58 protein-coding genes (1 of these 58 running past the window's edge) are annotated in these 57,671 nt (G+C 47.6%); 19 read left to right on the top strand and 39 right to left on the bottom strand.

All coding sequences use genetic code 11. From position 1 onward, the window contains the following. Positions 1-208 carry the 5' portion of a helix-turn-helix domain-containing protein gene (locus PRUTH_RS07895; RefSeq protein WP_045978285.1) on the bottom strand. Its footprint begins 23 nt before the window's first position, so 208 of the gene's 231 nt are visible here — the first part of the coding sequence; its start codon is at positions 206-208; its stop codon lies off the left edge, out of view. Positions 209-391: 183 nt separating this feature from the next. Here PRUTH_RS07895 and PRUTH_RS07900 point away from each other — a divergent pair, with 183 nt between their 5' ends. Beyond that, complete coding sequence (locus PRUTH_RS07900; RefSeq protein ID WP_151172996.1) at positions 392-1,564, top strand: acyltransferase family protein; 1,173 nt, start codon at positions 392-394, stop codon at positions 1,562-1,564. Positions 1,565-1,630: 66 nt separating this feature from the next. Here the strand turns inward: PRUTH_RS07900 and PRUTH_RS07905 are convergent, their stop codons facing one another. From PRUTH_RS07905 to ilvY, 5 genes are all read right to left on the bottom strand, one after another. Continuing rightward, a complete protein-coding gene (locus tag PRUTH_RS07905) occupies positions 1,631-2,887 on the bottom strand; it encodes a sensor histidine kinase (protein WP_151172997.1) in 1,257 nt (418 codons plus the stop codon). A 5-nt stretch (positions 2,888-2,892) separates the two neighbouring features. Beyond that, positions 2,893-3,585 carry a response regulator gene (locus PRUTH_RS07910; protein WP_022945728.1) on the bottom strand — a complete coding sequence of 231 codons (693 nt, stop codon included), beginning with the start codon at positions 3,583-3,585 and terminating at the stop codon, positions 2,893-2,895. Positions 3,586-3,600: 15 nt separating this feature from the next. After that, positions 3,601-3,981: a DUF3019 domain-containing protein gene (locus tag PRUTH_RS07915; RefSeq protein ID WP_022945729.1), complete on the bottom strand. Its 381-nt coding sequence runs from the start codon at positions 3,979-3,981 to the stop codon at positions 3,601-3,603. Position 3,982: 1 nt separating this feature from the next. After that, positions 3,983-4,816 carry a MipA/OmpV family protein gene (locus PRUTH_RS07920; RefSeq protein WP_151172998.1) on the bottom strand — a complete coding sequence of 278 codons (834 nt, stop codon included), beginning with the start codon at positions 4,814-4,816 and terminating at the stop codon, positions 3,983-3,985. A gap of 131 nt (positions 4,817-4,947) precedes the next feature. Next, positions 4,948-5,832, bottom strand: a complete 885-nt coding sequence (gene ilvY / locus PRUTH_RS07925; RefSeq protein WP_151172999.1) for an HTH-type transcriptional activator IlvY — start codon at positions 5,830-5,832, stop codon at positions 4,948-4,950. Between the two features lie 132 nt (positions 5,833-5,964). Between ilvY and ilvC the strand changes: the two genes are divergently transcribed. From ilvC to PRUTH_RS07945, 4 genes are all read left to right on the top strand, one after another. After that, positions 5,965-7,437 carry a ketol-acid reductoisomerase gene (gene ilvC, locus PRUTH_RS07930; protein ID WP_022945732.1) on the top strand — a complete coding sequence of 491 codons (1,473 nt, stop codon included), beginning with the start codon at positions 5,965-5,967 and terminating at the stop codon, positions 7,435-7,437. Positions 7,438-7,540: 103 nt separating this feature from the next. Then, entirely contained in the window at positions 7,541-9,454 is a 1,914-nt protein-coding gene (locus PRUTH_RS07935; RefSeq protein WP_151173000.1) for a methyl-accepting chemotaxis protein, read from the top strand. 104 nt (positions 9,455-9,558) lie between these two features. Beyond that, positions 9,559-10,728 carry a tetratricopeptide repeat protein gene (locus tag PRUTH_RS07940; protein WP_026111222.1) on the top strand — a complete coding sequence of 390 codons (1,170 nt, stop codon included), beginning with the start codon at positions 9,559-9,561 and terminating at the stop codon, positions 10,726-10,728. Next, entirely contained in the window at positions 10,725-11,600 is an 876-nt protein-coding gene (locus PRUTH_RS07945) for a M28 family peptidase (protein ID WP_151173001.1), read from the top strand. The genes PRUTH_RS07940 and PRUTH_RS07945 overlap by 4 nt, the downstream gene beginning before the upstream one ends. Here the strand turns inward: PRUTH_RS07945 and PRUTH_RS07950 are convergent. After that, complete coding sequence (locus PRUTH_RS07950) at positions 11,569-11,916, bottom strand: GIY-YIG nuclease family protein (protein ID WP_022945735.1); 348 nt, start codon at positions 11,914-11,916, stop codon at positions 11,569-11,571. The genes PRUTH_RS07945 and PRUTH_RS07950 overlap by 32 nt on opposite strands. A gap of 69 nt (positions 11,917-11,985) precedes the next feature. Here PRUTH_RS07950 and PRUTH_RS07955 point away from each other — a divergent pair, with 69 nt between their 5' ends. Further along, the gene (locus PRUTH_RS07955) at positions 11,986-12,348 is read left to right on the top strand and encodes an outer membrane protein assembly factor BamE (RefSeq protein WP_022945736.1); all 363 of its coding nucleotides are present in this window, start codon (positions 11,986-11,988) and stop codon (positions 12,346-12,348) included. 77 nt (positions 12,349-12,425) lie between these two features. On the opposite strand, the gene PRUTH_RS07960 is transcribed toward PRUTH_RS07955, so the two are convergent. From PRUTH_RS07960 to PRUTH_RS07970, 3 genes are read right to left on the bottom strand one after another with little or no spacing between them, the layout of a single operon-like run. Continuing rightward, entirely contained in the window at positions 12,426-12,986 is a 561-nt protein-coding gene (locus tag PRUTH_RS07960; protein ID WP_151173002.1) for a YdcF family protein, read from the bottom strand. Beyond that, positions 12,967-13,287, bottom strand: a complete 321-nt coding sequence (locus PRUTH_RS07965; RefSeq protein ID WP_022945738.1) for an RnfH family protein — start codon at positions 13,285-13,287, stop codon at positions 12,967-12,969. The genes PRUTH_RS07960 and PRUTH_RS07965 overlap by 20 nt, the downstream gene beginning before the upstream one ends. Beyond that, positions 13,284-13,727: a type II toxin-antitoxin system RatA family toxin gene (locus PRUTH_RS07970; protein WP_022945739.1), complete on the bottom strand. Its 444-nt coding sequence runs from the start codon at positions 13,725-13,727 to the stop codon at positions 13,284-13,286. Before PRUTH_RS07970 ends, PRUTH_RS07965 begins: the two co-directional genes overlap by 4 nt. Before the next feature lie 147 nt (positions 13,728-13,874). Between PRUTH_RS07970 and smpB the strand changes: the two genes are divergently transcribed. Beyond that, entirely contained in the window at positions 13,875-14,357 is a 483-nt protein-coding gene (smpB, locus tag PRUTH_RS07975; RefSeq protein WP_022945740.1) for an SsrA-binding protein SmpB, read from the top strand. A 400-nt stretch (positions 14,358-14,757) separates the two neighbouring features. Beyond that, positions 14,758-17,358, top strand: a complete 2,601-nt coding sequence (locus tag PRUTH_RS07980; RefSeq protein ID WP_151173003.1) for a TonB-dependent receptor — start codon at positions 14,758-14,760, stop codon at positions 17,356-17,358. A 55-nt stretch (positions 17,359-17,413) separates the two neighbouring features. On the opposite strand, the gene PRUTH_RS07985 is transcribed toward PRUTH_RS07980, so the two are convergent. From PRUTH_RS07985 to prmB, 6 genes are all read right to left on the bottom strand, one after another. Continuing rightward, the gene (locus PRUTH_RS07985) at positions 17,414-18,970 is read right to left on the bottom strand and encodes an AbgT family transporter (RefSeq protein WP_151173004.1); all 1,557 of its coding nucleotides are present in this window, start codon (positions 18,968-18,970) and stop codon (positions 17,414-17,416) included. 143 nt (positions 18,971-19,113) lie between these two features. Further along, positions 19,114-19,392, bottom strand: a complete 279-nt coding sequence (locus PRUTH_RS07990; RefSeq protein ID WP_151173005.1) for a YfcL family protein — start codon at positions 19,390-19,392, stop codon at positions 19,114-19,116. 2 nt (positions 19,393-19,394) lie between these two features. Further along, entirely contained in the window at positions 19,395-20,522 is a 1,128-nt protein-coding gene (locus PRUTH_RS07995) for an ATP-NAD kinase family protein (protein WP_151173006.1), read from the bottom strand. Beyond that, the gene (locus tag PRUTH_RS08000; protein ID WP_151173007.1) at positions 20,512-21,066 is read right to left on the bottom strand and encodes an elongation factor P hydroxylase; all 555 of its coding nucleotides are present in this window, start codon (positions 21,064-21,066) and stop codon (positions 20,512-20,514) included. Before PRUTH_RS08000 ends, PRUTH_RS07995 begins: the two co-directional genes overlap by 11 nt. A gap of 88 nt (positions 21,067-21,154) precedes the next feature. Then, on the bottom strand, positions 21,155-22,252 hold the full coding sequence (gene aroC / locus PRUTH_RS08005; RefSeq protein ID WP_022945746.1) for a chorismate synthase: 1,098 nt from the start codon (positions 22,250-22,252) through the stop codon (positions 21,155-21,157). A 42-nt stretch (positions 22,253-22,294) separates the two neighbouring features. Beyond that, positions 22,295-23,230 (bottom strand): 50S ribosomal protein L3 N(5)-glutamine methyltransferase, encoded by a 936-nt coding sequence (prmB, locus tag PRUTH_RS08010; RefSeq protein ID WP_022945747.1) that lies wholly within the window; start codon positions 23,228-23,230, stop codon positions 22,295-22,297. Between the two features lie 88 nt (positions 23,231-23,318). Between prmB and smrB the strand changes: the two genes are divergently transcribed. Beyond that, the gene (gene smrB / locus PRUTH_RS08015; RefSeq protein ID WP_151173008.1) at positions 23,319-23,882 is read left to right on the top strand and encodes an endonuclease SmrB; all 564 of its coding nucleotides are present in this window, start codon (positions 23,319-23,321) and stop codon (positions 23,880-23,882) included. Here the strand turns inward: smrB and PRUTH_RS08020 are convergent. Next, on the bottom strand, positions 23,879-24,304 hold the full coding sequence (locus PRUTH_RS08020; RefSeq protein ID WP_045978184.1) for a GNAT family N-acetyltransferase: 426 nt from the start codon (positions 24,302-24,304) through the stop codon (positions 23,879-23,881). The two genes, smrB and PRUTH_RS08020, sit on opposite strands and share 4 nt — an antisense overlap. Beyond that, positions 24,301-27,300 carry a bifunctional diguanylate cyclase/phosphodiesterase gene (locus PRUTH_RS08025; protein ID WP_151173009.1) on the bottom strand — a complete coding sequence of 1,000 codons (3,000 nt, stop codon included), beginning with the start codon at positions 27,298-27,300 and terminating at the stop codon, positions 24,301-24,303. Before PRUTH_RS08025 ends, PRUTH_RS08020 begins: the two co-directional genes overlap by 4 nt. Positions 27,301-27,735: 435 nt before the next feature. Between PRUTH_RS08025 and PRUTH_RS08030 the strand changes: the two genes are divergently transcribed. After that, on the top strand, positions 27,736-28,893 hold the full coding sequence (locus tag PRUTH_RS08030; protein ID WP_138547819.1) for a chorismate mutase: 1,158 nt from the start codon (positions 27,736-27,738) through the stop codon (positions 28,891-28,893). Between the two features lie 69 nt (positions 28,894-28,962). On the opposite strand, the gene tyrA is transcribed toward PRUTH_RS08030, so the two are convergent. The 8 genes from tyrA to ffh form a co-directional block, all read right to left on the bottom strand. Beyond that, positions 28,963-30,102 carry a bifunctional chorismate mutase/prephenate dehydrogenase gene (tyrA, locus tag PRUTH_RS08035; protein WP_151173010.1) on the bottom strand — a complete coding sequence of 380 codons (1,140 nt, stop codon included), beginning with the start codon at positions 30,100-30,102 and terminating at the stop codon, positions 28,963-28,965. 216 nt (positions 30,103-30,318) lie between these two features. Next, a complete protein-coding gene (gene rplS / locus PRUTH_RS08040) occupies positions 30,319-30,678 on the bottom strand; it encodes a 50S ribosomal protein L19 (RefSeq protein ID WP_022945752.1) in 360 nt (119 codons plus the stop codon). Positions 30,679-30,722: 44 nt separating this feature from the next. After that, positions 30,723-31,475 (bottom strand): tRNA (guanosine(37)-N1)-methyltransferase TrmD, encoded by a 753-nt coding sequence (gene trmD / locus PRUTH_RS08045; protein ID WP_022945753.1) that lies wholly within the window; start codon positions 31,473-31,475, stop codon positions 30,723-30,725. Further along, the gene (rimM, locus tag PRUTH_RS08050) at positions 31,475-32,011 is read right to left on the bottom strand and encodes a ribosome maturation factor RimM (protein WP_022945754.1); all 537 of its coding nucleotides are present in this window, start codon (positions 32,009-32,011) and stop codon (positions 31,475-31,477) included. The genes trmD and rimM overlap by 1 nt, the downstream gene beginning before the upstream one ends. Positions 32,012-32,028: 17 nt before the next feature. Then, complete coding sequence (gene rpsP, locus PRUTH_RS08055; RefSeq protein WP_045978188.1) at positions 32,029-32,277, bottom strand: 30S ribosomal protein S16; 249 nt, start codon at positions 32,275-32,277, stop codon at positions 32,029-32,031. Between the two features lie 177 nt (positions 32,278-32,454). Then, the gene (locus PRUTH_RS08060) at positions 32,455-32,958 is read right to left on the bottom strand and encodes a GNAT family N-acetyltransferase (RefSeq protein ID WP_151173011.1); all 504 of its coding nucleotides are present in this window, start codon (positions 32,956-32,958) and stop codon (positions 32,455-32,457) included. Continuing rightward, entirely contained in the window at positions 32,948-33,451 is a 504-nt protein-coding gene (locus PRUTH_RS08065) for a DUF3750 domain-containing protein (protein ID WP_151173722.1), read from the bottom strand. The genes PRUTH_RS08060 and PRUTH_RS08065 overlap by 11 nt, the downstream gene beginning before the upstream one ends. A gap of 135 nt (positions 33,452-33,586) precedes the next feature. Continuing rightward, positions 33,587-34,969, bottom strand: a complete 1,383-nt coding sequence (gene ffh / locus PRUTH_RS08070; protein ID WP_022945758.1) for a signal recognition particle protein — start codon at positions 34,967-34,969, stop codon at positions 33,587-33,589. A 167-nt stretch (positions 34,970-35,136) separates the two neighbouring features. Between ffh and PRUTH_RS08075 the strand changes: the two genes are divergently transcribed. From PRUTH_RS08075 to PRUTH_RS08100, 6 genes are all read left to right on the top strand, one after another. Next, on the top strand, positions 35,137-35,943 hold the full coding sequence (locus tag PRUTH_RS08075; protein WP_022945759.1) for a cytochrome C assembly family protein: 807 nt from the start codon (positions 35,137-35,139) through the stop codon (positions 35,941-35,943). Between the two features lie 90 nt (positions 35,944-36,033). Continuing rightward, positions 36,034-37,317 (top strand): HlyC/CorC family transporter, encoded by a 1,284-nt coding sequence (locus PRUTH_RS08080; protein WP_026111228.1) that lies wholly within the window; start codon positions 36,034-36,036, stop codon positions 37,315-37,317. Between the two features lie 300 nt (positions 37,318-37,617). Then, on the top strand, positions 37,618-38,067 hold the full coding sequence (locus PRUTH_RS08085; RefSeq protein WP_151173012.1) for a GyrI-like domain-containing protein: 450 nt from the start codon (positions 37,618-37,620) through the stop codon (positions 38,065-38,067). Between the two features lie 124 nt (positions 38,068-38,191). Then, on the top strand, positions 38,192-39,229 hold the full coding sequence (locus PRUTH_RS08090; RefSeq protein ID WP_151173013.1) for an acyltransferase family protein: 1,038 nt from the start codon (positions 38,192-38,194) through the stop codon (positions 39,227-39,229). Between the two features lie 25 nt (positions 39,230-39,254). Next, entirely contained in the window at positions 39,255-40,079 is an 825-nt protein-coding gene (locus PRUTH_RS08095) for an alpha/beta hydrolase (protein ID WP_151173014.1), read from the top strand. A gap of 59 nt (positions 40,080-40,138) precedes the next feature. Beyond that, positions 40,139-40,552, top strand: coding sequence for a GFA family protein (locus PRUTH_RS08100; RefSeq protein ID WP_151173015.1), 414 nt, complete (start codon positions 40,139-40,141; stop codon positions 40,550-40,552). Here the strand turns inward: PRUTH_RS08100 and PRUTH_RS08105 are convergent. The 6 genes from PRUTH_RS08105 to rluD all read right to left on the bottom strand — a co-directional run bounded on the left by PRUTH_RS08105 (position 40,541) and on the right by rluD (position 48,337). Further along, positions 40,541-41,149, bottom strand: a complete 609-nt coding sequence (locus PRUTH_RS08105; protein ID WP_151173016.1) for a transglycosylase SLT domain-containing protein — start codon at positions 41,147-41,149, stop codon at positions 40,541-40,543. The two genes, PRUTH_RS08100 and PRUTH_RS08105, sit on opposite strands and share 12 nt — an antisense overlap. Before the next feature lie 109 nt (positions 41,150-41,258). Continuing rightward, on the bottom strand, positions 41,259-42,848 hold the full coding sequence (gene gshA, locus PRUTH_RS08110) for a glutamate--cysteine ligase (protein WP_151173017.1): 1,590 nt from the start codon (positions 42,846-42,848) through the stop codon (positions 41,259-41,261). 60 nt (positions 42,849-42,908) lie between these two features. Then, a complete protein-coding gene (locus PRUTH_RS08115; protein WP_151173018.1) occupies positions 42,909-43,850 on the bottom strand; it encodes an NADP-dependent oxidoreductase in 942 nt (313 codons plus the stop codon). A gap of 116 nt (positions 43,851-43,966) precedes the next feature. Beyond that, positions 43,967-46,543, bottom strand: a complete 2,577-nt coding sequence (gene clpB / locus PRUTH_RS08120) for an ATP-dependent chaperone ClpB (protein WP_045978196.1) — start codon at positions 46,541-46,543, stop codon at positions 43,967-43,969. An 86-nt stretch (positions 46,544-46,629) separates the two neighbouring features. Then, entirely contained in the window at positions 46,630-47,370 is a 741-nt protein-coding gene (pgeF, locus tag PRUTH_RS08125) for a peptidoglycan editing factor PgeF (RefSeq protein WP_151173019.1), read from the bottom strand. Beyond that, positions 47,360-48,337 carry a 23S rRNA pseudouridine(1911/1915/1917) synthase RluD gene (gene rluD / locus PRUTH_RS08130; RefSeq protein WP_053910294.1) on the bottom strand — a complete coding sequence of 326 codons (978 nt, stop codon included), beginning with the start codon at positions 48,335-48,337 and terminating at the stop codon, positions 47,360-47,362. The genes pgeF and rluD overlap by 11 nt, the downstream gene beginning before the upstream one ends. Before the next feature lie 123 nt (positions 48,338-48,460). Here rluD and PRUTH_RS08135 point away from each other — a divergent pair, with 123 nt between their 5' ends. Beyond that, on the top strand, positions 48,461-49,219 hold the full coding sequence (locus tag PRUTH_RS08135; protein WP_045978199.1) for an outer membrane protein assembly factor BamD: 759 nt from the start codon (positions 48,461-48,463) through the stop codon (positions 49,217-49,219). A gap of 74 nt (positions 49,220-49,293) precedes the next feature. Here PRUTH_RS08135 and PRUTH_RS08140 read toward each other — a convergent pair whose 3' ends face one another. Continuing rightward, entirely contained in the window at positions 49,294-49,632 is a 339-nt protein-coding gene (locus PRUTH_RS08140; protein WP_022945250.1) for a P-II family nitrogen regulator, read from the bottom strand. A gap of 129 nt (positions 49,633-49,761) precedes the next feature. Between PRUTH_RS08140 and PRUTH_RS08145 the strand changes: the two genes are divergently transcribed. Further along, positions 49,762-50,316, top strand: a complete 555-nt coding sequence (locus tag PRUTH_RS08145) for a GspH/FimT family pseudopilin (RefSeq protein WP_151173723.1) — start codon at positions 49,762-49,764, stop codon at positions 50,314-50,316. A 48-nt stretch (positions 50,317-50,364) separates the two neighbouring features. Next, a complete protein-coding gene (locus PRUTH_RS08150) occupies positions 50,365-50,904 on the top strand; it encodes a GspH/FimT family pseudopilin (protein WP_151173020.1) in 540 nt (179 codons plus the stop codon). Positions 50,905-50,907: 3 nt separating this feature from the next. On the opposite strand, the gene PRUTH_RS08155 is transcribed toward PRUTH_RS08150, so the two are convergent. From PRUTH_RS08155 to pilV, 6 genes are read right to left on the bottom strand one after another with little or no spacing between them, the layout of a single operon-like run. Then, positions 50,908-51,216, bottom strand: a complete 309-nt coding sequence (locus PRUTH_RS08155) for a TapY2 family type IVa secretion system protein (RefSeq protein ID WP_022945253.1) — start codon at positions 51,214-51,216, stop codon at positions 50,908-50,910. Positions 51,217-51,221: 5 nt separating this feature from the next. After that, a complete protein-coding gene (locus tag PRUTH_RS08160; RefSeq protein WP_045978203.1) occupies positions 51,222-51,626 on the bottom strand; it encodes a type IV pilin protein in 405 nt (134 codons plus the stop codon). Then, positions 51,626-55,288, bottom strand: coding sequence for a pilus assembly protein (locus PRUTH_RS08165; RefSeq protein ID WP_151173021.1), 3,663 nt, complete (start codon positions 55,286-55,288; stop codon positions 51,626-51,628). Before PRUTH_RS08165 ends, PRUTH_RS08160 begins: the two co-directional genes overlap by 1 nt. 18 nt (positions 55,289-55,306) lie before the next feature. Then, the gene (locus tag PRUTH_RS08170) at positions 55,307-55,795 is read right to left on the bottom strand and encodes a pilus assembly PilX family protein (protein WP_151173022.1); all 489 of its coding nucleotides are present in this window, start codon (positions 55,793-55,795) and stop codon (positions 55,307-55,309) included. Next, the gene (locus PRUTH_RS08175) at positions 55,789-56,805 is read right to left on the bottom strand and encodes a PilW family protein (protein WP_045978206.1); all 1,017 of its coding nucleotides are present in this window, start codon (positions 56,803-56,805) and stop codon (positions 55,789-55,791) included. The genes PRUTH_RS08170 and PRUTH_RS08175 overlap by 7 nt, the downstream gene beginning before the upstream one ends. Then, a complete protein-coding gene (pilV, locus tag PRUTH_RS08180) occupies positions 56,795-57,334 on the bottom strand; it encodes a type IV pilus modification protein PilV (RefSeq protein WP_022945258.1) in 540 nt (179 codons plus the stop codon). The genes PRUTH_RS08175 and pilV overlap by 11 nt, the downstream gene beginning before the upstream one ends. Between the last annotated feature and the right edge of the window lie 337 nt (positions 57,335-57,671).

Here is a 57,671-nt window from a genome sequence, read left to right on the forward strand (position 1 = left end):
CAGCATCACGCTCGTAGACCAAAATATCACCGGGCTGACAGTGCAATACATCACAGATCGCAGCCAAGGTGCTAAAGCGAATCGCCTTTACTTTGCCATTTTTGAGTAAAGATAAGTTGGTCATCGAAATGCCTATTCTTTGCGACAATTCCGTGAGTGACATCTTTTTCTTTGCTAACTCTACATCAAGGTTTATGCGTATTTTCATGCTGACTAAATTACGACCAAAAACAATGTTTGTCAAAATATATTTTATGATAAACATAAAACATTTTGGGTTAGGCTGATCGAGGGAGGTTCATTTTCAATGGCATAAGCGTGGTTCAGCAGTGGTCATACACGCCCACTCAGTGTTAGCATTAAAGGAACAGGGAAGTGTTAGGAATGTCGAATGCAGCAGCGTTTTCATTATATTGATAATTTACGGGGCTTAGCGTTATTACTTGGCGTCGTGTTCCACGCCGCCTTGGCCTATGGCCCTTATTTTCACAATATGTGGCTGAGTGTCGATACCAACAAACATGTGCTGTTTGACTATCTCGCCATGTGGACACACCTATTTCGCATGCCACTGTTTTTTGTTATCGCTGGGTTCTGTGCCGCTATTTTAGTGACTAAACGCGGCAATGGTCATTTTATTCGCAACCGCTCCAAGCGCGTGCTGCTACCCTTTGTTATTTTTTTGCCACTGACGCTGCTGGTGCTATTTCAATTAATGGTATGGGGAGTAGAGTTCAGTGACCATCCCCCGCCGTTAGTAAATCTGCTGATGGCCGAGAAAGAGCCGCAGATCAACACTATGCATCTATGGTTTTTATGGTACTTGATGCAATTCTGTGCACTGTTTTGGTTGCTGAATAAAAGTCAGCGGTTAATAAGCAAGTTGCTTGAGGTGGTTGTTAATACGGTATTTATAGTGGTTGCGTTACCCGTTGTAATAAGTGCTGGGATGGCTCACTTAGTCGTGCCCTTCCCTGCACCCCACACCTTACAGCCGCAACTTTGGGCTTATTGCACCTATGGGCTTTTGTTTATGCTAGGTGCAAGTTTATACCATCACCACAATACCGTATTAGCTGCGCTGCGTTATTTTAAGCCGCTCGTGCTCGTTGCCTGTTTAACCGTGGGCGCGTATTTTTACCTATTACCTGAAGCACCGAGCCTTGAGCAAGTAAGGATTGCCGTAAATACCGGTGAAACTCGCGTAGCGCATATCAACCTGTTGTTAGTTGTAGTACAAACCCTCGCCATATTAAGCTGCACCGCTTTGGTATATTTAGCGGGCTATCGCTGGCTGAACCAATACAATGAGTATAGCCGCTACATCTCCGACGCTTCCTATTGGATTTACCTTATGCACATTCCAGTATTAATGTGCGTGCAAATACCAATCAGCAATACCCTACTTCCAACCTTCGCCAAGTTTACTATTTCACTTAGTACCACGTTGTTGATAGGTTTTATCAGCTACCATTTCGGCGTGAGATATACCGTGCTGGGGATGTTGTTAAATGGCGCCAAGGCAACGCCTATGCAAAGCAAGGCGATGGATTCACTGCGCTAGGAGGTATCTGCCGTCGCTCTTGTTGTGCTAATACCGCAAGGCGAGTAAGGCAAGGTCTGTATTTGGCTAGTCTAAGCCAAGGGTTTTGCCTTTGATGAACGGTAATGTGATGGTAAAGCGTGCACCGCCGAGTGGACTGTCGTCGACACTGATCTCTCCTTGGTGCCAGTGAACAATTTTGCCACATATAGCCAAACCAAGGCCGTAGCCCCCAGTGCGTTTATCACGGCTTTTATCCAAGCGAATGAATGGTTTAAAGATATCTGCTCGTTTACTATCAGGGATCCCCTCGCCATCATCTTCGACACTGATGATACATTGCTCCTTGCTGGCTTGGAGGCGCACTTCTATACGACTGTGGGCATGTTTAATGGCGTTGCCTAAAATATTTTGAAATGCACGGCTGATAAAGTGTGGATCGCAACGATACAAATTAGGCTGCTCATAAATTACTGAGATTGCAATTGCGCTGTCAAAATTGAGCTTGTCTACCAGTGATTCCATCAGCTCATTCAAATCCACTAGATGAGATTCTAAACTCGGACTTTGCGCGTCCAAGCGCGCATAATGCAGCATTTCACTGACTAAATTTTCCAGCTCGGTAACATCACCGGTCATCGACTGCACGTACTTGCGCTGTTTTTCATCGGCGCCCTGCTCAACCATTGCCAAAGCAAACTTAAGGCGCGCTAGAGGGGTGCGAAACTCATGGGATACGGAGGATGTCAGTTCACGTTGTGCGTCTAGCAAGCTGTGAATACGTCGCTGCATCACTTGCAGCGCATCGGTAATGGGCAATAAAAACGAGCGGCCAATGTCACTGACCTGAAACTCGCGGCGGCCATCCACTTCGGCACAGGCTTCGCTGAGCTTATTAAAATCCCGCCACAACATGAAGCTCCACAGCCCCACCGGCGCACCAACAACCAAGAGCACTAACAGATACGGCCAAAAGAAGCCTTCTTTTTCAGGCTTTTCCAAGCGTACGGGGCCCACTTGTAAAAGCTGTAAATCGCCTACAGGGACATACCAAATAAGATGCTCATTGGCGTCATACACATGCACAGCTTCTTTATTATCGATCCGTGTTTGTAGCTCAACAGGCAAGGCAATGGCACCACTGTCGATGGTGCGCATAGGATAGTGACTTTGGATATATTGACGCCCTAATGGGCTTTGTGCCAGCGCTTTGAAGTTATGGCCTAACTCCAACGCTAACGGAGTCGATTGTTCATCAACGGGCCACAGGCGCTCGATTACGCCGGTCACCAACACTAAGGATACAATGATATATAGATAAAGGCTGACGAACAGTTTGCCCAAATTAGTTATTCACTCCACGCATCGCTTACAAACAGGTAACCCTGACCCCATACCGTTTTTATTCTATAGGGTTTATCACTATTATCACCTAGTTTTTTGCGTAATCGTGAAATTCGTACATCAACAGTTCTATCTAAACCATCGTACTGTCGGCCAATCATTTGTTCGTGTACATATTCGCGGCTCAGTACATCACCAGCATTGCTTGCCAGTAACCATAATAGCTCGAACTCATGAGAGGTCAGCGATACTTCCTGCCCTTTCAACGTCACAATACGGCTATTTTTATCAATTTTCAGCTCGCCAAAGGTGACACTTTGCACGCTTTTGTCTTGCTCTTGGGTGCGTCTTAACAGTGCGGTAATACGCGCCAGCAACACCCGAGGCTCAGCAGGTTTTATCACATAGTCATCTGCACCTAGCTCAAGACCGATAACTTGGTCAAAATCTTCGCCTTTGGCGGTCAACATTAAAATGGGTAGCGCGTACTTATCACGTACTTCGCGGCACACAGTGAAGCCATCCTTGCCTGGCAGCATGACATCTAAAATCATTAAATCCACTTTGTGTTTACTAAGGTAGTCCATCACCTCGTCACCGCGAGACAGCACTGCGACATGTAAATTATTCTGTTGCAGATAGTCTCGGGTTAGCTCTTGTAGAGCCAAATCGTCCTCAACTAAGAGTATGTTCGCCATGTGCCAACTCCTGAATTAAAAAAAACTCCACACCGAACGTAAGCGCCGACGCGAGCTTTGCATCGTTTGCAGTTCCAGTTGGGTATCTACGACTAATTCGCCGGTTTGTGCATGGGTAAGGGAGTATATGGCCGGTAACTGAACCTTGGCTTTATACTGCCACTGCCCTTGCCGTTGGTCTTGCCAGCATTGCAAGGTTCGCTCGTTCTCGCGCAAGCACACCGGCATCGCTTGCGGTAGTTGCCAACGGATATGCATGGCCGTTTCGCACGCCTGTCCCTTTTCGGCAACCACACAATATTGCGGAGCAATCACCAATGCCGTATCACTTAGCGTAAGCGTACTACTAAGTTGCATGGCATTAACTAAGGTCGCTGCAAAAACGGCGCTGATCATATTAAAACACGTGCTTGAGGCCAATAAAGGCCGTTACTGCGCTCGACTCCTCAAACAAGGGACTATCGCTGGCTAGGCTATGGTAGTCAATATAACCCACATGAAAGCGTAGCGCATTGCGCTTATTCAATATAAAGCTGACATCAATGTTGGCATAGGGCTGTAAAGTGCTGCCTAGGCTCAACGCATCTAGCCCGGTCACCTCTTGCTGTTGTAGGCCATAAAAGTAGGTATTCATTTCTGCATTAGCGTACTTGATACCCACCGTCGGTTCGACGATCCACCGCTGCATACGATAACTGTTACGCCAACTAATATCCGCGCGCCAACCATTATAGACACTGGTGGTATCCGCCAGCGCATTAACGGTGACTTGCCCGGCGCTGGAAAAGTAATGGTACTCCAAGCCTACATCTAATGCCCACTGACGCTTTCGTACATCGTGAATATCAACGACCCGTGGGCCATCCATCTCCATACTAGCGAAAGAATTCCCTTGTAAAGCGAAGACGCGGCTCGGGTGCCAATCAACAAAAAAACGGGTTTCAGGGTTAAATTCAGTGACGACACTAAGCACATGTTCGGAGTGTTCAACAAAGGTGTAGCCTAGTTGCGCATTGTCAAAATACCAAGACTCGCCATAGTATGCGATATCGGGGATAAGTATTAATGGCAGATTATCACCACCATGAAGTGGATTGGTCATGCTGCCGTAGCCGAGGTTAGCGCCTACATGCCACTGATTTAGCGCGACTTCCTCACCTCGTGCCGACGGCGCGCTAAACACCGCAGCGATCAGAAACATAGCCAATAGTCGACTGTGCGTGCCAAGCATAGATCACCCCTAAATTAAACGTCTCGACATGCTAGCAACACCCTTTTAACAGATCAGCAATAATTACAATCATTCACAAATTGCGTCCTTTTAATCACGCTTATAGAACCGATAGTGAATGCACTTAGGCATTATTTCAGTTGCGCCGCCAATTGCCAACATGCACCGAGTACTGATTCACTTAAACGGCGCTGTTGCGCGACTAAACCTATTTCAAAGGGCGGTGGCGCATTGTCCACATTTAAGATCTGCACGCTCTGTGCAAATGGGCTATTTTCTAACACCACCTGAGGAATTAGCGCAACACCCAACCCCAAAGATACCATAGAGACCAACGCCTCGTGACCGCTGACTTGCGCATAAATAGGCGGTTGTATACGCCGCTTTCGCCACCAGCTGATTAGTCGGGTACGGTTCTCTCCTTGCTCAGGAATAATAAAAGGCAGTTGCTGCCAAGGAATGGAAGGTGAGTTAGCCACTTGACGACTGATATCGCACGGTGTTTTAGGAGCAATAAATACTAATTGCGACCACCCTAGGCGGCGAAAGGCAATTTGCGCGGGTAACTTCGCTGGTTTAGCGGCGATAGCCATATCTTCATGGTGATCCAACACACGTTCTAACGCATAAGCAGGGTCGCCGGTATGCAGCTTTACTTCGACGCCGCAATAACGTTCGCGCACAGCACTTAATAACGGGTGTAAAAAACTATACGCGGCACTGACCGAGCAATAAATACTCAGCGCTCCTTGGAGCTCCTTCGCACCATGTAAACTAGCCTTTAGCTGTTGCCACTGCATCAACGTATTTTTCGCGTAGGTGATGAAATGCTCACCGGCATCGCTCAGCGCCACTTGACGATTGTCTCTGATAAACAACTTGGCACCTAACAGCTGCTCTAACTGCTTTATATTACGACTCAGCGTCGGTGCACTGATATAGCAGCGTTCACTGGCACGGCCAAAATGCAAGGTCTCCGCCAAGGCTAAAAAATATTCCAACTGTTTATGATGCATATTACTTTCCAGCATTTCATATTATGAAACACAGTAATACAAATATATCATTTTACGCAACATAAAAAGTGACCTACATTCTCTAGCAATGACTTTTCAAAGTGCAGCAATTTTTTATTCAAGGATTTAACCATGGCAAACTATTTCAATACCCTGTCTCTGCGAGAGCAATTGGCTCAATTAGGTCAATGCGAATTTATGGACAGCAGTGAGTTCAGCGACGGTGTCGATGCATTAGTGGGGAAGAAACTCGTGATTGTCGGTTGTGGTGCGCAGGGACTCAACCAAGGCCTTAATCTCCGTGACTCAGGTTTGAACGTAAGCTATGCACTGCGTGATTCTGCTATTGAACAACAGCGTCAATCATTTTTAAATGCCAGTGAAAACGGCTTTATCGTCGGGACTTACGAGGAGCTGATCCCAGACGCTGATTTAGTGCTTAACCTAACGCCAGATAAGCAACATAGCAGCGTCGTGGAAAAGGTCATGCCACTGATGAAACAAGGCGCAACTTTGGCCTATTCTCATGGCTTTAATATCGTTGAGGAAGGTCAACAAATTCGCGATGACATCACCGTGATCATGGTGGCGCCGAAATGCCCGGGCTCTGAGGTACGAGAGGAATACAAACGTGGTTTTGGTGTCCCTACACTCATTGCTGTACACCCAGAAAACGACCCTGAAGGCAAAGGTTTAACACAAGCGAAGGCCTATGCGGCAGGCACCGGAGGCGATCGCGCTGGGGTGTTGCTGTCTTCTTTTGTCGCCGAGGTAAAATCCGACTTGATGGGCGAGCAAACTATTTTGTGTGGCATGTTACAAACCGGTTCACTATTGTGCTTTGATAAAATGGTCGAAAAAGGCATTGACGCTGGTTACGCATCCAAGCTCATCCAATATGGCTGGGAAGTGATCACCGAAGCCCTTAAACATGGTGGCGTTACCAACATGCTCGACCGCTTAAGTAACCCTGCCAAGTTGAAAGCCTTTGCTTTAAGTGAGGAGCTTAAAACGATTATGCGCCCGCTCTATAACAAGCACATGGATGACATTATCAGCGGCGAATTCTCCAAAGGCATGATGGCCGATTGGGCCGAAGACGACACTAAATTACTTAATTGGCGCGAGCAAACAGCGCAATCCGCCTTTGAAAAACAACAAAATAGTGACGTGGAAATAGCTGAACAAGAGTTTTTCGACAATGGAATTTTAATGGTTGCCATGGTGAAAGCCGGCGTTGAGCTGGCGTTCGAAACGATGACTGCAGCGGGTATCAAAGCAGAGTCTGCGTATTATGAGTCACTGCACGAAACACCATTGATAGCCAACACCATTGCACGGAAGAAGCTCTACGAAATGAACCGCACTATCTCTGATACGGCAGAGTATGGCTGCTACCTATACAACCATGCTTGCTTGCCATTACTGCAACCCTTTATGGCGAATATTGACACCGACGTCATCGGTCGAGGCCTAGATAGCCAAGATTTAGGCGTTGATAACCAAGCGCTGATCCAAGTCAATGATGCACTGCGCGCTCACCCGGTCGAGCAAGTTGGTGGTGTACTGCGAGGCTATATGTCGGCCATGAAGAAAATTGTATAACCCTTTCGCTTGTTAGAAGCCAAGCCCAGCTGCTTTGCACTGGGCTTTTTTTATTGCAGCGGGTAGAATTATCTTAACCTACTTATTGTTGCCCTAAAGTTGTATGAAGCTAGCTCAACTCACAATTCGCCAAAAAGTCACGCTACTGGCCTCGTTTATTGCCATCGTAGTGGCGGCCATTATTGGCTCCATTTCACTGTATAGTGCTAAACAGGCTATTGCCGAGCGCATGCTCCACTCCGAGTTACCCGCTAAAGTAGAAGCCATTAATAACCATATCAGTAACGAGATTAACACCCTGCTCAATGCCAGTGAGCAGCTAGCTAGCAGCGCTATGGTGGCGCGTTGGGCGCAAACCCAAGGACGCGCCGATGACGCCCTGCTAATTCAGCAGTTGCAACAAGTCGCACAACAATATGATTTAGCCACTGCCTCTTGGGCTAACCGCAACAGCGGCGAATATTGGAATCAAGACGGCTTTTTACGCGTCCTCACTGCTGAGCAAGACGGCTGGTTTTTTGCTTTTAAAGACAGTGCACAGCCCCGCTCTATCAGCATTTATCAAGAAGCCCCAGGGGACGTGAAAATGTTCGTCAATTACCAGCAAGTCGGCGGACTTGGACTGTCTGGCCTGGCGAAAAGTATTGATGACATGCAGCAGATGCTCGAGCGCTTCACAATCGAAAAGTCTGGCTTTGTGTATGTAGTTAACAGCCAAGGCTTAGTGCAGCTGCACCCTGACGCAGCACTGGTCGCCAAAGCTACCCTAGAAGATATTTATCAACAACCGGTAAGCACAGCGCTACTGGGCAATGAGTTTGCGATCACTGAACTCAACCTGCACCAAAGTGACTACTTTGTTGCCGCCAGCCCTATCACTAATACCGATTTGTACGTTATTGCCCAAGTCCCTACAGATGAAGTCTTTGCCAGTGTCAATGCGCTAATGTGGCAGATTGTTATGATTTCCATCGTCGTTGCAGCGTTAATGTGTGTGGCTGGGTTTGTTTTAGCAACGAATATTACTGCCCCTATTAAAGACATCGCTCGACGCTTTATTGAGCTTGGGCAAGGGCAAGCACGCTTAGATCATCGTTTTGATACCCTGCGTCAACCCGAGCTGCGCGAGCTCACCAGCGGATTTAATGAGTTTTTATCGAAAATAGACAATGCGATTAAAGCGGTCGCACAGCAAAGCCAACAGGTCGGCCACAGCGCTAGCGAGTTGCGCCAGCAAGCCGGTGCTCAAGCCAGTTCGCTAGAGGAACAAAAGCAGCAAACGATCAGTGTAGCAACGGCTGCAAACCAAATGGAAGCCACGGTTGCAGAGATAGCCAACAACGCCGCTAGTGCAGCCTCGCTCACTGCCGAAGGGCAACAGCATAATGAGTTTAATCGTACCCAAGTAGCCGATGCACTGGCACAAATAAACAGCCTTGCCCAAGGCGTAGAGCAAATGAGCGAAGAGCTGCAAGAGTTGGTCGCCAAAACCTCAGAAATATCCGATGTGGTCAGTGCCATAACGGGAATATCCGAGCAAACTAACTTACTGGCGCTAAACGCAGCGATTGAGTCTGCCCGCGCTGGTGAACACGGCCGAGGCTTTGCCGTTGTCGCTGATGAAGTGCGCGCGTTAGCAAGTAGAACATCTAGCTCCACGGCACAGATTCAACGCACTATCGATAGCCTTAACGACTCTGCCAACAATATGGTGGCGCGTATGGAGCAAGCCCGTTCAGGCGCGCTGCGCAGTGTTGAAATTATGGAGCAAAGCAGCACCCTGCTAAATGATAACGCCAAAGCTAGCGAACAAATTAACGACATTACCACTATTATTGCCACCGCGACGGAAGAGCAAAGCTCGGTAATGAGTGATGTGAGCCGACAAGTTGAACTGATCAGCAGTGCCAGTGACGCTATCGCCATGCAAAGCGCCGATGTGAAAGCCACAGTCACGACCTTGCACGAATGTGCAGAGCAGCTTGATGCGTTAGTGGCAAGCTTTGATAAGCGCTAACACTCATTATTTGTAACAATTTAGCGCCCTAATGCTTGCCTCTCGGTCTATAATTAATCAATATGTTGTTGATTGTAGACCGAGGTTTTCGGTAGGAGGTAACAATGCGGTGCTTATCTTTGTTGGCCTTTATATTGTTGTTGGCAGGCTGTAGCAGTACTGAGCAATCACACCTGCCACCGCCGCCGGTGAATTTGACCTACCACCCCGAGCTTCAAGCCTTGCCTGTTGAAAGCATGGACGATATTTTCAACCTCAACAGCGATATGAAAGCACAACTCAATCAAGCCTTCGCTTCGCGTTTTGGTGATTTAAGTGCAACCAAACGCTTAATTATGTTCTTACTCAATAATGGCGATAAGAGTTTGCGTTATCAAAGTGGTGCTACGCTGACTGCTCAGCAGACCTATAACCAGCTCAACGCTAATTGCTTATCCTTGTCTATTTTGGCCTTCAGTATGGCCGAGCACTTAGGCTTAGAAGGTGAATTTCAACGCGTCCATATCCCCGAGTATTGGGCCCTCGACAAAGGCTACAACCTGCTCACCGGCCATATCAACTTAAAATTACGCATGCCAAAAGTGCGCCGTAGCGATGTCATTAACCTTTATGACAACCAAGGCGCTATGCTGGTTGACTTTGCGCCAGATATCTCCGGTGACAACTTCAAAACCACAACCATCAGCAAAGAGCGTGTAGCAGCAATGTTTTATAACAATAAAGGGGCGGCGGCGTTGGTGAATAACAAGCGTAACGAGGCGTTCAGTTATTTCCTAGCGGCTACACAGATGGACCCAAGCTACTCTGGCGGGTGGGGTAATCTCGGTATCTTATTTCGGGTGATCGAGGATTATCAGCGCGCCGAACAAGCGTATGACTATGCCTTATTAGCCGATGCGAACAATAATACAGCAGCGGGTAATTTAGCCATCTTGTATCAACTTACTGGGCGTCAGCAACAGGCTCAAGAAATTGAAACCGCGTTGGCAAATAAACGCAAAACTAACCCTTATTACCAAGTGGCCCTTGGCAATGAAGACATTGTAAAGAAACAATATAGCCAAGCTTTAGCGCATTTCCGCAAGGCCCGTGAGTTAGACGGACGCATGCATGAGAGCTACTTTGGACTGGCGCGTACCTATTACCTTATGGGCGATATTAAAGCCGCACGCAAGCACCTCACAATGGCACATCAGCGCGCGCAGTTTAAGTATGATAAAGAACGCTATCGCGGTAAGCTGGCAGCGCTGAATTTAGTTGCCAGTAATCGATGAGCAAATACACATGGCTTATTTTGATGTTGTCGCTGAGCTCTGGCGCTTCAGCGACAAACTGGCAAGATGATATCGCCTATTTATCTAGCCCGGCATTGGCGGGACGAAAAACAGGCTCAGCGCCGAGTAAGCTCGCTCAACAGTATATTGTTCAGCGTCTCACCGAGCTAGGTTATCGCACTGAACGCGCTGGTTTCTCTTTTACAAGTGGTTTTTTTGCCAACACTCAAGGCATTAACATCTTTACCAGCGAATGCCAAACCCGCTGTTTAGTGATCAGTGCTCATTATGATCATCTCGGCCGCCATGGTCAGCGCTATTATCCAGGAGCCAACGATAATGCCTCAGGAGTCGCTGCCCTGCTGTACTTAGCGCAGCAACTGCAAGCCATGAGAGAGCAAATTATTTTTGTCGCCTTTGATGGCGAAGAGCAAGGCCTGCATGGGGCCAAGCACTTTGTCGAAACTCAGCCTGCGCAGCGCCTGTATACAAACTTAAACCTCGACATGCTGAATCTAACCAACGCTCGCAGCAGATTGTTCGTATACGCGCCACATAAAATGTGTGCAGCGGCAAAGCAAAGCTTAATCAACAGCCCAGTAAAACTCAGTGTAGTGCGCTCGGGAAGAAGCATTAATCGCCGCTTGGGGAAAAACATCACCGATTGGCGCCGCGCCAGTGATCACTATGCCTTTTTGCGCCGAGGGATTGCGGCAATATTTATAACCGCAGCAGAAGATAAGCATTACCACAGCCCTGAAGATACCTTCGAGCATATCAACAAAGCGCGTTATCAAGCTACGCTGCCCATGCTAGCGCAATTTAGTCGCGCTCTACTCACTAGGCAGTGTCAGGCTGTAGCGCATCCATAATAGCCGCCGCATAATTATCGGTAGTGGCGATAAAATGGGCTTTCGTTGCGCGACGCATTTTTTTTACTTGCCATTCTAGCTTACAGGCGTCACTGCGTGAGCCAACTGGAGTCGCAAAAATGAGTGATAACGGTCCTTTGCCACGTAAATTCTTAGCCCCTTTACCCTGCTGATGAGCCTCAAAGCGCTTTACAACGTCGTTACTTACGCCTGTGTACCAATGGTTATGACGTGTCTGTACGATATATAACCACCACCACTGATGACTTTCACTTTCTATAAAACTATTTGCCTTCGCGGCGGTCTGATGTAGCATTTGACGCTTTACCTTCAGTGCACAATAGGTATCATGCTAACAATAATTAATAAGGACTGATAAACGAACATGCAGTGGTTAAAACCGTATTCGCTGGCCGTAGCCGTAGTTTTGTCATGCAGTATTCTAAGCGCATGCTCTAGTTGGGTCTACCGCATTAACATTCCCCAAGGGAACTTTTTAGAGCAATCTGACGTGGATCAGCTTCGCGTTAATATGACCCGCGAGCAAGTGTTGTTCGTGTTGGGTAAACCAGTTGCCGAAGATGCGTTCGACGACGACACTTGGCACTATCTATATGTATTTAACTTGGGCCGTAAAAACGAACAACGCAAGCAGCTTACGCTTGAGTTTGAAGACCAAAAACTCGCCCGAGTTATCTCTGACGACTACGAGCAACCAGAACAATTTAACACTCCTTTGGAGCAATAAACGCTCATAGGTGATACGTAATAGACTCACAACTTGGACTCTTACGTTGTAAAAACGCGGCTTTCATGCCGCGTTTTTTAATTCCCTGCTCGCCAAGCGGCAATGTTACGCAGCTCCCGAGCCATAACCTTTCGTTCATGAACCAGCAATGCCTGATATTGGCTCGCACTCACAGGCGTTTTGCAACCATGGTAAGTTCGTCTGTACTGGCTATATAAAGCGTCAAAAATGCTCGCCACTCGTGCTAAATGAAAACCAGAAGTAACGATGTGTAAGCGAGCCCTTGCATGGCTTGCCAACACTGGCTGACTAAGCAATGCATCCTCAAAGGTAAAGCGGCTCATCGTTGGCGCAAGCAGTGCTTTGGGCTCGACGCCTTGGGTTATTAAGTGCTGCTGTTGAAGCGCACTATGAGCCCAGGGTGATTGATTAAAGTGCTCCCCAAAGCCACCCGTGCACAGCACATGCGTCTGACCTTGGCTATTTAAACGATGATAGAGCTTAGCCGCATACTCTCCCCGGGCTCGAGCGATGTCACTCAGTTGCCCGAAGCGGTCATTCGGTGCTCCGAGCACAACCACCACGGCGTAAGAAAGCCCGCCATCAGCGCTTTGCGCGCTATTCTTTGACTTTACCACCGGTCACTTTATTGGCGCGCCCCTCTTCTTTGGCTTTTTCCGCACGACGACGGCGAGCCTCTTTGGGGTCAGCAATAAGTGGGCGATAGATTTCTACCCGGTCACCTTGTTTGAGCTCAGTATCAAGCTTGCAGGTGCGGTTCCACACCCCTAAGGTTAAGTTCGCCATGTCAATCTCAGGGCACTTGTCAACGATGCCCGACTTCAAAACGGCTTCTTCTGCGGTACTGCCCTTAGGGATCTCCACCCGTAGGGTGGTGGCTTTGTCCGGCAGTGCAAACACGACTTCGACTTCAATCATGCCCGCTCCCCATAAACGACCTTGGCTCGTTGGGTAAACGCTTTTACCATATTTTTAGCTACATCATTGAAAATACGGCCAAAAGCCATTTCCACTAGCTTGCTCGCGAACTCAAACTCCAATTTCAGGCTGACCTTACAAGCATGCTCATCAAGAGGCTTAAAATGCCAATGACCATGTAAGTGCTTAAAAGGGCCATCCACCAGCTGTAAGGCAATGGTATATGCTTGCTCATCGAGCTTGTTTTCTGTGGTAAACCACTTTTTTAAACCAGCCTTGGAAATCTCCAGACCGGCACGCATGGTATTGTCTCCCTGAGCAAAGACTTTCGAGTCGCTACAATGGGGCAAAAACTGCGGGTACGCGTCGACATCATTCACTAAGTCGAACATTTCTTGGCTGCTGTACATGACCAGCGCTGACTTTTCTATCTGGGGCATAACCTCTCCTCACAATAGCCGCAATTCTAGCAAGCTTTCTTGAGCGCCCCAAGTACCCTGTGCAAAACCAGAAAACTCCCTTTATTCATTGAGCGCTAAGCAAAAAAATGATGTAAATACACAGACAATCAGTATAATGGCGACGTTATGGCAAAGAAAAAAACCGCAAAATCGACCTCAAATACCATCGCGCTAAATAAAAAAGCGCGCCATGAGTATTTTTTACACGATAAATTCGAAGCTGGCGTTGAACTACAAGGCTGGGAAGTAAAGAGTATCCGTGCCGGTAAGGTCAATATCTCGGAAACGTATATTCATATTAAAAACGGTGAAGCGTTTTTATTGGGGAGTCAGATTCAGCCCCTTAATAGTGCTTCGACACACACAGTGTGTGATCCGATGCGCTATCGCAAGCTGCTATTGAATAAGCGTGAAATTGACCGTCTTATTGGCGCAACCGAACGCGAAGGGTACTCGCTTGTTGCCACCGCTATGTATTGGAAAAAATGCTGGGTGAAACTGGAGTTCCACCTCGCCAAAGGTAAGAAAATGCACGATAAACGTGCTGATACCAAAGATAAAGATTGGGCTCGAGAAAAAGAGCGCACAATGAAACATAAAGTCAGATAAAAGCGAGCTCTAGCTCGCTTTTTTATTACTCAAGAAATCCCTCTTAAATTCAACACCTTACTTATCACCTTCAGTTGGCATTCAGCTAAATCACTGGTCAATAACAAATTTTATTACAAATTACCCCTAATAGGTCATTGCCAAATTCTTGTAAAGAATGTTAATCTTATGTTGTTTGCTTGATTCACGACAGTCACCCTAACTGATTGTTAATCAACGACGTGTAGACATACTCCATCCCCGTAAGTCGGGAAGCTAAAAGGATTCTCTTGGCGACTCCTCACGCATTGACTGAGTATGCAGCCGTTTGCCCACGCCGATTGGCTTAGGTGTCTCTAGCAAATGTATTTAAGACAACTAAAAGTTTCCCTTTAGGAAACATAACAACAAGGATTTCAGGATGAGAAAGTTTACTCCGTGCACTGTGCGCACTGCCCTAAGCCTCGCTTTAGGCTCTGCTGCGTTATCCCTCCCCTCTGTTGCCAGCGCTGACGAAACCGGTGGTGAAGGCGTAGAACGAATAGAAGTCACTGGCTCGCGTATTAAGCGCACCGATATGGAAGGGCCGTCGCCAGTACAAAGCATTGGTAAAGAAGACATTGCCAATATGGGCTACGACAACTTGCAACAATTGCTAGAACGTATGCCTGTAGCCGGTAATGGCACCTTCTCTACTCGCGGCAACAACCAAGACTCAACCGCAAACGGCGGCGCCGCTGTTAGCTTACGGGGGCTGGGACCGGATGCCACTTTGGTGCTTATTAATGGCCGCCGAGTCGCCATCAGCGCCTTCGCCGAGAGCATCACCAATTCTTTTGTCGATATCAACTCGATTCCAGTATCAGCCATTGAACGTATCGATATCCTTAAGGACGGCGCATCGGCCATTTATGGCTCAGACGCTGTTGCTGGGGTAGTGAACGTAATTTTGAAAAAAGACATTGAAGGGATTGAAATCAACCTTGGCTACGGAGAAACGACCGGCCCCGATTATGATGAAACCACTGCAAGTTTAGTATGGGGCACAACCAGTGATAAAGGCAGTGCGTCGGTGATTCTGGACTACTTTAAGAATACCGGTTTAGAGTCTGCAGAAATGGGTAAACTGGGTACCGCAAACCAAGCGCCTTATGGTGGCATGGATTTTCGTTCATCACGTGGGTTCCCGGGCTACTTTTACGTCAATGGTGAAAAGACTATCGACCCGAACTGTCCACCCGAGAGTGCCACCGCCAGTGGCAGCTGTTTGTTTGACTATGGTCCGTACGGTTTTATCACGCCTCCTGCAGAGCGCGTAGGCGCCATTGCTCAGTTTGATTACAACTTCGATAACGATATCACTGCGTTTTTGGAAATTGCAGCGCAGCACAACACCTCTGAAGCCGGTGGTGCACCAACACCACTTGATGAAGACGCAGGCCTTACCGTTCCGGGCTCCCACCCTAACAACCCGTTCGGACAAGACATTGAAATTGGTCGTTATCGTACTGTTGATGCGGGTCCTCGCCGTTGGGATATCGAGTCTGATACACTGCGCTTCGTAGCTGGCTTGCGCGGTGTGATCAACGACTGGGACTGGGAAGTGGCCGCGCAAAAAGGCCGCTCAAAGTCAGAGCAAACGGGCGATCGCTCTATGGGTTGGGTCCGTGTTGATTTCCTACAGCAGGAGATTGATGCCGGTAACTATAACCCCTTCGGCGGTGTCCAAAACGATCCGGCGGTGATTGACCGCATTACCACCAGCTTAGTGCGCCGTGGTGAGTCGCATATGACTTCTTTTGATGCCAGTATCAGTGGTGAAGCGTTCGAATTTAACGATGCCATGGTGATGATGGCTGCAGGTCTTGAATACCGTGAAGAAGATGTCAGCGATGTGCCTGACGATCAATTCCAGCGCGGCCTTATCTTTGGTACTGAGTCCGTCTCTGCCGCCGCAGAGCGTGACCAGTGGGCGGCTTATGTGGAGTTCTCCATTCCTCTGCGCGATGACTTAGAGTTGCAATTAGCCGGTCGTCACGATGACTACAGTGATTTTGGCTCTACCACTAACCCTAAGGTTGCCTTGAAATGGGCGCCTAGTGATGAGTTTTCCCTGCGTGGTTCATGGGCACAAGGCTTCCGCGCGCCGTCTTTGGCGCAGATCGGTCTAGGCCCATCAGAAGAAAGCCAATTCTTCGTCGATACCTATCGCTGTCAAGCCACCGGACAAGATTGCGATCTACTTGATTACAATATCGAGTTTGCTGGTAACCCAGACTTAGAAGCTGAAGAGTCTGAGTCTTGGAACGTTGGTGCTATTTGGGCACCCACCACCGATTTAGGTATCTCTGTTGATGTCTGGAGCATTGAACAAGATAACAAAATCGACGAGCAAGACTTCGGTATGATTTACAACACGCACTGTAACGATCAAAACAGCACCGTGTGTGTACGCTTGCCACCGGCCAATGGCGAGGCGCTAGGCGTTATTCAAACCGTCAATAGCACCTTTGAGAACGTCTCATCACAAGAAGCATCAGGGGTTGATTTATCAACCAACTACAGCATGGACCTTGCCGACATGGGGCTATTGAAGTTTAATCTTGAATGGTCTTACATGCATGAGTTCAACAAAGATGACCGCGAGTATATTGGCGAGTACGAGTATCCTAAACACCGTGGCTTGTTTAGCACGAACTGGGAGTTCAACGACTTCAACGTCAATATGAATATCAGCTATATCGGTTCATTCGAGGACACACCGGATATCGACTTCGATGGTAACCTGGATTTCGACACCGAGACTTCTCGTGATGTTGCCTCGCAAACCCTCGTTGATATTCAAGGTGCTTATCACATCAATGATGCAGTACGCGTATCTGTGGGTGTGAATAACCTCTTTGACGACGAGCCGCCATTTGCCATTGGCGATGGTGATTCTGACCTTTACGGTTATGTATCGTCTATCCATAACCCCCGTGGACGCTACGTATACACCAACTTAACGTGGCGTTTTAACTAAGCCACTCACACAAAAAAGGCCGCGAATATCGCGGCCTTTTTGCTGGGCTCACCCCTTAACCATAGGTATACGAAGATTGAATACCCAATGGAATATCTAAGCCCCAATAGGCTAGCAAGAAGATGCTCCAGCCAATCAAAAAGGCGATAGAGTAAGGCAACATCATCGCTATCAGCGTACCTATACCGGTATTTTTCACATACTTTTGGCAATACACCACCACCAGCGGGAAGTAAGGCATCAATGGCGTAATAATGTTTGAGCTTGAATCACCAACACGATAAGCAGCCTGAGTTAAATCAGGAGAGATATTAAGCTGCATTAACATTGGTACAAAGATAGGCCCAAGTAGTGCCCATTTCGCCGAGCTTGAGCCGACAAACAAGTTTACAAAGCCAGTTAAAAAGATAATACCGACAATAGTCACGCCACTTGGCAAGGACAAGGCTTTCAACACTGCTGCGCCCTCAATCGCCAGTAATGCACCCAGATTAGACTGTGCGAATGCGGCAATAAATAGTGCACAGAAGAACGCCATCACCACATAATAAGCCATCCCTTCCATGGCTTTGGTCATCGCCATCACCATGTCTTTTGAGGATTGGAAAGTACCGGCAACAAAGCCATACACCGCCCCTGGGATCCAGAACAATAAGAAAATAAGCGGTACGATGGATTGCATGATTGGTGCGCTAAAATCAGCCAGCTTGCCATTTTCGGCGCGCAGTGGTGAGTCACCTAAACTAGCTACATACGCTAACAGCGCCAAGCCTGCTAGCATCACGGCAGTGGCAATAAAGAAGGCTTTCTTTTCTTTCGAGGTCGCCGTTTCAAAAGCCGGCAATTCATCGGTGTTACCATCAACCGGAGAGTTCTTTAACCGTGGCTCGATAATCTTGTCGGTGATGTACCACCCCACCAAGACAATGAAGATACTCGACATTGAGGTAAAGTAGTAATTGTTAAGCGGGTTGATTTCCATTGTTGGGTTAATGATCTGCGCCGCACTTTGGGTAAAGCTTTGTAATAGCGGGTCGATACCTGAGGGAATAAAGTTAGCACTAAAGCCACCGCTCACACCGGCAAATGCCGCTGCGATACCCGCCAATGGGTGACGCCCCATGGCGTAGAAAATAACCCCGGCAAGTGGGATCACTAATACGTAGCCCGCGTCTGTCGCGGTATGCGATACAATACCGACCAAAATAATCATTGGTGTAAGTAAGGCTTGCGGAGTGCGTTTAAGCATCAGCTTAATGCCGGTATTGATATAGCCACTGTGCTCAGCAACGCCAACACCGAGCATCGCCACCAGCACCACACCTAATGGCGCAAAGCCGGTGAAGGTCTTCACCATCGAGGCGAGAAAGCCAGCCAAAGCATCGCCGGTGAGTAGGTTATTAACCACAATAGGCGCATTAGTGCGCGGGTCAATGACATCAAAGGTAACGCCTGAGAATACCCAAGAAAGCACCCAAATCAGTAACATAGAGAACAAGAAAATCATTGCCGGATCGGGCAACTTGTTCCCCACATGCTCAATAGTATTTAAAAAGCGCGCGATAGCGCCAGTTGGTGCAGCTCCTTGCTGGTCACCGTTATTATTATTCATTATCACTCCTTAGCTAAAGCGAGTGCGTGAACATCCGCCACGCAATTTCCACTGTGCAGACTACTGCAAAATGCCCATAAAGGCTATATAGACAAAAACACCAGCTAGCTGGTGTTTTTAGGTATTCGTGTAACGCTATGGGGCTAGTTGGCAAGCGCCTTAACTTGCTCCCAAATCACCACCACATGATCTCGGTCGGTGTCATCCAGCTCACCATTTTGATAGGCCTTTACCAAGCTTTCTTCCACCTGTTGGTTGAGCTCATCTGGGGTTAACGGCAAGTTCTCTACCTGTGCATAACCGACAGCCAAATCAAAGTGGCCGCGCAGATAACCGCCCGCGAAGAGCTGATCGTCATCGGCATTATCAACCAAATCATCAAAAAACTGCTGTGCCGCATCGACATACTGTGTGTAAGACATTACTACTCCTCAAAGTGGCCCACGGCGTAGAGCACATGGTCATTAAAGCCTGTGGTTATTTGTATATAACCGGATAATTCGTCGTCCAGTTCGCTGTCGCCGGTATCGCAAACCAATGGCCGCCCTTGCAGCGCTTGCAGTTTGCTTTTCGTAGCAACAACGATGATATTGTCTTTTCCTATAGCGCGAATAAGCGCTGGGCTCAGTTGCTGGTTGCCTCGACCGAATAAATGTCCTTGGCCACCAATAAGGGTAATAACCAGTTTGGTTGGCGCCTGCTCGACAGCACTGAGCAACTGCTGCGCGGTCATGTCCTGCCCGATTAACGCTTGATCTTGAACTAAATCCACCCCTAGCAAGGTGTTCTCTAGGCCCATTTCTTCCATGACGGCCGCAACCGTTGAGCCTGAACCCATAATGTACTGGTATTGTTCATCCATCTCGCTGACCACAAAGGCTGCGATGTCAGCAAGTACTAACTCATCGACTTCTTTACCGCCGGCATTTTTCACTGCTTGCACATAGCGTAACTCGCTGGGAACGCGCAGCTCGCCGTAGCGCTTGGCGCGCACTGCACCTTGGCGAAAAGCCTGCTCATCAATGTCCATAACATCACTTTCGCTGAGGGTCACCAGCTCACCTTTAACCAGCATTTCAACCACCCTACCCGCCGCTTTTGGGGTAATGGCATACACGCCTGAGTGAATTTTACAGCCCGCAGGAATGCCCAGCGCCGGCAGCGTATCATCAATGGCATGACAGATATTTCTGGCGGTGCCATCGCCTCCGGCAAACAATAATAAATCCACACCTATAGCCTGCAACGCTTTTGCCGCCAGCTCAGTGTCTTGAGCCGTGGTTGAGCGCTCACTGTGATACACCACTTCAACATCAAAGCCGAGCTCTTTGGCGACTTGTTCGCCCATGGAGTCATTGACAGTGTAAATACACAGTTGCTCGCGATACGCGAGGAGCTGCTCGAGGGCCGCACGGGTACGTAGGTTCGCTTTCGGCTCGGCGCCAAGGGCGATGGCTTTGGCTGCTGTCTGCGCACCGTCACTGCCTTTAAGCGCAACGGACCCCCCAAGCCCAGCCAAGGGATTAACAATTAAACCTAGTTTAAAGCGCATCGTGTTGCTCCTGTATACCCTGCCACTGCACCCGCTCTGGCGTCAGTGGGTAAGGTTGCTGATAATGCTGACTCAAGGCTTGCAATAGGCGCTCAGTGCGAGCATTAAAGCCCTGCTCAATAAGCCTGACTAACTTCTCGTACACCCGTTGCTGAAAACGAAATCGGCAGGTTTGTTCTCCTCCGAGATTATCCGCTGACACATTAAAGGGAAAACCCGCCGCCAAAGACAACGCCCATTCAATTGCTTGTGGATGCACTTCCACCTGCTCAAATGCCTGTTGTTGCTCTTTACTGCGACCATCAGGGCAGTACCAGTAACCGTAGTCTTCACGAGTTCTGCGCTCAGCACCGGCAACAAGCCAATGAGCAATCTCATGCAGAGCACTTGCGAAAAATCCATGGGCAAAGACAATCCGGTGATAACCGCACTGTTCGTCTGCGGGCAAGTAAATGGGCTCGTCCTCACCGCGCACCAAGCGGGTGGTGTAATCCGCATAAAACGTGCGCTCAAATAGCGCGATTAATTCATCAACGTGGTGCATAACAAAATTGAAAACAAAAACACCGCAGGATTGTACGGATTTTGCGAGGTAAAGTAAAAACGCAGCCCTGTTGGCTGCGTCACTTTATTTATTTTTGCCCTGGGATAGGCCCAAACTCATGGGCCACATGAGGGTTTTGCGCCCGTTGACGCAATAGGTGGTCCATCAAGGTAATGGCCATCATCGCCTCAGCAATAGGCACCGCACGAATACCTACGCAAGGGTCATGACGGCCTTTAGTGATCATTTCTACCGCCTCATTGCGAGTGTTAATACTCTGTCCCACCACGGTAATGCTTGACGTGGGCTTGAGGGCGATGCTGGCAACGATATCTTGGCCGGTAGAGATGCCCGCTAACACACCGCCAGCATGATTAGAGGTAAAGCCTTGTGGAGTGAGCTCATCGCGACCTTGAGAGCCTTTTTGCTCGACCACGGCAAAGCCATCACCAATCTCCACCCCTTTAACCGCGTTGATGCTCATCAATGAGTGCGCCAGTTCTGCATCAAGACGGTCAAACACAGGCTCGCCCAAACCTACCGGCACACTTTTAGCCACGACCGTGACCTTTGCGCCGATGGAGTCGCCCTGCTTTTTTAAATCTCGCATATACTCATCAAGGGCATCAATTTGACTGGCATCAGGGAAGAAAAAAGCATTGTTATGCACTTCATTCCAATCATACTGCTGCGCTTTAATAGGCCCTAGTTGCGATAAGCACCCTTGCACCTCGATACCGTGAAATTGCTTCAGGTACTTTTTCGCTATTGCCCCCGCAGCGACGCGAATAGCGGTTTCTCTGGCTGAAGAGCGCCCCCCACCACGGTAATCACGCACACCATATTTATGCCAATAGCTGTAATCACCATGGCCTGGGCGAAACACATCTTTAATTTTGCTGTAGTCTTTGGAGCGTTGATCGGTGTTTTCAATCACCAGGCCAATACTGGTGCCGGTCGTTTTGCCTTCAAACACCCCAGAGAGAATTTTCACCTCATCCGCCTCTCGGCGCGCCGTAGTGTAGCGGCTTTGCCCCGGTTTGCGCCGGTCTAAGTCGTGTTGTAAGTCAGCCTCATTAAGCTCCAGCCCTGGTGGGCAGCCATCGACCACTCCCCCTAGCGCTGGCCCGTGGCTTTCGCCAAAGGTAGAGAGCTTAAATAGCTGCCCTATACTGTTACCTGCCATGTTCTTTCCTCATTCCAAAAATGGCGTTACCTAGTAGCTAATCTAGCTGCCAAAGTGGGCATCTAAATCGGCTTTTGAAATCATAAACACCCCTAAACCACCCTGCTCAAACTCAAGCCATGTGAAGGGTACCTCGGGGTATAGCGCTTCCATGTGTACCATAGAGTTGCCCACCTCAACAAATAATAAACCGTTATCCGTTAGATGCTGCGCTGCGTTAGCAAGTAACTGGCGGGTCACATCCAAGCCATCTTCACCCGAAGCCAGCCCTAACTCCGGTTCATGGTGAAACTCTTGAGGTAAATCGCCCATATCCTCAGCATCAACATAAGGCGGGTTAGCAATGATCAAGTCGTACTTTTCTTGGCCTACGCCGCTAAATACATCGGATAAAATCGGTAATACCCTATCTTGCAGCTGATAATCCTGGATATTGATATCTGCCACGGCCAGTGCATCAGGGGAGATGTCCACAGCATCCACCAGCGCATTTTCAAATGCCTGCGCTAAGGCTATGGCGATACAGCCTGAGCCAGTACACATATCGAGTATACGCATTACATTTTCGGGCTCTTGCACCCAAGGTGAAAACTGCTGCGAGATGAGCTCTGCAAACGGTGAGCGCGGCACTAATACCCGCTCATCTACATAAAATGGCATGCCAGCGAAATATGCTTGATTGGTTAGATATGCCACGGGTGTGCGCTCATTAATACGTTTTGCAATCAGCACACTCAAATGCAGCTTTTCAGCTGTGGTTAAACGGCTACTAAGAAGCGTGTTCGGCGCATCCATAGGTAAATGCAGTGCCGGTAATACCAGAGCTACAGCTTCATCCCAGGCATTATCAGTACCATGGCCAAAGAATAAGCCATGACCACTAAACTGACTTGTGGCCCAACGCAGCCAATCATTGATAGTTTCTAAGGTGTGCTCAGCATCTTCGCGCTGGGCGTCGGTTAGCAAAATGTCGCTCATGTTTGTAAACGCTCGTTATCCCTTAATAGCGCCATTGTAGCGTGTTTAACGCTAGGTTTTTATGCTTTTTTTGGTTAAACTCTCGACCATGAAAAAACAGCAACCAACAGCACCTGACGCACAGCCATTGTCGCAACAGGACATCGATTTATTTCGCCAAAGCATTGGCGCCACCAAGCGGGTCAAAAATGACACCGTGCGTTTGACTGAGCAACAGAAAAAGCCGATCGCTCAGCGCCAACAAGTGGAGCGCCAAAGTAATACCGAATTCTACTTTTCAGACGAGTATATTCCCGACATAGACACACACAGTACCATCAGCTATGTCAAAGCAGGAGAAGACCGCTACCTGGCAAAGCAGCTGCGTCGTGGCGATTACAATCCGGAACTGATCCTCGACTTGCACGGCCTCAACAAAGAAACGGTCAAACAGGAGTTAGCAGCGCTGATCAGCGCTTGCAAAAAACAGCATGTGGCCTGTGCGTGTGTAGTGCATGGCATTGGTGAGCGGGTGTTAAAGCACAAAGTGCCGCAATATCTGGTGCAGCATCCTGATGTGATTGCCATGCACCAAGCGCCACTAGAATATGGCGGTAAAGGGGCATTATTAATTCTTATTGACTTGCCCGTGGATGTCAGCCCGCTTCTTTAGGCTTGGTATATATCGGCATTATGACGCTGCATCAAAATGCTTGGGTCATCAATGGCGTTAAAGCCAAACTGACGATATAAATCGTGCGCATCGAAGGTGGCGAGCATAAAACGCCGCAACCCTTGCAGCTCAGGATGGGCGACCACCTCAGCAATAAGCGCTTTGCCTATCCCCTGCCCTTGATAATGCTGCAATACAAACACATCAGCCAGATAAGCGAATGTGGCGTAATCCGTGGTCACGCGGGCAAAGGCTACTTGCTCGCCCCGCTGGTTATAGGCGCCAAAGCATAAGGAGTTATCGATGGCACGACGCATCACCGCAGCAGGAATATCTTTAGCCCAGTAAGTGCGGCTTATAAACCCGTGAATCACGTCAAACTGCAGCTTTGCTTTGTCTGTATCTATATGCACTGAACTCATGGGGCTTCCACTTCGAGGTGTTCAGGCAACGCATTGACCGCTCCCTCTTCCAGCGGACGACTAAAGTAATAGCCCTGCACAATAAAACAGTTATTGGCTTTCAAAAACTCCATTTGTTCTTTCGTTTCAACCCCTTCGGCAACAACATTGAGGTTTAATTTTTGTGCCATAGCAATAATAGCTGCGGTGATCTCCATGTCATTAGAGTCTTCAGGGATATCTTGCACAAAAGAGCGATCCACTTTCAGCACATCAACCGGGAAACGTTTTAAATAGCTTAGCGACGAGTAGCCGGTGCCAAAGTCATCAATGGAAATAGACACGCCCAAACGCTTCATTTCAAGCAACTGCGAAATAGCGGTATCGACGTCTCCCATTAACATAGATTCAGTGAGCTCAAGGTGGAGCTTGTCAGGGGCAATGCCAGATTCACGCAAGGTTTTACTCATAGTGGCAATGAGGTTGGCGTCTTGGAACTGCCGCGCTGATAAGTTCACTGATACATTGGCTTCAAGACCGGCTTTAGCTCGACGCGCCGAGAATGCGCACGCCTCGCGCATCACCCACTCGCCAAGCTCAACAATGAGTCCTGTGGCTTCAGCGATGGGAATAAACTTAAATGGTGAAATGGGACCTTGCACAGGGTGAGTCCAGCGAACCAATGCCTCAAAACCGAGAATACGGCCATCACGGCTATCAACCTGTGGCTGGTAATGAAGATGAAATTGACTATCACGGATCCCTTGGCGTAGCTCATTCTCTATGTATAAGCGCTCGTTTGCAGCAGCGTTAAGCTCTTTGGAGTAGAAATGATAGGTATTTTTGCCTTTTGCCTTAGCCTCGTACATTGCCAAATCAGCGTACTTAAGCAATTGATCCTCTTCGCTACTGTCATCGGGCGCCATGGTAATACCAATACTGGCACTCACAATCACCTCGTTATTGCCGAGCTGAATAGGCTGATTAAGAGTGCGCTGAATGGTGTTAGCGACTTCTTTTGCACGCTCATGACTTTCAATACCACTGAGTAATACCGCAAATTCATCACCGCCTAAACGGGCAATGGTGTCTTCGGTACGAAGGCGGTTTTTGAGGCGCCGAGCTACTTCTACCAGCAATTGGTCACCGACATCATGGCCCAAGGTGTCATTAATGCGTTTAAATTCATCAAGGTCGAAGTAAAACAAGGCAAAAGCATAATGCCCTCTATCCGCGAGCGCCATCGACTTACGTAGCTGCATGCGGAAGAAAGTACGGTTGGCCAAACCGGTAAGGGTATCAAAATAAGCCAGCTGCTCCATTTTGCGCTGACTCTCTTTTACAAAGGAAATGTCTTGCGCGGAAACGACGTAGCTATCGACATCCCCTTCCTCATTACGGATGGGAGAAATACTGAGCGATACCCATATGGCTCGACCATCAATGTGCTGCAGCATGGTGTCACCACGCCAATAATTACGTGAGCGTAAGTCAAACTCAATGTCTTCGTTGAGAATCGCCATTTCCCGGGCAATAACACTGAGTAATTTGGCCTCAATGAAGTGCTCTTCGCTGTACCCGGTCATCTCCAGCATTTTCGGGTTCACATACTCAATTTGCAGTTGATAGTTGGTGATCAACACCCCAGTACCAGAGTAAGCGACCGCTTTAGAGAGCCGGTTGGCAGCCTGTTCGGCCACTTCTTTTTCTTTAATACGCTGATTAAGCCCGGTGATGGTGTTACTCAGCTCGACACTCATGTCTTTAAATGAGCCATTGAGAACGCCTATTTCATCTTTACTCTCTGGCGGGAAGTCGGTGTCCATTTTGCCTTTGCCAAAGCTGGATACCGCATTCACAAGCAAATAAATGCGCCGAAGCACGAGCTGATACAAAGCTTGGTGTAGTAGCAGAGCAACGAGAATGGCGTAGAGAATAAACAGCCCTAAGAACTTTATTTGCAATGCCTCAAGCGCTTCTAAAGCACTGGATTGCTTGCGGTAAATACCCACGTACCAATCCAGCCCTTCAACTTTGCGAATCGTGGTGAGGTAATTCTCTCCCTCGTAACTGAATTGCTCTGTCACCGTTGGCAGTTTTAAGCGCAGCGCCCCACTGACTAATTCAACCAGTTTAGGGTTAATAAAGTCAGACATGCGTAGCGGTTTACCTTGGCGGCCATAGCGCTGGTAGGTGGCATTGTCTAAGCGCGGGTGAGCCAATAACTGTCCCTGTGCATCAACAACAAACATCTGCTGATGTGGGTCATCTATTGGCAAGTATTCGAGTAATTTATCCAGTTCTAAATCCGCACCTGTTAACGCAACGTGCTGATCCTGCTTATAAATGGGTGTGACAATACTGACAATCCATTTACCCCAGATAGGGTCGTAGTACACCGGCGTCCACACTGCCTGACGGGTGGGGTTATTTTGCTCATTAACGCGATCGAAATTCAATGAATTCACGGCGCGATAATCCGCTGGCACATCCAATGCCCAGTTCGGCGGCGCCACTCGGACAAAGTCATCCTCGGTCAGCAAATAGAAATTAAAATAGTCTTGAATCAACGTGGGCGAGATGACCTGCCAAAGCTGCTCTGATTTTGCAAACAGTCGCTCGTAGGCAGGTGAATAGTTCTTTTTCGGGATGATGGCAGCAGAAAGGCCATCATCAGACATGCTGCGCAGCGTTAGTTCATCGGTAATTATAAATTGAGGTGACTTAAAGGAAGCGTTGGTGTTGGTGTGAGTGAATAAAGCGCGTTTAACGACCTCGTTGGCCTGCTCAGCAATGTTGGTTTTGGTATCAATAAAACGGCCAAACTGACCGATAAAACGTGCACTATATTGGTTTAACTGTTCATGCTCTTCAAACATCAACTGCTTTTGCTCTGACTTGAGCATCAGCACCGCCGCAAAAATACCGGCAATCAAACAAATAGCAGAGATCAATGCCGAGAGCTTGATGCTGAGGGAATGAATGCCAAACCGAGATGGCGGACGCCTGTAGACCACTGCCTATCCTTTTTAAGTCTCTGGATTAATGTACTTTTAGCCAGCTAGCAAATATAACAGGCCTCAGGCACTTATATAAACCTTTTTCGTGGAATAATTGATTGCACGGTATTGCAGCCCATACAAAGGTATGAGCTATAACACCGCGTTGCTAGTTCGCATAGTATTTGTAACACAATAACGTTTTCTACTCACCTAGTTTACCGGCGCTAAGACATTAAATTGAGAAATATCAAATTAGCCCGATTTAGCTGTTGACTTGCATAGAGTGGAACCAGTAGATTGAAAGTATGAACAGTATCTCTTTCGTATTTTTTCGCTTTTTTATCTTCCGCCCTTGTTAGGGAGGCCGATAGCGAGTACGTGAGATTCACCTTATGCTAAAGCCTCCCCACCGGGAGGCTTTTTTCGTTTTGGGAATGAGGAAACCTAATAATGACTAACGAAACGCTGCATGCATTGCGCCGGGATATTAACGAAATAGACTCCGAACTTTTGATTTTGCTGGCTAAACGCCGCCGTATCGCACACTCCGTTGTGGAGTATAAAATTAACAACAATAAACCCATACGTGATGAAGCCCGGGAACAGGCACTGCTGGAGAACTTGATAAGTTATGGCAAATCCTTAGGGTTAGACGCTTATTATATCAACAATGTGTTCCAGCGTATTTTAGAGGACTCGGTGTTGCACCAACAGGCCATGTTGCAACAAAACCTCAACCCCGAAGCCCTAGGGACGACCAACCGAGTCACTTACTTAGGAGGGCAAGGCTCGTACTCGCAACTGGCCGTACATAAGTATTTCAGCCGCCGCCCAGGCAAGCTCGTAGAACTTGGTTGTTCACAATTTGATGAAATCACCGGCGCAGTGGAAAAAGGCCAAGCAGACTTTGGCGTACTGCCTATTGAAAATACCAGCTCTGGCAGTATTAATGAGGTGTTTGACCTCTTGCAACATGCCCAAGTGTCGATTGTCGGTGAAGTAACCCACAGCGTTGAGCACTGTGTATTAGCCAAACCAGGGACTGAGCTGGCCGATATCAATAAGCTCTTTGGTCACCCTCAGCCATTCGCTCAGTGCAGCCGGTTTATTCAAGGGTTAGATCAGGTTCAGCTCGAGCATTGCGACTCCACCACCAGTGCAATGAAGGCAGCGCTTGAGTGCGAGCACAGCGCGGCAATTGGCTCGGCGCAGGCCGGCAAGCATTTAGGGTTAGAGGTGCTGCAAACGGCGATTGCTAATCAAAGTGAAAACCACAGCCGCTTCATTGTGGTTGCCCGCAAACCGCTTCAGGTATCAATGCAAATCCCCACAAAAACGTCGCTAATTATGTCAACCTCGCAGCAAGTGGGCGCCTTAGCTGATGCTCTGATGATTTTCAAACAGCGTGAGATTAACTTAGTGAAACTAGAATCTCGCCCGGTGCCAGGCAACCCTTGGGAAGAAGTGTTTTATGTCGACTTAGAAGCGAACATCGACGACCCTAATGTTAATCAAGCCTTAGAAGAGCTTAAACCCTTCACTGAGTTTATTCGCGTTTTAGGCTGCTACCAAAGTGAATCGCTTAAAGCGGTTACGCCAAAAATGTAATCCTGTCTGTGTAGAAAGGCGCCATCAATGCCTTTCTACACACGGAACACATCTTTGATAAAGCAAATACTAACCTAACACCTTGGCATCATTAGCTTTATTTAACAAAGCTCGGCTTTGGCTTAAGAACTGATCGCTGGCATCACTAAAGAACACTTTTGCATCAGAGAATGCGGTCATTAACGCCTCTTTGTCTTTATCACGCAGCATGCTTAAAGTATGTTCATAGGTATTTTTATACGCCTCCAAGAGCGGCTCTACGCGCTCAAACTGCGCAAGCATGATGTCGCTATACAGCTCCGGGCTTTGTGCAAACAAACGGCCCACCATCATTAATTCCAGCTGATAGATAGGGGACGAGCAATCGCGAATTTCTGCTAAGCTATGTTCTTGTTTAGCTAGAAACTGGCCATATACGAAGGTGGTTAAGTGGCGCATAACCTGGATTATTTGCATGGCTTCGTCGTGTTTGCGTGCGCTCATAGTGACAAGTTGACATCCCCACACTTTAAGCTGAGCCAACAACGCCTCACCTGCTTCACTCTCTACGTCTTTGCACACCACCACAGTTTGTTTAACCCAGTGGCTAATATCTGGTCCAAACATCGGGTGCAAGCCCAATACCGGACCGCTGTGTTTGTTGGTCAGCGCCGCTAAGGGCTTTTCTTTCACAGACGTAATATCAACTAGCAAGGCATCTTCGTCCAAAGCAGGAAGGTTGGCGACAACCTCCTCTACGGCGTTGATAGGTACACTAATAAGCACACATTTAGCGCCTTTGAGTAACTTTGCAGCTTCGCCACTTTGCTGTTCTTGGCGGTCAATAATACGCACCTCAACACCACTACGGGTAAGCTGCTTAGCAAATAGTTGCCCCATCGCTCCACGACCACCGACAATCGCCACCGGATTGAGCGACTTACAAACACAAGCCAACTCACTTTGTTGGTTTTGATAGGCCTCTCGCATCATGCGCCGCAAAATATCTTCGACCAAGTCAGGGTTAACCGCCGCTTCTTCAGCCTCTTTACGCCGCGCCGCGATCAACGCCGCCTCGCGTTCGGGGGCATGCAAAGAAGCGCCGCTTTGTTGCTTTATTTTGCCTACCTGCTCGGTGATTTGGTTACGCTTGGCAAGGAGGCGAACGAGTTCGGTATCACAGGCATCGATTTGATTGCGAAGTTGGGCTAGCTGCTGCTCTGAGGTCATGATGTAAACTTAAAATTACACTTGGTAAACTAATTAATACATCGATAGTAGCAATATTAGTAAGTCAGGAAAAGGGGCAAGAGGTAACGAGGTGTTGAATAATATGCGAGGAGCCACCTGCAGCGAGAGGAAGCATAAGGCGCTGCCTATAAAAACCAAAGCGGGCCAGCTATTACTAGCTGGCCCGCTTTATCACGTCTTAGTAAAACGCGCGTATTAATTAAGTTTTTCTTTAATACGTGCAGACTTACCAGAACGCTCACGCAAGTAGTAAAGTTTCGCGCGACGTACTGCACCGCGACGCTTAACTGTGATGCTATCTACAAGTGGGCTGTGCGTTTGGAATACACGCTCAACGCCTTCACCGCTTGAAATCTTACGCACGGTGAATGCAGAGTGTAGGCCACGGTTACGCTTAGCGATTACAACACCTTCAAAGGCCTGTAGACGCTCTTTGTTACCCTCTTTTACACGTACCTGTACAACAACTGTGTCACCAGCGCCGAAGCTTGGTACGTCTTGCTTAAGCTGTTCAGCTTCAAGCTCTTTAATAATATTTTGGTTTACTTTTGCCATTTTATTTCTCACTTTCCTAGGTGTAACTGTCTTCTAGCCACAAGCTATGAGTTTTCTTGCTGATATTCAGCGAGTAACTGCGCTTGCTCCTCAGTCAGAGCTAGGTTTTGCAACAAGTCTGGACGTCTTTGCCAAGTTCTCCCTAATGACTGCTTTTGCCGCCATTTTGCGATTGCTTGGTGGTTACCACTGAGTAGAATCGGTGGAACCGCTTTGCCATCCAATATCTCTGGCCGGGTATAGTGCGGACAATCGAGCAAGCCATCCGAAAATGAATCTTGCTCAGCCGATTGGTTATGACCTAACACCCCTGGCACTAATCGCGCAACAGCGTCAATTAATGTCATGGCCGGTAGTTCACCGCCGCTGAGGATAAAATCCCCAATCGACCATTCTTCATCGATATAGGATTCGATGAGCCGTTCATCTATACCTTCATAACGACCAGCTACTAAAATCAGTTTGTCGCACTGAGCGAGCTCTTGTGCGCCTTGCTGATCTAGTTTTCGCCCTTGTGGGGACATGTAAATTACCTTAGCGCCCTCGCCTGCCGCAGCTTTCGCATCGAGTATGGCCTGCTTCAATGGTTCAACCATCATCAACATGCCTGGACCTCCACCATAAGGGCGATCGTCCACGGTACGATGCTTATCCGTTGCATAATCGCGCGGGTTCCAGCAGTGAAAGTCGATTAAACCACGTTTCACTGCGCGGCCTGTTACGCCCTGCTCAGTAATTGCCGAAAACATCTCTGGAAAGAGGCTTATTACCCCCATCCAAAACGGTGTTTGTGCCATTAAAAGCCTGGGTCCCAGTCCACAGTAATCTGACGCTCGTCATGGTCCACATTGATAATGACCGAATCGGTCAAAAATGGGATTAAACGCTCGCCTTTGCCGAATGCATCTTTACTGTTTGCTTTCACAACCAGCACATCATTCGAGCCTGTCTCCATCAAGTCATCAACTTGACCTAAGTCATAACCTTTTGTGGTTACCACGGCCATGCCGATGAGATCTCGCCAATAAAACTCCCCTTCGGGAAGCTCTGGTAATTGCGCCACTTCAACCGAGATTTCCGCATTGGTCATAGCCATTGCTTGGTCACGGTCATTAATTTGCGCAAACTTGGCGATAAAGCCTTTGTTGTGGCGACGCCAGTCACTCACTTCAAAGGTTTGCCATTTACCTTGTTGCCCTATCAACCATGGGCTGAAATCGAAGATCCCTTGGGGATCATCAGTAAATGAATGCACCTTAAGCCAACCCTTGATCCCATACGGGGCTCCGAGTTTGCCAACGACGATTGTTGAGGCTTGCTCTTGTTGACTCATGGTTACACTTACGCCTATTAAGCCGCTTTACGAGCGTCTTTAACTAGCTTTGCTACGCGATCTGAAAGAGACGCGCCTTGGCCTACCCAGTGATCAACACGGGCAAGGTCTAGACGAAGTTTTTCTTCCTGACCAGCAGCAATAGGGTTAAAGAAACCTACTTTCTCGATGAAACGACCGTCACGCGAGAAACGGCTATCCGCAACCACAATTTGATAGAAAGGACGCTTCTTAGCGCCACCACGTTGCAAACGAATAGTTACCATACCGTCCTCTAAATAGATTGACTGTTTTCATTAATAAGTGAAACTTCCCCATACAGGGAAGCTCGGGAATTGTACGAATTTTTTGCCACAATGCAAGTAAGAACTGCATTAAATACGTGGTTTGTGTGGGTTAAATGATGATCCTGGCTTTTGAGCTGTCGCTAAAGGCCGGTTTGTTCAGCGTATGTCGTCAAGTAATAGCCCATAAATAAGGCCATCAAAACGCTGGCCCTGCTTCACTATCGCTTGCCTTAGTCGTCCTTCGAGGACAAAGCCACAGCGCGTTAACAGCGCCTGAGAACCTTTATTCCCTGCAAATACGACTGCATGCAGGCGCAGTAAATCAGTTCCATGAGCGAGCTTGCTTAATAGCTGTTGCAGCGCTTCACTCGCAAAGCCTTGGCGCCAATAAGGCTGACCCAGCCAATAACCTACCTCAGCTGATTTAGCGTACTCGAACTGCCCCACTGTGGCACTGATACAGCCAATCAACTCATTATCGTGCTCAATGGCATAGATGTGCTCGCTTTGAGCGCCCTCTCGAACCCACCAAGTGGCATCCGCCTCAGTGTAAGGATAGGGGATTTTGGGCGATAAGAAACGTTGTACCTGGGCATTATTGAGCAAAGACACTAACGCGTGCTCATCGCCTTGGGCAAAACGACGTAAGCTAATCGCCATAACCGCTGCCAATAGCACTAAAAGGCATCGCCAGTTCAAGTTCGGGAACTTGCCTGCCTATCCATGCGGGAAAGGTATTGCTGTTCGGCCCTGGAAAGAGCGTGTATTCGTTTACCCATGGATACTGCTGCGCAGCCGCTTGGATTTTAGGAATAAGCTCTGCTGCTTTGGCGCCGCTGACCATATGAAATTTATCCGGTTTAGCACCGTACCAGTAACGATCAGGTGTGGATGTTTTATAGCTGCGCAAAGCCGGTCGACCTTGGTCCACGCCCCAGCCAACCACTTCATACACTGTATACTGCTGTGCCCCCTGCTCTTTTATTGCAAGCCAAGTATGCACGGCAAACCAACCACGCCAGCTGAATGCATCAGCGGCATAAAACTCAATCACCGCCTCCGGTTCACTCACCGGCTGCGCAATGCCTGCACTTTCACGACTGGCAGTACGCCAATCCGTACTAGTACAGCCGACCAATACCCAAAAAAGCATGGTAATAACTAGCGCTCTCACATCAACCTCGCTTGTTATATTGATATAGAACCTACTATTTCACCGCTTAACGCGCTTTGCAACGCAAAAAAAAAGCGCGACGGTTGTCACGCTTTTTTTATATAACGCATTGGCTCAGAACTTAGGGCCGCCGGGGCCACCCATCATTCCTGGTGGCATCATCCCTTTCATGCCGCGCATCATTTTCATCATGCCACCTTTGCCTTTCATCTTTTTCATCATTTTCTGCATCTGTGTAAATTGCTTCAGCAGCTTGTTGATGTCTTGCACTTGTGTGCCAGAGCCCGCAGCAATACGCTTTTTGCGTGAGCCTTTAATAATTTCCGGACGCGCGCGCTCTTTCGGTGTCATGGAGTTGATAATGGCTTCCATTTGCACAAATGTTTTGTCGTTAACTTGCCCTTTTACTCCTTCAGGTAAGTTACTCATGCCTGGCAACTTATCAAGCATGGACATCATGCCACCCATGTTTTTCATTTGTCGCAGTTGGTCGGCAAAGTCCTCTAATGTAAAGCCGCTGCCTTTAAAGACCTTATCCGCCACTTTTGCAGCTTTGTCTTTATCGACCTTCATTTCCACTTCTTCGATAAGAGACAAAACGTCGCCCATACCGAGAATACGCGACGCAACACGGTCGGGGTGGAACGGCTCTAGAGCATCGCTACGCTCACCAACACCGATAAACTTAATGGGTTTACCGGTAATATGGCGAATCGATAGCGCGGCACCACCACGGGCATCACCATCGGTCTTAGTTAAGATCACGCCACTAAGTGGCAGTGCTTCATCAAAAGCTTTCGCGGTATTCGCCGCATCTTGACCAGTCATGGAATCAACCACGAACAGCGTTTCAATTGGGTTAATAGCACTGTGCAGTGCTTTAATCTCGCTCATCATGTCTTCATCAACGTGAAGACGACCGGCGGTATCCACTAACACCACATCAATAAACTTTTTCTTGGCGTGAGCAATGGCGCCATTGGCGATATCAACTGGGTCTTGCGAGGTGTCGCTGGGGAAAAACTCGACATCTACTTCGGATGCTAGAGTTTCAAGCTGTTTAATTGCCGCTGGTCGATAAATATCGGCACTCACCACCAATACCGACTTTTTCTTGCGCTCTTTTAGGAACTTCGCCAACTTGCCAACACTGGTGGTTTTACCCGCCCCTTGTAAGCCAGCCATCATAATGACTGCGGGCGGCTGGGCATTGAGGTTAAGTTCTTCGTTAGCCTCGCCCATGGCTTTTTCAAGCTCTTCACGGACTATTTTGACAAACACTTGGCCAGGAGTCAGGCTTTTAGTCACCTCTGTGCCAACGGCACGCTCTTTGACTTGCTTGACGAAATCACGAACAACGGGCAAAGCGACGTCAGCTTCAAGCAAAGCCATACGCACTTCACGCAGCGTCTCTTTAATATTGTCTTCAGTGAGGCGGCCACGGCCACTGATGGTTTTTAGGGTCTTCCCTAATCGTTCCTGCAGATTTTCAAACATCGCTAACGATTCCGTTGCTACTTACATTTTCGCCGATTATAACTGAAAGCGGGGGGCAAATCCCAGCACCAAGTGCAAAGCAAAGGCAATTAGATCTAGGCAAGCGTGTTCGCTTTAAATACAATGGCTTCTTGATGGAATAATAACTACGAGCAAAAAAGGTCATCATGCTGATTACAATTTTGACACTGTTGAGTTGTGCTTTTTACGGTGCTGCTACCGCGCACGTATTGTCTCGCTTGTTTGATGCCAAAGGCCCATCGCAAAAAACCACGGTGATCCTCAGTACACTTGCGATTTTGACGCACATGGTGTTGCTCGTAAATGCGGTATTCACCACCCAAGGCCAAGACCTATCTTTTATTAATGTATCGCTGCTGACCTGCTGGGTTATCGTATTATCAGTGACCGCCGTGTCACTGCGCTTTCCAGCCACCTTATTGCTACCTGTCGTGTATGGGTTTGCCACTATTTTGTTATTCGCTAGCCTATTTATGCCGCACGATATCATCGTGCAAAGTATTCGCCTGGAAATTGGGTTAGTGACACATATCTCTATTTCACTGCTGGCTTATTGCGTGCTGGTGATTGCTACCTTGTATGCGGTGCAGTTTTATTTCATCGACAAACGCCTTAAACGCAAAGACCTAGCCATTGTATACAGCCACCTGCCACCGCTGATGGTGGTCGAACGGCAACTTTACCAATTAGTGTTTGTTGGCACAGCTTTGTTGAGCCTCGCCCTGCTCTCTGGGTTTGTATTCCTAGATTCCATGCTGGCTATTGAAAACGCGCATAAAACGGTGCTTTCCATTATCGCCTGGGGGGTGTTTTTAGCCGTTGTTATTGGCCGCAAGCTGCGAGGTTGGCGCGGCAAATCCTCTGTGATCACTATTATGGTCGGTGCCGGCCTACTCACTCTTGCCTATTTTGGCAGTCGCTTTGTCCAAGAAGTAATATTGCAGCGTTTTTAAGCAATTACTTTATCTTCAGGGCAAGTTCACTTGACTACGCGCGGCGAGTGCCGCTTAATATACCTTGATTTTTAATAGAAGGATCCTTCTTTGGACGACATATCGACGAGTACGTTGTTTATCATTCTAGCAATACTGATCGTACTCTCCGCATACTTCTCTAGCTCCGAAACTGGGATGTTGTCGATAAATAAATTTCGACTACGCCACCTAGAAAAACAAAAACACGCCGGAGCCACGCGAGTCAGCAGCCTACTCAAGCGCCCTGATCGCCTTATCGGCTTGATCCTTATTGGCAATAACCTTGTTAATATTGCGGCCTCTTCAGTGGCCACGATTATTGGTATTCGCCTGTTTGGCGATGTTGTCGGCTTAGCGGTGGCCACTTTTGGGTTGACCTTTATTTTATTGGTCTTTGCAGAGGTGACTCCGAAAACCATTGCCGCCTTGTACCCAGAGAAAATCGCCTTTCCAAGCTCGCTGATTCTTAAAAATTTGCTGCGCTTAACTTTGCCTTTTGTGATTGCCCTAAACTGGATCACAAACGGTTTGTTGCGTCTGCTTGGCTTTAGCCCAGAGCAAATGGAAGAGCACAGCCTTTCTAAAGAAGAGCTGAAAACCGTGGTAAGTGAAGCCGGGGCCATGTTGCCGGCCAAGCACAAAAGCATGCTGACGTCGATTTTAGACCTTGAGCAGGTCACCGTGGAGGACATTATGATCCCACGTAATGAAATTAACGCCATTGATGTTAATGATGACTGGAAGGTGATCAGTAAGCAGCTCACCAACTTACAGCACACCCGAGTGCTTTTATACCGTGACCAAATCGATGATGCCGTGGGCTTTATTCATGCTCGAGACGCACTTCGTCTACTCACCAAAGAGCAGTTTAATAAGTCGTCGCTGCTTCGCGCAGTAAGGGAGATTTACTTTATTCCCGAAGGCACCTCTTTGAATACCCAGTTACACAAGTTTCAGCAGGTTAAAGAGCGTATTGGCTTAGTTGTTGACGAATATGGTGATATTCAAGGCCTAGTTACACTTGAGGATATTCTCGAAGAAGTAGTTGGCGATTTCACCACCACACAAACCCGGCCACCAAGCGAGGAAGTCAGTCAGCAGGATGATGGCTCCGTGCTAGTTGATGGCGGTGCCAATATTCGTGACCTCAATAAAGAAATGGGTTGGCACCTTCCCCAAGATGGGCCAAAAACTCTTAGCGGCCTGATTGTCGAATATTTAGAAGATATTCCCGACGCCAATTTAGGGCTTAAAATTGAGGGCTACCCGATTGAGGTCATGGAAGTAAAAGAAAACATGATTAAGCTGGTACGTGTGCTCCCACAGCAGCGTCGCAAGAAGTCGAAAGACTAGCCACCCTTTTAGGGCTGCTACCTTTTCCAGGTAGCAGCCTCTGTCGATGTGTAAACAGCCTAATAGTCCGCAATGCGATAAAAAGACCCACAAACCAAATCGGTTTATAACCTGACTGCATTTGTGGTCGCTAAAAAATAAGCACGAGAAACACCCCATAAAGAGTCATGCTCGCTTTCAGCGCCCAACATATACTTAGACATTATCCTTTGCCTTTGCTAACTTCATGACTTTATAGATAAATAATATGCACTAGGCTGGGTATACAGGCAGTACATAGTTAAATAGCAAGGAAGCGATATGAAGATACATGAATTAGATGGCTTTGCAGTGACAGGTTTTTTGGCTCGCACTACGAATGCAGACGAAGCCACCCCTACTCGAGCAAAGATTAGCAATCTTTGGGCTAAGTTCAACACAAATGCGGCTCCACACCTAACCGGTCAATCAAGAATATTTGGTTTATACACAAACTATGAATCTGATTTTACTGGGGCTTTTGATGTGATCGCGTGCTCGGACACATTATCACCAAACATGATATCAGAATTGATACATATCGAAGTTCGTTCAGGTAAGTACCTCATTTTTTCATCAAATGGTGAAATGCCACAAGCAGTTATAAAACTTTGGCGCGAAGTTTGGCACTATTTCAATTCATCTAATTGCCCCTATCAACGGGCCTATACAACAGATTTTGAATACTATAAAAATGATAATGAAGTAGATATTTATATTGCAGTAAAATGAGCATAACCAGCCGGTAAGCCTAGCAATAACTGGCTGCAATAATGTTAGTTAATAATTTCAACTGCAGCGCTAACTCTTCACGCCCTACGGCGAATAATAATAATGTTCAGATTAGGAGTCTAGGTTGGAAATTAGAAAGCTGAATGCCTTGCGAGGGCTCGCTGCACTTATTGTTTTCTTTACACATTTCAGTGATATAACCCTCTGGTTTGATGGCGCACTAGGAGGCGGCTCCGGTGCCTATGGGGTGATGCTATTCTTTTTACTAAGCGGCTTTTTAATGGCATACCTTTATTTAGGTAAAGAGTTCAATCGCACTAATCTCACGCGCTATTTATTGGCCCGAGCAGCAAGGGTGCTGCCCTTGTACCTAGCTGTGGTGTTTACCTCGTTCATACTCGCTAAGGGCGGGAATGACAGCCTATATAACATACCTGATGTCAACGTCTTACTCGGCCACTTGCTATTTATTCACGGCGAGAGCGTGCTTTGGACTATTCCACCTGAAATACACTTTTATGTGGTTTTTATTGTTTTTTGGATGCTGGCTAAAAATAGAACAGGCTATATTTATCTCGCTATTGTGGCGGTAATGATTGTGCTGTTTTTTACCAACTTTCCGAGGATTTATGGCGATATTTATGGAATACCCTATAACCTCTTTAGCATATTGCGCACCTTACCTTTCTTTTTTGTGGGTGTGATTTTGGGCTTACTGTACCCCACCCTAAAAGTGCCTAACTACATGCGAAAGCACCGCTTTGTACTGGTTCTTCTGTTAATACCACTTATGTATCCACAATTCACTCCGATAACCAGCGGCGATGAAAGACGAATGTGGCTAAGCTATGAAGTGTTACTAGTTATGAGCACGGTATTCTTTTGCGTCGTATTTCTCGTCCCTGATAACAATATTGTACTCGCCAATCGCCTTGGTGATTTCATCGGCAAAATCTCCTATTCGCTATACCTGCTGCATATGCCCATTATTATGCAGGTAAATAAGTTGGCGTTGACTGTTGAGCTCAAACTCATTGTCGCCTTAGCACTAAGCATAATGGTGGCCTACTTGTCATACCGATGCTTCGAGCAACCTATCGCCAAGCGTATTCGTCACCTCACAGCGGCCAAAGCACAGGATACGCCTGTGCGCACCAGTTAAACTATTGTCTATTCAGGAGACGACCTTGAGTTATTTACTGTATTTTATTCTTATCGTTACATGCGCTACAGGGCTCGCAAACGAGCCCTTTGAAATACCAAGAAGTGCAGTTATCGAATTAACAGAGCCTGCAAGCAAACGGGTATACCCTGTATTTATAAAGCTGCCTCGCTCTTATGCGATAAATAAAGATAAAAAGTATCCCGTCATTTACCTGATGGATGCCTGGTATAGCTTTCAGATCGCTTCAGGTGCTACACGCTTTCCGATGAACAGCGGCACAATGAAAGAGGCTATCATTGTGGGGATATCCTATTCACGAGACTCAAAAGGCCCATCTAGTCGAATAAGAGACTACACACCGGCGCAAGCCACAAACTGGAAGTTTCAAACTGGCCATGCTGATGGTCATGCTAAGTTTATCCGCGAGAGCGTCTTCGCCTATATTGAGCAAAACTACCGAACCCTCCCCTCACAACGCACGTTTGTGGGAAACTCATTAGGGGGGTTGTTTGGCGCCTATATCCTGTTCAATCACCCTGATATGTTCAGCAGTTATATAATCGGCAGCCCATCGGTATGGTTCGCCAATAACGATATTTTACACTCATCTGTGATGAAACCTCGTTTACCAACCAAGGTCTATGTATCAGTGGGCAGCTTGGAACAGCCAAAGTATGGAGAAAAGCAGCATATGGTGGCTGGGGCGCAAAAACTAATAGAGAAAATGACCGCTGAATGCGGAAAAAATACGACGATTAAGTTTCGCATTATTGAAGGGGCTAAACACGCGACAGCGTTTCCGAGCACCTTAATCCAAGGATTGGACTGGATTTATGCGCAGCAATAAATGAGCAACTACAGTGGCACTGGCTAAACTTGTAGTAATGAAAACAAAGGAGAAGGCTTATGCAAGGCAGCTGCTTATGCGCACAGGTACGCTTCGAAATAAAAGGTGAGTTCAGTCATTTCTATTTATGTCACTGCAGTCACTGCCGCAAAGACAGTGGCTCGGCGCACGGAGCAAACTTGTTCTCAAACTCGGCTACACTCACTTGGTTATCAGGTGAGCCGTTGGTAAGACATTACCAACTCCCACACAGCGCTCACTGCAAAAGCTTTTGTAGTCGGTGTGGCTCGGCATTACCCATGTATCAACAACAAGGAGACTTACTCGTTGTTCCTGCAGGCTCGCTCGACGATGACCCTAATATCAATGTCACAGCACATATTTTTTACGCCGATAAAGCGCGCTGGGAGAAGGGCTTTGAAGATAGCCAGCGCTTCAGTGGTGCTCCTAAGTTGCAGCAATCAGAAGAATAAGCGCTCAAACCAGTTCTTATCTAACTCCTCTTCGCAGCGCTTAAGCTGAACCGCATAACGACTGGCACGACGTTTCACTTTATTCGCGGCGCGCATTAACCAAGCCTTACTGCGATAGGTGCCGCGTTTATAACCGCCCCACCCTTCGTGATAGTTAAGGTATTGAGCATACGCATCCCACTTCGAAATGCCGTTAATCTGATGTGTTTTCCACACAAACCACGCCATAAAATCGATTGCATCGTCAAAATCGTCACGATCAGCGCCGCCGTTATCGGTTTCGCGTGTGTAATCTTCCCAGGTCATGGTCTTTGCCTGTGAGTAACCATAGGCGTCACTGGCACGACCTGCGGGGATGATCCATAAGAAATATTCCATGGGCGGGGCAGCGTCATGACGAAAGGAGCTTTCTTGATACATCATCGCCATTAACACATGTTTAGGCGAGCCCCAGCGCTCTTGCGCGTCCTTGGCATCAAAATACCAATCTTCTTTCTCTTCAAAAATCTTGCAGATATCATCAGGTTGCTTAGGTGGCGCGGTCGCACACCCAGCAAGTATAAACAGGGTAAAAATAAGCGATAAATTTTTTTTCATTTATTTTGAACTTAATCCGCAAGCCTTAGTCTGAACTTATGAATGCAGCAGTTTAGCATTGTTTCATCCCTGTAGAATAATTTGCGCGGCTACCTTAGCCGCGCTTTTTTTATGCTTCTATCTTTTCCACCGCAAAGTATTCATCTAAAAAGGCTTCAAAGCTCACAGTGTCTTCCTGCTCCACCTGCTGTTGTGCCTTAACCGACAGTTCGGCTTGCTCAGCTAAATGTGCGTCGTCAAAGCATTGGTACTGCCACTGACTATGAGCGTCGCTGTAACGTTGTGCCAATTGCAAGGCAAACTGACCATTGTCAACATCATCACTGAGTAATTGTTGTAGGTAGCGCCCTGATATGGTCTTACTAGGATCGCTCACCCAGCTCTGTAACTCAGCAATGGTATTCTGATAAACATCGCTGCCATGCGCTTGGTCCATATAGTCAGCGACTTTTGCAAGATCGGTAAAAATGTCCTCGGCCCATTGCTGCAAAGAGACAGACTCGTCACCGCGTTGCAACTGCAATTGCGGATCGCGACCTTGATTGACCACCCGATCGAGGTTCTCTTGTGTCTGGCCTTGCTCCTGCCAATCCATGTGCGGCGATGCCTTTAATAAGCAGTAGGTCAAAAACACATCCAAGAAACGAATTTGCGTTAAATCGATGCCGGTATCCGCAAAGGGGTTCACATCCAAAGCGCGAATTTCGATGTATTCAATGCCGCCGCGCAATAACGCCTGCGTTGGCTTCTCGCCAGAGCGAGCATTGCGTTTCGGGCGAATAGGCGAGTAAAACTCGTTTTCAATTTGCAGAATATTTTTATTTAATTGCTGCGGTTTTGGTGCATGATAATCATCAAGATGCTGGTACAACTCAGAAGGTGAGTTGATCGCGCTCTTTAAGCCAGCAACATATTCCTCCAATGAGTTATACATTACCCGCAAGCTCGATTGGGCGCTATTAGTGTAACCCAAATCACCCAAACGCAGAGCTGTGCCATGCTCAAGGTATAGGCTACCTTTACCAAGCTTTTTAAACGGTAATGAGGTTTCTTGCCCTTCTAAAAAGGAGCCGCACAATGCCGGTGATGCACCAAATAAATAGCTAATTAACCACAATTCGCGTTTAAAGTTACGAATTAGTCCTAAGTAATTGTCGGAAATAAAAGACTGTAAGTCACCACTTTGCCCAGCTAAACCCTGCAAGGTTTGCCAAAACGTTTGCGGATAAGAGAGATTGAAATGCACCCCGGCTATGGCCTGCATCATACTGCCGTAGCGGTTTTTTAACCCCTCTCGGTATAGCGTTTTCATACGACCGACATTGGATGAGCCGAATTGCGCCAACGGGATTTCATCTTGGCTTTGGATATAACACGGCATACTCACCGGCCACAATAATTCATCTTCAAGTTGCGCAAGAGTGAACTTTTGTAGGTCACGCAACTGAGCCAATGTTTCCTCAGGATCGGTGCTTACTGGGGTAATGAATTCAAGTAAAGCTTCAGAAAAATCGGTGGTGATCATCGAGTTGGTTAAGGCACAACCAATCGCCACTGGGTGGGGCTTTGTCGATAACCCGCCGCTGCGATTGGTACGCAGCGCCTCGCGCTCAATACCCCGAACAATGCCGACAATTGCGGCTTGATTTTCAGCGGACGACAATTCGCTAAGACGCTGATTTAATTGTGTACAAGTCAAAAAATACTACCTCTAGCCAAGCGGCTTAATTCTGTTGTTATGGGGTGCGCTGCCAAATACTCAAGTCCAAGGCAGTAAAATAACTTTCTCTTTGCTGCTATTTTGCTCTAAACGCTGATGCGCCATGCCCGCTGCCGAGAGCGGCATAGTGCAGTGAGCCAGCTCTAAGTGACCTTGGCGATACCACTGGTAAATGCGTTTAAGCTGGGCATTGTTTTTAACCACCAGCACGCCGCATGCAGTCACTCCTTGCTCATTGGCCGCAGCAATAATCTCTTTTTGTGACAATGTCGGAATAGTGACTACACGACTGTGTGCACTTAATCCTTGTAAACAACGCTTCCCGACCTCCAGGCCCACAACATCGAGCAAATAACCCTTACGTTGCTCAGCCACAAACTGGTCATAACTTATTTGCTGAGCGCAAGAAGCGACACTTTTTGGCAGCTCACTGCGGCTAATAGCAACAACCTGATACCCCATTCGCGCGGCAATTTGTGCAGCTAACGAGCCGACTGTGCCATTAGCACCATTAATGTAAATGGGCTGACTTTTTGGACAGGCGAGCGCCGAGAGCGCTTGGAAGGCCGTTAACCCTGCCAAACACAGACCGGATAGCACCGCATCTTCATTCACCGCATCGACTTTAATGAGTTCGTTTTCACGGGCCAAACAATACTGTGCATAGGTCCCTGGCTGGGTGGCAAAGCCAACCATACCCATTACCTTATCACCCTTTTTAAGCGTTTTTACCGCCTCACCACAGGCGACCACCTCGCCAAACAGATCATAGCCTAAGCTCATAGGCAGGCGATGTTTGTTCCGCTCTGCCGCAAAGCCGATACCGGCGCGGGTTTTTACATCAATGGGGTTAATAGCGGTGCTCAGCACCTTGATAAGTAACTCATGCTCACCGGGCTTTGGTCGCGATAGGGTCACTGGTTTTAGCACCCCTGGCTCACCAAAAGCATGAATGACCATGGCTTGGTATCCGTGTTCCATAGCTAACACTATTGTTGAATGATTGCTCCTAAACCTATATTGACATTACCACTGCATGGACACAATAAAAAAGGCGACAAATTATTGCCGCCTTTCGTATGAGTTATAACTGACCTTTATTTACAGCTAAATAAAAAGCCTTGCTCGTCAGCATCGATGGAAATCAAGTTGCCATCAGCCAACTCACCCGCCAACAGCTTCTGTGCCAGTGGGTTTTCAATGGCCTGCTGGATAGCCCGTTTTAAAGGTCGAGCACCATAGACCGGATCGAACCCGCCCTCGGCCAGCTTAGCTAATGCCGCATCGGTGATTTCCAATAGGTAGCCTTTTTCAGTGAGCCGCTCATGCAACTTCGCCAACTGAATATCAGCAATCTGCTTGATGTGCTCTCCGGCTAGTGGATGGAATACCACGGTTTCATCAATACGGTTTATAAACTCTGGCCTAAATTGCTGCGCCAGCACCATCATCACTTTGTCTTTCAATGTGGCGTAATCATTATTCCCAGCTTGCTCTTGGATCACATCCGAGCCCAAGTTAGAAGTCATAATGATCACCGTGTTTTTAAAGTCCACGGTGCGCCCTTGCCCGTCAGTGAGACGACCATCATCCAATACCTGTAGCAAGATATTGAATACGTCTGGGTGCGCCTTCTCCACTTCGTCAAGCAGTACCACCGAGTAAGGACGACGGCGCACAGCCTCGGTGAGGTAGCCGCCCTCTTCATAGCCAACATAGCCCGGAGGCGCACCGACCAAACGCGCCACTGAATGTTTCTCCATAAACTCTGACATATCGATACGAACCATGGCATCTTCGGTGTCAAACATCAGTTGCGCCAATGCTTTGGTCAGCTCGGTTTTACCCACCCCTGTAGGGCCCAAGAATAAGAATGAGCCTATGGGTCGATTGGGATCAGCTAATCCTGCACGAGAGCGACGGATGGCATTGGCAACAGCAGTGACCGCTTCGTCTTGGCCGATAACGCGCTGGTGCAGCTCGTCTTCCATCTGCAGCAACTTCTCACGCTCGCCTTGAAGCATTTTCGCCACTGGAATGCCGGTCCAGCGTGAGAGGATCTCGGCAATCTCGTCTTCACCAACTTTATTACGCAGCAAGTTCATATCTTGCATTTCAACTTGCGAGGCAAGGTCTAATTTGCGCTCCAGCTCGGGAATTCGGCCGTACTGCAGTTCTGACATTCGCTGTAGATCACTAGCTCGACGTGCCACCTCTAAGTCCAAACGCGCTTGCTCGAGCTCCGCTTTAATCACTTGAGTGCCTTGCAGCGAGGCCTTTTCCGCATTCCATACTTCGTCCAACTCAGCATATTCACTTTCCAGCTCTTGGATCAGCTCCTGCATTTCCTCACGGCGCTTTTGGCTGGCCTCGTCCTTTTCTTTAGCTAAGGCATTGTCTTCAAGTTTCAACTGAATGATACGCCGCTCAAGGCGGTCCAACTGCTCTGGCTTAGAGTCAATTTGTAAACGAATGGAAGAGCCCGCCTCGTCTATTAAGTCGATGGCTTTATCGGGCAATTGCCGGTCGCTAATATAACGGTGCGATAAATTCGCCGCTGCAACGATCGCCGGATCGGTGATTTCCACAGAATGGTGCAGCTCATAGCGCTCTTTTAACCCACGCAAAATAGCAATGGTGTCTTCAACACTCGGCTCATTTACCAATACCTTTTGGAAGCGACGCTCTAAAGCCGCGTCCTTTTCAATGTATTGACGATACTCATCTAAGGTTGTCGCCCCAACACAATGCAATTCACCCCGTGCTAGCGCCGGTTTAAGCATGTTCCCAGCATCCATGGCGCCGTCGGTTTTACCCGCACCAACCATAGTATGAATTTCATCGATAAAGAGGATCACTTGCCCCTCTTCTTTAGCCAGCTCGTTGAGGACCGACTTAAGACGCTCCTCAAATTCGCCACGGTATTTAGCTCCGGCCACTAAGGCGCCCAAATCCAGCGATAACACGCGCTTATTCTTAAGGCCCTCAGGAACCTCACCGTTTACGATACGCTGCGCTAGGCCCTCAACTATCGCCGTTTTACCAACGCCCGGTTCACCAATTAACACCGGGTTATTTTTAGTGCGCCGTTGTAACACTTGCACGGTGCGACGGATTTCCTCGTCACGACCAATAACGGGATCAAGCTTGCCTTGCTCGGCCCGCTCGGTAAGATCGATGGTGAATTTCTCAAGCGCCTGACGAGTATCTTCAGCGTTGGGGTCATCCACTTTTTGCCCGCCGCGCAGTGCGTCTATGGCTTTTTCTACCTTACCTGTGGTGATATTTAGAGCTTTAAAAATCTCTCCTAAAGGCCCCTTATCTTCACAGGCAGCCAGTACGAACAGCTCGCTGGAAATATATTTGTCTTTACGCTTTTGCGCATATTTGTCGCATAAGTTCAGCAATGACACCATGTTATTGGACAACTGCACGTCGCCACCGACGCCCTCCACTTTAAACAACTTCTCAATTTCTTGAGAAAGCTTAGTGTTGAGCTCATCGGCGCTGACGCCTGCTTGCGCAAAAAGAGCACGCACACTCGAGCCTGTTTGCTGCAATAGTGCGTACATTAGGTGTACGGGTTCAATAAATTGATGATCGCGACCGAGTGCTAATGATTGAGCATCGGAGAGCGCTTGCTGAAATTTGCTGGTAAATCTATCTAAACGCATCTGTTTGTTTCCACTAAAACTTTAATTACCTATTTAATGGGTGCTAGCGCGCGTTTGATCAAGTTATACGGTTAAAATTTTGGTGATTATTTGCGCCAGATCACACTGGCCATACGACCAGTTTGGCCATCGCGTCGATAAGAAAAGTAGGTATCGGCAAGGGTATAAGTGCAGGCCTGAGCTTTAGTGACATTACTCACACCAGCTCGATTAAGCGCAAGCTCGGCTAATAGTGGCAAGTTGGCGAGAAATTTGTCGCCGTGTGCTGTAAAGCCCTGCTGATAGTCGCCACTGTGAGCGCAAAATTGGCTTTTAACCTCATTCCCGACCGCAAAGGCTAAGGGCCCTATAGCAGGCCCAAGCCAAGCATGAATATCTTTCGCGGAGGTGTTAAATAAGGGTAACGCCCGCTCGATGATGCCTCCGGCAAGGGAGCGCCAACCACAGTGCAACGCGGCCACTTCAGCGCCATCTTGGCTGGCTAATAAAAGCGGCAAGCAATCAGCAGTCATAATAGCCAAAGGCTGCTTTGACAAGCATGTGAACAGGCCATCCGCTTCGATTCTAAGCTGTTCACTGTACTGAGTAACACAATGAATATGGGTGCCATGTACTTGGTTTACATAACAGGCAGGACGCGGCAGTTGGCTGTTGAGCACAGCGCGATTGGCGAGCACAGCTGACTCTTGGTCGCCCACATGCAGCCCCACATTAAGACCGCGATACACGCCCTGACTATACCCGCCTTGGCGGGTGCTTTGCAGCCCCCCTACCAGGGACTCATCAGCGCCCCAGGTTGGGGTATAAAATGGTGTTTTAGAGGTCATCGTAGCCGTTGGCTTCGGTGTCTTGGCGCAGCGCTTCGGTCAGCGCCACCATGTCCTCAGGGACTGGGGCCTGCCAGCGCATTTGCTCACCGGTGATCGGGTGTGCTAACTGTAACTTAATGGCATGCAAAGCCTGGCGTTTGAAGCCTCGTAAGGTCGCCATAAACTCTTCACTGGCATGCTTAGGAGGACGTGGGCGTCCGCCGTAAAAGGGGTCACCAACAAGTGGGTGACTGATATGCGCCATATGCACACGGATTTGGTGGGTACGACCCGACTCTAGGCGCAGCCGTAAGCGTGTATGAGCGCGGAACTTTTCAGCAACTCGGTAGTGCGTCACGGCTGGCTTGCCAAATTCATTGACGGCCATATGCGTACGTTTAGTGGCATGACGACCGATGGGCGCATCGACCATACCGCCTGCGGTCATGGTGCCATAACAGATAGCTTCATACTCACGGGTGAAATTTTCACGTTTTTGCAATGCCGCAACCAAATGCGTTTGTGCCGGCAAGGTTTTCGCAACCACCATCAACCCTGTAGTGTCTTTATCAAGACGATGGACGATACCCGCACGAGGGATATTTTCAATCTCTGGACAATGATGCAATAACGCGTTTAACACTGTGCCATCTGGGTTGCCGGCACCAGGATGGACCACTAAGCCCGCAGGTTTATTGATCACCAAAATATCGTCATCTTCGTAGACAATATCTAAAGCAATATCTTGTGCTTCATATTCTCGCGGCGCTTCAATTTGCGCGTTGATCTCTACGTGTTCACCGCCCAACAGCTTTTCTTTGGGGGTGTTTAAGGTGAGGCCATCAACCTGCACCATATCATCGAGAATCCACGTTTTTATTCGTGAGCGCGAATAGTCCGGGAACAATTGCGCCAAAATTTGGTCTAGACGTTTACCGCCTAGTTCCACGGGGACCTCTGCACTGAGGGAAATTTGTTCTGCCATAAGCAAGTTTTACCTAATTTACCAGTGCAAGCTCTGCTCGACTGGGTTAGAATCGCATAATTCGCATAGTTTACTCGGTTTTACCTACTTGGCCTAGCCGAAGACAACGAAGGTACCTAATTAATGATAAATAAAATAAGTAAACGGGCACTTGCAGTCGTATTTACGGCCTCCTTACTTAGCGCATGTTCATCCGCGCCAGAACAACAAGAAATTGAGCGCGTACCCAACAAATCCGCACAAGCTTTGTATGAAGATGCACGCGAAACCTTAGATTCAGGCTTATATGCCCGGGCAATCGAGCTACTTACCGCCATTGATTCTCGCTATCCGTTTGGCCCTTTCTCTAAACAAGTGCAAATGGACTTAGTCTATGCGCATTACCAAACTGGCAATACAGAGCAAGCTTTGGCCACTATTGACCGCTTTATTCGCTTAAACCCGAACCACAAAGACTTAGACTACATGTACTACATGCGTGGCTTGGTCAATATTAAGGCCGATAAGAATGCCTTCCAAGAATACTTTGGTGTAGATCGAGCCGATAGAGACGCAAAACGCACTCGAGTGGCCTATAAAGACTTATCAACTCTAGTCAACAACTACCCTGACAGCAAATATGCACCTGAGGCAAAGCGTCGTCTTGCTTGGCTACTCAACCGCATGGCTCGCAACGAATTGAAAGTGGCACAGTATTATTACGAGCGTGAAGCCTACCTGGCCGCAGCAAATCGCGGTAAGTACGTTGTTGAGCATTTCTCACAAAGCAGTTACCTTGAGCCTGCGTTAGAAATGATGGTGAAAAGCTACGAAAAACTTGGCTTACCAGATATGGCTGAACATGCCCAACAAACCCTTGAGGCAAATAAACGCGAACGCTAAGTAACGCACACATAAAAAAACCGATGCTGTGAAGGCATCGGTTTTTTTATATTTATAAATTAAATCACATGCTTTTAAATCGCTTCTTCGTCTTCCTCTTGCGTACGGATACGTACCACTCGCTCGACTTCCGTCACGAAAATTTTACCATCGCCTATTTTGCCGGTTTGTGCGGTTTTCACTATAACTTCGATAGCACGCTCGACATCTTCATCGGCTAGCACGATATCGAGCTTCACTTTTGGTAAAAAGTCGACCATGTACTCGGCACCGCGATAAAGCTCAGTATGGCCTTTTTGGCGACCAAATCCCTTAACCTCACAGACCGTCATACCGGTGATACCAACTTCTGAAAGGGCTTCACGGACGTCGTCTAACTTAAATGGCTTGATGATGGCTTCTATTTTTTTCATGACTTTTTATATTCGCGATGACAGATGCGCCGATTTTAGTCAATTGTGAGTGTTGAAGCAAACGCCCAAGGGGTGACTAATGCGTTAATAGTGTTAAAATTAATATAATACCCACATCAGGATGAAGTTATGAAAACCTGTAACACCTCAACACCTAAGGGCTTCACTCTCGTAGAGTTACTGATAACCATTGCAATTGCAGGCATATTACTGGCTATCGCATTATTTGATAGCACGCAAATGTCAGCACAGGAAAAAGCGAGCAATTTTAGTACCGAGCTCAAACGTAACGTAAAGTTCGCCAGAGCCAAAGCGATGACCACGGGCGACCCTGTAATTGTGTGCGCCATGACCAATCCTGGTAGCTCAGGAAATTGCCTCAATAGTTGGCAAAGTGGCACCATCGTGATTTTTTCAGACATAAATAACAACGGCACATTCGAGGCCAATGCAGATATCCTGCACCGCTCTATCAACAACTTAGTCGCTAACAGCCAGCTTGTGCACAGTGGCAATACACAAAGCTTGCGGTTTGACCAACGCGGCCAGCTGACCGCAGGACAAAACGGGTCCTTTATATTTTGTCCCACCGATGACAACGAGCATAACGTGGCAGTCTCAGTAATGGCCTCGGGAACGGTACGAGACTTAGGTAAGACCGAGCAAGCTTGCACATCAGGCTAACTGTTCTACTATTTACAAGACCAATAAAGGATTATTGAGGCGTTAAGGATGAACGCGCTTGCAACCCCCATGTGCTCACATATAACAAATGTAGGCACAACCTTGATTGAGCTGCTTGTTACTATCGGTATTGCCGCGATGTTTGCAGCCGTCACTTTATTTAACGCCCAAGATTGGGCATATCAAAACCGCCGCTCAGATTATATTGAACAACTCTACACGCACCTGTTTGCGGCAAGATCGTACGCTATATTCAACAATCATTACGTCAGCGTATGCCCTGCGATTGCTGAGCGCTGCGTACCGAATTGGCAAAATAATATAATGGTGTTTGTTGATAATAATAACGATAAACAGCGCGGCGGCGATGAGCCGATTTTGAATATTCTCACTGTTCCGATTGGCTACGATACCATCGACTACCCAAGACGAGCTGTTACTTTTAAACCTACGGGGGCTCTAGGTGGCTTTCAATCTGGTAGCTTTGTGTACTGCTCAGTGGAAGATAAATTAAACCAGCCTGCCTATCGTATTACCGTTAGTCAGACTGGTCGATTGCGGATAAAGCAAGACAGTGATAAGTGCTAAAAGCTAGCGCAGCTTTTTGGCATCTAGAGCGCGAGCCTCAGCTGAGCCAAACTGCTGTTTGAATTCAACACATTGAATGACTTGTTCAACCCTCGTTGCTTGCTGCTGTTGTGGTGCTGCGTACCCCCTCTGATACGCAGCAAGCTCCGCTTGGTGTCGGCTCTTTTGCTTTACTTGTACGTCTATCACCTGGTTTACACCCGTTTCCAGTGATACGTAACACTTATATTCATTAAGTAACCTAAGCTCTACTTTCGCACTGGCCTGAGTCGCAGCTATTACAACTAAGGCCAAAAACATATATCTGAACATTTATATCACCTCTTCCAGCAAGTGTCGGTGTCAGCGCTCCCTGTCGACCCCTTCACACCCACTTCATTAATTGTGAAAGATGCGCACTCGCCGTCTTTTAAAGCCACCCCAGAAGCTGGAGTAGCAGTAATAATAAAGCTTCGAGCATTCACTGTTGCCGACAATGAGTACAAATCTGACTCCGTTGAATTTGAAAGCCCGAGATCGGCCATGGAGGTTGTGTATTGACGATTATCGGCAAAAAACTGCTCTTGTTTGCTTGCAGCGTCTAGCAAGGCCGTCATAGCCTCTGAACGGGCGCTACTGATAACAAACTGCTGATAATTGGGGTAAGCAACAGCTGCCAAAATACCTACAATAGCAACAGCCACCATGAGCTCAATCAAGGTAAACCCTTTAACATGCTTCATTAATCAATTGTCTCCTCTTTATATATGTAAGTGCGATGCGTTTTAAACCCAAATGGGTTTTCATCACAACTTGCCATACCGCAGTCTCCGGGACGTCCGTTTGGCTCAATCGATTTCGCTTTCAAGGTGCCTTCACCATCACCTTTACCCGCACCAATTAAAATAAACTGACTTTCACTTTCTTCCTCTGCGGTATCCGGATCATCTACCTTGGTAAAGAACAGTGTCGGCGTATCAGGCACCTTATTCCCTAAATCAAATTTTAGTTGATCATACACTTTTGCACCGTAGTGCAGATGGAATGCATACAAGCTACCACCACCACCTTTGAGCGAGCACTGCTGCAGATCATTCTCTTCCGAGGGAACAAAAGTCGTGAAATAAGCAACACCACCGACCACGGCTGCTGCTGACAACGCCTTCTCATTTGCACCAAGGCTATACTTCCATCCTGAGAATTGAGCGAGATCTTTCTCTAACTCAACAAAACCACTGTCGTCATTTAATTTGGCGGTGAACGGATCATTAGTAATATCCATTAAATCATCCATAGTGATAACGGCTGGTATATCTTCACCACGCAACGACTGCGTTATGGTATTTTCATCACGCAGCATAATTAGATGATTATCTTCGCTTGCGTCAAGTGGATGAGCCCGGTTACCACTACCGAGTACGATTGCTTCATAAGGCGTTTCCTCACGCACAACTTGTGTCGAAGACTCTTCATCAATGATAGTGGTGTATTCGGACACTTTACTAAAGTAAGTTCTTGCCACCTCCGGCTGATAGAAGAATCGACGCTCGTTGCCAGAAATTGACAAATCAGCAATCTGCACGGCTGTCCATGGCTCACTACCTACAGGATTATCCGTCGGTAAATCAAATCGCCATACATCGCCACCGGTATCAGCTGCGTAAAGCCGATCGGTGAAACCATCGTAATCAGAATCAAGCAACGCTATATCACCGGGAATGCTGTGCTGTCCCTCATAGGTGGTATTACCATTACCATTAGCGCCAGGAGTAAAAGACCACACTAAATCGCCGGTTTGTGCATCTAAGATATAAACACCCCGGCCAGAGTTGTCCGGGCTAATATTGTCAGCATCTTTATTAATGTCATAGCCTGCGCCTACAATCACAACTGGTTTAGTGCCGTTTTTCTCTATAAACGTGACTTTAGGCTGAGACCATGTTTGCCCGAGCTCGCTCATACCTGCGGTATTGGCGTCTACCTTCCACATTAGCTTCGGCGAGCTTGGGGTACTTATATCAAAGGCGTAGTAAGTATCACCGCCGCGACGCATACCAGTGAATAACCATACTCGGTCGGTCGGGTCGACGACACCGTTCTCATTTTTATCATCGAAGTACATAGAGGGTGAACCATCCATACCATACACTTTCTCGCCTTTTATATTGCGACGTAAAGTAGTGAGATTCGGATAAAGTTCATAAGGGATGAAGCTCCACTCCTCTTCAATGGTATTGCCGTTGTCTTTGAAAAGATGCAATGAACCGCCATTGGTTCCTACCGCAATGCGGATACTGCCGTCGCTGTAAGCTATCGCAAGTGGTTTAGAATGCAGCGGGTCGGCGAATATATCACTACGCAGCTCTGATGTATTACCATCGGAGTCATCATCATCAACGTCTTTACCTTTAGCCCATTCGAATAATGAGTCTAGCCGTTCAACGGGTGTGCCGAGATAAGTGCCAAGGTCGGCTTGAGAGCCTGCATAGGATAACGCATTCGCCAAGGTAAATTTCGGCATTTCGCCTGTCCCTGCACCAATATCAGTGTAAATCGTGCGACTATTAAGAGCTGCCAGCACCGCGTTTACGCCACCTTTTTTAACCTCGTTGCCATCGGCTTTGCCATCTTTCGTCCAAAAAGTAACGGCGCTGTCTTTAATATTTCCTTCACTGCCTGAGGCACCATCAATAGCCAAGTTGCCTTTACTGTCAACAATTTTGGTGCCATCTACTTTTAACTTTTTCAAATTACCCGACCAACGCGCACCTTCTTCAGGTAAAAACATGGCATAGTAGACCGAGTCGAGTGTTTGGGTTCTATCGAAGTTGTTACTGGCTACGGCTGGCGCCGTAAATGTAGTATTTACTTTGAGGATTTCTGCTAACGCTTGGCCAAAAGATTGCGATAGTTCAATGGCATTTTGCGCCGCAAAATACCCTTTGTCACCGTTACTTTTTGTTGCTGTCGCCGCCTCTTTAAGCAGCCCAGCAGCATCATCAGCACCATCACTAAAACCAATGGTAAAAGTACTCACACGTTGTATATCGTCTACTGAGGTATTCACATCATTGTGATGCATCCAATGAGTTAAGTTCGGCAGATAGTTAGAAGTGCTTAACGTGTCATCATTGTAGGGAGTCGTTGAGGTCACCACTGGATCACTGATATCAGGCTGGTTAGTCGTAGAAACAAGGGAAGACACTAAGCCATCTGCCGCTTTGTCCACCGTTGGAACACCATCAGTAATGAGAATAATGTAAGCTTCTTTAGAGCAACCACCAGAAAACGGTGATTTATATACACTATTGCTGACTGCCGAAAGATCCATTGCAGGGGTGTTACCTGTATATCTAAAGCCACACTCGTTTCTTCTGCAATTGGTATCATCATCGCCGTACCACACACTTTGGCCAGCGAAAAAGCGGAACGCCTCGTAAGTTGTCTCACATAATGGTGTATTGGTTTCACCATCAATGCCCGAAATTTCACCGATAATATCGGCGTTGCTCTGGCCAAAATTGGCAATGACCCTGCCACCATCTCGGGTATTTTCTCTAGGGTAGTTAAGGTTGAACACCATTAAGCCGAAATCGACAATGGGTGTGGCGTTTAGCACCGTCGTGATGGATTCTTTGGCCACATCTAACTTGGACTTAACCTCTGTCTCTTTGTCCGTCGCATGATACCAACGCAGGTAATTAGGATGGTAAAGTGTCACGACCTCACCGCCACTGAAATCCGCGCTGGCTTTGTCTTTTTGCTCCTTCGTCACGGAACTTGATTGGGTGTAAAAGTCATTTCTGCTTTTTGATGCGCCGCTAATAGGCAAGCCCGTCAACTCGGTGTCCCCAGACTTATAGGTTGTGCCGCCTATCTTTATCTCCAACCCGGTATTATCAGTATTCTCGTTAAGGATATCATCGAGGCAGTCAAGTGCGGAGATAGTATTGGCACCGCTATTGTCTTTGAGATCAACCCAAGAGCCGGTATTTCCTTTATATTGATGCTCTCGAATATAGCCGGTATAGAAGCCATATTGCTGCAAAGACTCTCTCGCAGCATCACACCCGTTAACATAGCTATGAAAGCGCTTGGTATCACTGTTGCTGTCAGTACGCGGTAGCTGCTGATCCACGCCTGAACCAATAGTAAAATAAACGAAGTCTTCATTAAGCGAGTTATCAAAAGAGGATACGACATCATAGGTCACATCAGGGTCGTAGCTTTTTGTCGTTTCTATCAGCCCATTCATACTGGCTGAGTTATCAAAAATAATAAGTACTTGAGGCTTTCCTGATGAGGTGAAAAATTTATTGCCTACATAAAGTTCAATATCCTCACCAAAGGATTTGCTCACACTGAAGGTGAGCGATGCTATTACTAATAATTTAAACAGTTTCATGTCATTCACCTATATGACTTACTGGCTCGATATACTTGCCATCTCTTGGGCTAACCCCGAGACAACAGTCACGTTATGCCTATTCGATTTACCATACTCAACGCGACTTCGCAGACTCAGCATATTGCATTTTATACCTGGTGTTGGGTTGGCTCTGGGTGGACAGTCCAAGTCTTGGGGGCCGTCGTTATTGTGAAATAATCGCAGCGATGCTTGTGCTCCTGCAGGCTCAAGCTGGACAAACTCGTCGCCACCGGCGTTAAATTCACCTCGGTTGAAGTAAAGCGCGCTTACCGTCGCTGCCTTTTGCTTTTCATCGAACACCGCGCGCTCCGAGTCAGCCAATGCTTGCTCACTGGCAACATCATAATCTTGAGCGGCATTCACAACTTTCATATCCACACTGCTTGCACTCATAAGGGTTACCGCGATACCGGATACGATAAGCACCATGACTAAAGATGCGATAAGTACGACCCCACCTTGATATTGCTGCGTATTCACCATGTTTCGACCTCTGCATTACGTACTTGAACAGTGGATACATAAACGAGACGACGGAAATTATCATCAAAGCTTAAACGTCGCTCAGTTCCACCTTCCCCACCTAAGATGTATGTTTGGTTTGTTTTACTCATATTTCTATCTGACTCTGTGGCCCGTACTAGCGCAAATAGCTGCACAGTTAACACTTTAGAGCTTACTTGTTCCCACTCTGAGGCGCTCATTTGCGCTGCGCTTAAATACGTATCGACGTTGCGGTCACCGTTATTATCCAGCCCGTAAAGAAGACGAATATTCTCCACTCCCTCAAGTACCGACTCTGTCACCATCCCCCCTGTTGGCGTAAGGCGTTTTCTCATCAGTACGGGGACAGTAACGGTTTCATCCCCTGACTGATACGACTGCTCATTGATGTAGTAAACATGGTGGGTATAGCGCCATACCGATCCATTCATATTGGCAGGAGTGGCAATTGCACCGTCCCCTATGAAAATGCGAGCTGAGGATATATCTGTTTCTATATAGTAATCATTATTATTGGTTGCCTGACCCGTTACATCGTCTCCAGCGACACGCTTGATTTGGATAATGTCGCTGTCAGCGACCGCGTCATCTATGCACCCTAAATTAGCGCCAGCCACAGCCGTGACACTATACAAGTATTTAAAGCTGCTTGGACTGTTAACAGGGAAACTGGCATTATTCAGCCCAGCGGTGCAATCATTGCCTGGATTGACCACCCCAGTGACATCGACACTACCGGTACTGAGAGAACTCATTCCGTAAGTGCCCCAGAATCCCGCCATTTCCAAGTCGCGACTGATAATATCTAAGGCCATTCGGCCGGTTTCCTGTAGTTCACCCATTTCGACGGTATCGGACGTCGTTGTTTTCATACTTACATACGTAAACATGACACCGCCTAGAAGGAATAAACCCACAACCATGGCGACAATTAACTCAACCAGTGTATAACCATGGGCTTTATTTAAAGGAATAGAATTAGCGAACATAGGCGAATGACTCCAAAGCGAGGGCTCTTCGTTGATTGCTCTGACCACCGCACTCATCTTTGCTTTGAACAATATCCCCGGTGCTCGCGAGTTCTTGGCGAGATGCCCAAGAAACAATGACATCGATATCTAGCTGTTCGCCATTGACACGTGTATCAACACAAACAGTGGCATCGGCTAATGCACCAGTGTTTTCCTGAGCTCTTATTGCCCGGCGCCACTGTTCGATATCAAATGCGGCAAGTGCGCCTGAACCACAATTAGCATTGATACACGAGGCATAATTAGCAGCAACAGGATCGTCGCTTGAGACGGTGACGTTATATGCTCCCGCCATTGCTGCTAGTGTATTGGCTTTAATGCGGCCAATAACATCATGAGCAACACCTAACGCAGCAGAGCGCTGCATAGAATCGTAGGTGGCTTGCTTAGCTTTGGCTTGTAGCGCAACTGCACCCAGTAAACCAAAGACAAGCACAATAAAAGCTATTAATGTTTCTAGTAAAGTGAAGCCATTTTGCTCTCGCATAATAGTTAAACTCTAATTTGCAACTTCATAGTTAACATTCTAGTAACTGATGCAAAAGCCACAACTGAAAGAGATGCTAACGGTGCGAAATCAGTCATGAGCGGCACCCTAAATTGATAAATAACCCAGTATAGGAACAGCAACAAGCCTATTTTACTAGGTCATTATCACTAACCTACTTATCGCAACTATCTACTCACTGATTACGTAAGCAGCCCAATAAAAACTAAGAGGCTAGACCAATAGAATATGGTCACAGTATTCACCTACTCTAAACTCCACAGCGCTGAGGTCTTTGCATGGGAACAAAGTTAATGACATGTATAATCAAAATGAT

Source organism: Pseudoalteromonas ruthenica (genome assembly GCF_008808095.1).
Classification (GTDB): Bacteria; Pseudomonadota; Gammaproteobacteria; order Enterobacterales; family Alteromonadaceae; genus Pseudoalteromonas; species Pseudoalteromonas ruthenica.

What these genes read in the sequence shown, in the direction of transcription:
- PRUTH_RS07920 (WP_151172998.1), bottom strand. Translation starts at nt 4,816, where the DNA reads ATGCTTGGCACGCACAGTCGACTATTGGCTATGTTTCTGATCGCTGCG.
- PRUTH_RS07900 (WP_151172996.1), top strand. Translation starts at nt 392, where the DNA reads ATGCAGCAGCGTTTTCATTATATTGATAATTTACGGGGCTTAGCGTTA.
- PRUTH_RS07965 (WP_022945738.1), bottom strand. Translation starts at nt 13,287, where the DNA reads ATGATTGAAGTCGAAGTCGTGTTTGCACTGCCGGACAAAGCCACCACC.
- PRUTH_RS07940 (WP_026111222.1), top strand. Translation starts at nt 9,559, where the DNA reads ATGCGGTGCTTATCTTTGTTGGCCTTTATATTGTTGTTGGCAGGCTGT.
- PRUTH_RS07980 (WP_151173003.1), top strand. Translation starts at nt 14,758, where the DNA reads ATGAGAAAGTTTACTCCGTGCACTGTGCGCACTGCCCTAAGCCTCGCT.
- PRUTH_RS08065 (WP_151173722.1), bottom strand. Translation starts at nt 33,451, where the DNA reads ATGCTTTTTTGGGTATTGGTCGGCTGTACTAGTACGGATTGGCGTACT.
- PRUTH_RS07910 (WP_022945728.1), bottom strand. Translation starts at nt 3,585, where the DNA reads ATGGCGAACATACTCTTAGTTGAGGACGATTTGGCTCTACAAGAGCTA.
- PRUTH_RS08100 (WP_151173015.1), top strand. Translation starts at nt 40,139, where the DNA reads ATGCAAGGCAGCTGCTTATGCGCACAGGTACGCTTCGAAATAAAAGGT.
- PRUTH_RS08020 (WP_045978184.1), bottom strand. Translation starts at nt 24,304, where the DNA reads ATGAGTTCAGTGCATATAGATACAGACAAAGCAAAGCTGCAGTTTGAC.
- PRUTH_RS07985 (WP_151173004.1), bottom strand. Translation starts at nt 18,970, where the DNA reads ATGAATAATAATAACGGTGACCAGCAAGGAGCTGCACCAACTGGCGCT.
- trmD (WP_022945753.1), bottom strand. Translation starts at nt 31,475, where the DNA reads ATGGCACAAACACCGTTTTGGATGGGGGTAATAAGCCTCTTTCCAGAG.
- PRUTH_RS08075 (WP_022945759.1), top strand. Translation starts at nt 35,137, where the DNA reads ATGCTGATTACAATTTTGACACTGTTGAGTTGTGCTTTTTACGGTGCT.
- PRUTH_RS08030 (WP_138547819.1), top strand. Translation starts at nt 27,736, where the DNA reads ATGACTAACGAAACGCTGCATGCATTGCGCCGGGATATTAACGAAATA.
- ilvY (WP_151172999.1), bottom strand. Translation starts at nt 5,832, where the DNA reads ATGCATCATAAACAGTTGGAATATTTTTTAGCCTTGGCGGAGACCTTG.
- PRUTH_RS08175 (WP_045978206.1), bottom strand. Translation starts at nt 56,805, where the DNA reads ATGTTCGCTAATTCTATTCCTTTAAATAAAGCCCATGGTTATACACTG.
- PRUTH_RS08170 (WP_151173022.1), bottom strand. Translation starts at nt 55,795, where the DNA reads ATGGTGAATACGCAGCAATATCAAGGTGGGGTCGTACTTATCGCATCT.
- PRUTH_RS08105 (WP_151173016.1), bottom strand. Translation starts at nt 41,149, where the DNA reads ATGAAAAAAAATTTATCGCTTATTTTTACCCTGTTTATACTTGCTGGG.
- PRUTH_RS08060 (WP_151173011.1), bottom strand. Translation starts at nt 32,958, where the DNA reads ATGGCGATTAGCTTACGTCGTTTTGCCCAAGGCGATGAGCACGCGTTA.
- PRUTH_RS08145 (WP_151173723.1), top strand. Translation starts at nt 49,762, where the DNA reads ATGAAAACCTGTAACACCTCAACACCTAAGGGCTTCACTCTCGTAGAG.
- prmB (WP_022945747.1), bottom strand. Translation starts at nt 23,230, where the DNA reads ATGAGCGACATTTTGCTAACCGACGCCCAGCGCGAAGATGCTGAGCAC.
- PRUTH_RS08160 (WP_045978203.1), bottom strand. Translation starts at nt 51,626, where the DNA reads ATGAAGCATGTTAAAGGGTTTACCTTGATTGAGCTCATGGTGGCTGTT.
- PRUTH_RS07955 (WP_022945736.1), top strand. Translation starts at nt 11,986, where the DNA reads ATGCAGTGGTTAAAACCGTATTCGCTGGCCGTAGCCGTAGTTTTGTCA.
- tyrA (WP_151173010.1), bottom strand. Translation starts at nt 30,102, where the DNA reads ATGACCTCAGAGCAGCAGCTAGCCCAACTTCGCAATCAAATCGATGCC.
- aroC (WP_022945746.1), bottom strand. Translation starts at nt 22,252, where the DNA reads ATGGCAGGTAACAGTATAGGGCAGCTATTTAAGCTCTCTACCTTTGGC.
- PRUTH_RS08135 (WP_045978199.1), top strand. Translation starts at nt 48,461, where the DNA reads ATGATAAATAAAATAAGTAAACGGGCACTTGCAGTCGTATTTACGGCC.
- clpB (WP_045978196.1), bottom strand. Translation starts at nt 46,543, where the DNA reads ATGCGTTTAGATAGATTTACCAGCAAATTTCAGCAAGCGCTCTCCGAT.
- PRUTH_RS07935 (WP_151173000.1), top strand. Translation starts at nt 7,541, where the DNA reads ATGAAGCTAGCTCAACTCACAATTCGCCAAAAAGTCACGCTACTGGCC.
- PRUTH_RS08000 (WP_151173007.1), bottom strand. Translation starts at nt 21,066, where the DNA reads ATGCACCACGTTGATGAATTAATCGCGCTATTTGAGCGCACGTTTTAT.
- PRUTH_RS07945 (WP_151173001.1), top strand. Translation starts at nt 10,725, where the DNA reads ATGAGCAAATACACATGGCTTATTTTGATGTTGTCGCTGAGCTCTGGC.
- pilV (WP_022945258.1), bottom strand. Translation starts at nt 57,334, where the DNA reads ATGCGAGAGCAAAATGGCTTCACTTTACTAGAAACATTAATAGCTTTT.
- PRUTH_RS07950 (WP_022945735.1), bottom strand. Translation starts at nt 11,916, where the DNA reads ATGCTACATCAGACCGCCGCGAAGGCAAATAGTTTTATAGAAAGTGAA.
- rluD (WP_053910294.1), bottom strand. Translation starts at nt 48,337, where the DNA reads ATGGCAGAACAAATTTCCCTCAGTGCAGAGGTCCCCGTGGAACTAGGC.
- PRUTH_RS08115 (WP_151173018.1), bottom strand. Translation starts at nt 43,850, where the DNA reads ATGGAACACGGATACCAAGCCATGGTCATTCATGCTTTTGGTGAGCCA.
- rpsP (WP_045978188.1), bottom strand. Translation starts at nt 32,277, where the DNA reads ATGGTAACTATTCGTTTGCAACGTGGTGGCGCTAAGAAGCGTCCTTTC.
- PRUTH_RS08150 (WP_151173020.1), top strand. Translation starts at nt 50,365, where the DNA reads ATGAACGCGCTTGCAACCCCCATGTGCTCACATATAACAAATGTAGGC.
- rplS (WP_022945752.1), bottom strand. Translation starts at nt 30,678, where the DNA reads ATGGCAAAAGTAAACCAAAATATTATTAAAGAGCTTGAAGCTGAACAG.
- pgeF (WP_151173019.1), bottom strand. Translation starts at nt 47,370, where the DNA reads ATGACCTCTAAAACACCATTTTATACCCCAACCTGGGGCGCTGATGAG.
- PRUTH_RS08085 (WP_151173012.1), top strand. Translation starts at nt 37,618, where the DNA reads ATGAAGATACATGAATTAGATGGCTTTGCAGTGACAGGTTTTTTGGCT.
- PRUTH_RS08140 (WP_022945250.1), bottom strand. Translation starts at nt 49,632, where the DNA reads ATGAAAAAAATAGAAGCCATCATCAAGCCATTTAAGTTAGACGACGTC.
- PRUTH_RS07995 (WP_151173006.1), bottom strand. Translation starts at nt 20,522, where the DNA reads ATGCGCTTTAAACTAGGTTTAATTGTTAATCCCTTGGCTGGGCTTGGG.
- PRUTH_RS08155 (WP_022945253.1), bottom strand. Translation starts at nt 51,216, where the DNA reads ATGTTCAGATATATGTTTTTGGCCTTAGTTGTAATAGCTGCGACTCAG.
- smpB (WP_022945740.1), top strand. Translation starts at nt 13,875, where the DNA reads ATGGCAAAGAAAAAAACCGCAAAATCGACCTCAAATACCATCGCGCTA.
- PRUTH_RS07990 (WP_151173005.1), bottom strand. Translation starts at nt 19,392, where the DNA reads ATGTCTTACACACAGTATGTCGATGCGGCACAGCAGTTTTTTGATGAT.
- rimM (WP_022945754.1), bottom strand. Translation starts at nt 32,011, where the DNA reads ATGAGTCAACAAGAGCAAGCCTCAACAATCGTCGTTGGCAAACTCGGA.
- PRUTH_RS07915 (WP_022945729.1), bottom strand. Translation starts at nt 3,981, where the DNA reads ATGATCAGCGCCGTTTTTGCAGCGACCTTAGTTAATGCCATGCAACTT.
- ffh (WP_022945758.1), bottom strand. Translation starts at nt 34,969, where the DNA reads ATGTTTGAAAATCTGCAGGAACGATTAGGGAAGACCCTAAAAACCATC.
- smrB (WP_151173008.1), top strand. Translation starts at nt 23,319, where the DNA reads ATGAAAAAACAGCAACCAACAGCACCTGACGCACAGCCATTGTCGCAA.
- PRUTH_RS07970 (WP_022945739.1), bottom strand. Translation starts at nt 13,727, where the DNA reads ATGCCCCAGATAGAAAAGTCAGCGCTGGTCATGTACAGCAGCCAAGAA.
- ilvC (WP_022945732.1), top strand. Translation starts at nt 5,965, where the DNA reads ATGGCAAACTATTTCAATACCCTGTCTCTGCGAGAGCAATTGGCTCAA.
- PRUTH_RS08165 (WP_151173021.1), bottom strand. Translation starts at nt 55,288, where the DNA reads ATGAAACTGTTTAAATTATTAGTAATAGCATCGCTCACCTTCAGTGTG.